Here is a 57,671-nt window from a genome sequence, read left to right as displayed (position 1 = left end):
GACGGAGCACTCAGACGGCCAGCGGGGAGATAGCCCCGCGGATGGTGCAACCTACCTGGGAGAGCTGGTTGCGGAGAGCCGAAGAGGAAAAATGTAGCACAAGGCCTTACGCCGCGACAGTGGCACGAGTCACAGAGGCTTTTTCTCGCCTCATACGTCTATTTATTATTGTTATCGCTACTTAGGTTGGAAAAATGAGAAATCTTCGCCCCTTAATCCTTGCCGTAGTCATCGCCGCGGGCTTCTACTTCTACACCTCCAGATCCGAACAGCCGACGTTCAAGCCCGCCAACACGTGGTTCGGAAACTCAGGCAAGCTGGAACTCACGGAAGCCGCTGGCCCAACGGAGCTCGACCCGGAAGAGCAGGTCAACGTCAACGTTTACAAAAAGGGCATTCCCTCCGTCGTCAACATCAAGTCGAGGGCGGTCAGCTACAACTTCTTCTACGGACTGGTTCCCGAAGAAGGACAAGGTACCGGGTTCATCCTCGACAAAGAAGGTCACATCCTGACCAACTACCACGTCATCGCGAATGCGCAGCAGATCGAGGTAACTCTTTATAACCGTAAGACGGTCAAAGCCGAACTGATCGGCGGCGACCGCCAGCACGACCTCGCTGTCATCAAGATCAATGTTCCCAATCTCGTCCCCGTGACGCTCGGCGACTCGCGCAACATCCAGGTCGGCCAGAAAGTGTTTGCGATCGGCAATCCGTTCGGGCTCAGCGGTACCATGACGCGCGGGATTGTGAGCTCCATCCGCTCAGTTCAGGGTCCATCCGGCGCTTCGATCGACGAAGCCATCCAGACCGATGCCGCCATCAACCCCGGCAATTCAGGTGGACCGCTTCTGAACTCGAAGGCCGAGGTCATCGGCATCAATTCCATGATCTTCACCGGAGGCGCCGAGCAGAGCGCCGGCATCGGATTTGCCATCCCCATCAACACAGCCAAGGCAGTATTGAATGACCTGGTCACCTTTGGCCGCGTTCGTCGCCCGACGCTCGGCATCCGGCCCCTGCCGATCGGCCCCGAACTCGCCGACCAAATGGGGCTGGCACAAGACTACGGAGTCTTGATCATGCAGGTAATCCCCGGTGGTGCTGCGGAACGTGCTGGGCTGAAGGGCGGCACGCAGCGCGCGTTACTCGGAAACACGCCCATCATGATCGGCGGAGACCTGATCGTCGCCATCGAGGGTGAGGACGTCGAAGACATGCAGGACCTGTCGCGCCTCATGAACAAGTACAAAGCCGGAGACACCGTGACGGTCACCATCTACCGCGGCAAACGGAAGATGGACGTAAAGGTCACGCTGGGAGAAGCAAGAGAACAGCGCGCATAGATCCCACGAATCTCGTAGGGCGGGCAAGAAGTATCTTCTTGCTCGCTCTTTCTTTTGCTAAACTCCGACCGGAGTTGCCTCTGTACGCTGTCCGCTAACTAAGCCCCCAGTCTGAATGGCCCGCGATATACGCGATACGTGTGCCCGATTCCCAACAACTCAACGAGCAAGAGACAGAGGAGTTTCCGTGCAATTTCTGAATTGTGAGCTGGTACGGCGATTTGAAGCGGCGGAGGCCATTCCGCAGGTGCATTTTGCGAAGCACCTCGAGCGGGTAAAGCCGGATTTGAAAGTGGCCTATGAAGTAATCGGCGGTGCCCATACGGTGTTCATACATCCCGGGTGCGTCGTCGGACGCTGTGTCGGTCTCGGCCTGAACGGTACTGTTTCGGCCGCCGACCTCGACCGGGTGGAACAGTTCTACATATCTCGCGGCGAGTCTCCGCAGGTCGATGTCGTTCCCGTTGCGGATCAGAGTCTTTTCGAACTGATGAAACAGCGGCCATATCGCTTCGAAGAATTGAATAATGTGCTGGTACGTCCGTTGTCCAAATTGGAGACACTGGCTTCCCGCGATGTGAATGCCGAGATTCGCCGCAGCTCACCTGAAGAATGTGAGGCCCTCTGCGAGGTTGTGGCGCGCGCGTTCCTGGAAGGTAAGGATCCGGACCCGCAGTTCGTAGATGTCTTCCGACCGCTTTATGGCATGGAAGGCGCTTTCTCCTTCGCAGCCTACGTCGACGGCAAGATGGTCGGCGGCGCCAGCGGCATGCTGATTCCCGAAGCCGGCATCGCGGCGTTCTTCGGAAGCAGCACGCTCCCCGAGTATCGGGGTAGCGGTATTCAGGGTGCGTTTCTTCGCGAGCGTTTGAAGCTTGCCGCCGAAGCGGGCTGCGAATACGCGGTCATCGTCACTCGCGGCGGATCTACTTCGCAGCGGAACTGTGAACGCGCCGGCTTCAGGGTGGCCTATAGCAAGCCCGTGATGAAGATGCATTTGAGCGTTTAACAAAATATCGGGTAATCTCTGGGGATTACCCGGGTGTTCTCATGAGCGTTGAAGCGGTTCGCCAGTTCGCTATGTCGTTGCCCCATGCGACAGAACAGATCCAGTGGGTCGATCATCTGCTCTTCAAGGTAGGCGGAAAGATGTTCGCGATCGTAGCGCTCTCGCCTGAGGGCAACCGTATCTCACTCAAGAGCACACCGGAGAAGTTCTACGAACTCACAGAAATTCCCGGCGTTGTGCCCGCGCCGTACATGGCGCGAAACCACTGGATCGCTCTTGAGAGCTGGGACGCGGTTCGTTCCAGCGAACTTCGCGAACTCGTTAAGGAGTCTTACGACCTCGTCTTCGCCAAACTTCCCAAGAAGACGCAAGCTCAACTCGCGTCGAAAAGCGCTTCGCCGAAAGCGAAGCCCGCTCCAAAGAAGAAAACATTGGCAAGGAAGCGTGCTGCACGGTAATTTGACTGACCCTCAATTGGTGGGCTAGCCTCAGATTTCGGGCCTTTGTGCTCCAAGGACCCCGTCTGTCATGCGACAACTCCGTAAAGCGTTGCTAACAATGCTAGTTAGCTGCTGTCTGGCAGCTGCGGGGGCGTCCGCTCAACCCTACCCGCAACAACCTGTACGCGCTCCGAAGGCGATGGTTGTCAGCATCCATCCCCTCGCTTCACAAGTCGGTGTCGACATCATGAAGCAGGGCGGAAACGCCGTTGACGCAGCAGTCGCAGTCGGGTTCGCACTGGCGGTCGTTCATCCCTCTGCCGGAAACATCGGAGGCGGCGGCTTCCTCTTGCTTCGAAAAGCAAATGGAGACGTCCACTTCCTCGATTACCGCGAGAAGGCTCCTGCCGCCGCAACCGAGAAAATGTATCTCGACGCTTCCGGGAAAGTGGTCGATGACCTCAGCCTTGTCGGATACAAAGCGATCGCCGTACCGGGGTCCGTTGCGGGAATGGCCGAAGCCCAGAAGAAATGGGGAAAACTGCCGCTGAAAGCGGTTATGGCGCCGGCGATCCGGTTAGCGCGTAAGGGCTTCGCCATAACGAATGAAGAAGCGGATGATCTTCGAGACGCCAATCTCTCGAAGTTCCCGGAATCCAAGCGCATTTTCCAGCGCAACGGCAACTACTACAAAGCCGGAGAAGTACTCAAGCAGCCTGAGTTGGCGCGCACGCTGGAGCGCATCGCTGCCAACCCTGGCGATTTCTATCGTGGAGCACTGGCCCGTGAGTTCGCCGCCGCCATGAAGAAGGGCGGCGGGCTCATCACGGAAAAAGACCTCGCGCAATATGAGGTGAAGGAACGCGCGGCCATCCACGGCACCTATCGCGGATACGATATCTACTCCGCACCGCCCCCTTCCTCAGGCGGCATCGTCTTGATGGAAACCCTCAACATTCTCGAGGGATTTCCGCTTTCGAAGCTGGGCCGTTCTCCGCCCGCTCTTCACCTCACGATCGAAGCCTTTCGCCGGGCTTTCTTCGACCGCGCGGAATTTCTTGGCGACCCGGACTTCTCGGCTGTTCCAGTTGCCCAGCTAACCGACAAGAAATACGGCATGGCGTGGCGGGAACAGTTGAACCCCGATCATGCCAGTCACAGTGCCGATCTGAAGCGACCGGAAACATTCTCGCAACTGGAGCGCCTGGCCACCCTGCATCCACCGGCGTTCGAGCCGGAAGAGACCACGCACTACTCTGTTGTGGACCCGGACGGGAATGCCGTTGCGGTTACTACAACCCTGAACGGCAGCTATGGTTCTGCGGTGACGGCGGAAGGACTTGGCTTCCTGCTGAACAATGAAATGGACGACTTCGCCTCAGCCCCCGGTGTTCCCAACATGTATGGATTGATCCAGGGACCGGCAAATGCGATTGGTCCGGGAAAACGTCCGTTGTCGGCGATGACGCCGACGATTGTCACTAAAGACGGGAAACTGTTCCTCGTCGCGGGTTCGCCCGGTGGGCCAACGATCATCACCACAGTGGCGAACATTCTGATGGGTGTCATCGACTACGGAATGAACGTTCAGGAAGCCGTCAACGCACCGCGATATCATCATCAGTGGATGCCCGATCAGGTCCGCGTGGAAGATTCCATGCCGGCGGATGATCTTGAGGCATTAGGTAAGATGGGACACAAGTTCGTGCACCGTAAACGGTGGGGGGAAGCAGCCTGCATTGCCATTCATCCGCTGACCGGCGAGCGCTTGGGTGCCAGCGACCCACGAACAAACGGTAAGGCCACAGGGTTCTGAAGGGAAATACAAAGATGCTAAAAGCGTTTTCTACATACGCGTATGTGCGTGAGCGGTTGCATCCCGGATTGCTTGATGGCATCGTGCGCGCCGGAGCAGAAGCGATTGAGATTTTCGCTGCTCGCGGCCACTTCGATTACGCCAACCGGCGACAACATGTGCTCGAAATCGCGAACTGGTTCAAATCCACCGGCATCCCCTTGAACTCCGTGCACGCGCCCATGTTCAGCGATTACGAATGGGGTAAGAACGGCAATCCCCCGCTGAACATCGCCTCCAACGACCGCGCGCAGCGCATTGCCGCCATGGATGAGATTAAGCGTGCCGTGGAGATCGCGGAGCACATTCCATTTCGTTTCCTGATCCAGCATGTGGGTGTCGGGGGCGAAATGTTCGACGACAAAAAGTTCGACGCTGCCATGACCTCCGTCGAGCACCTGAAGGCGTTCGCAAAACCTCTTGGCGTAAAGGTCGTGCTCGAGAATATTCCCAACGAGATGTCCACGCCCGAACGGCTCGTGGAGTTCCTGAACATTACGCATTTCCACGAAGATGTGGGCTTCTGCTTCGATATCGGCCATGCGCACATCATGAGCAGCGTGGAGGAAGCCTTCGCGCTCATGAAACCACACATACGGACGACGCATCTGCATGACAACGGTAAAGATCGCGACGCCCATTTGTGGCCGGGTGAAGGGTCCATCAACTGGAATGAGGCTATGCAGCTTCTCCGAACGGCACCGCACGTCCCCCCGATGTTGCTTGAGATCGACGGCGAATCGAAACCGAACATAACGCAGGGTATTGGCGGTGCATTCAGCAAGCTGGCTGATGCCGGAAAAGCTGCTGTTTAGATTTACTTAAATTCGAATTTATCGAAAGAGATCATGTCCGCAACTCAAAACACGGTTTTTACTGCGCCTGAAGCGCGTATTGCAGAACTTTCGAAACATGAAGGCCAGTCCGTCACCATCAAGGGCTGGCTCTACAATTTGCGCGAGAGCGGGAAGTTGTTGTTCCCCATCTTTCGCGACGGTAGCGGCCTGGTACAGGGAGTGGTTCCGAAGAATGCCGTGGCACCTGAGGTTTTCGACTCCATCAAGGGACTGACTCAGGAATCGAGCGTAATCGTCGAGGGCAAGGTTCGCGCCGACAAGCGCGCAATCGGTGGTTTTGAACTCGATGTCACTAACATCCAAGTCGTCCAGAAGGTTTCGGAGAATGATCCTTACCCGATCACTCCGAAAGAGCACGGTGTTGATTTTCTTATGGAGCACCGGCACCTTTGGCTTCGTTCGCCGCGCCAGTCGGCCATCCTGCGCGTCCGCTCGGAAATCGAGAAGGCGATGCACGACTTCTTCGACGAGCGTGGCTTCATTCGCACCGACCCGCCAATTCTCACGCCGGCTGCCTGTGAAGGCACCACCACGCTGTTTCCGGTGGACTATTTCGAAGAGCAGGCCTTCCTGACGCAGTCGGGCCAGCTCTACGTCGAAGCGACCGCGATGGCACTGGGCAAGGTCTACTCTTTCGGGCCAACATTCCGCGCCGAGAAGTCGAAGACGCGCCGCCACCTGACGGAATTTTGGATGGTTGAGCCCGAAGTCGCCTTCGCGGGGTTGGACGACATCATGAAGCTGGCGGAGGACTTCATCAGCTTCATCGTGCAGCGCGTGCTGGAGCGCCGGCGTCCCGAACTCCAGGTGCTGGAACGTGACATCGCGAAGCTGGAGAACATCAAGGCTCCGTTCCCGCGTATCAGCTACGACGAAGCGGTACAGATGCTCCAGGAAGGCCACGCTAAGGGCGAGATCGAGAACAAATTCGAATGGGGCGGGGACTTTGGGTCACCTGACGAAACCTACATTTCGTCCAAGTTCGATCGACCGGTCATGATTCACCGTTATCCTGCCGTGGTGAAGGCCTTCTACATGGAGCCTGACCCGAATCGTCCGGACGTTGCACTTTGCTGTGATGTGCTTGCGCCCGAAGGCTATGGCGAGATCATTGGCGGCTCGCAACGCATGTCTTCCTACGACCTGCTGATTCAGCGGATTCACGAGCACGGACTTCCCGAAGAAGCATTCAAGTGGTACCTGGATTTGCGGAAGTACGGCAGCGTGCCACATTCGGGATTCGGAATGGGCATTGAACGTGCGGTCTCATGGATATGTGGACTCGAACACGTGCGCGAGACAATTCCATTCGCAAGAATGCTGTACCGCCTCTATCCATAAAAGGAATCAGAAAGATATATGGCAGAGAGTACTCCACCAGCCATTCAACCCCCTTCGACTCCATACGGCATCGTGCCGAAGAAAATCCGCGTCATCGGTGTGCCCCTTGATCTCGGTCAGACGCGCCGCGGCGTTGATATGGGCCCTTCGGCCGTTCGCGTCGCCGGCCTCGAAGCACGCCTGGAAGCGCTCGGCCACAAAGTCGAAGACGCTGGCAATGTTTCAGTCGCCATCGCCGAGCAGAAGAAGGAAGGAAATCCCGCGGCGAAGTATCTCAAGGAAATTACTTCCACCTGTCAGAAGGAAGCCGAACTGGTCATCAAGACACTCGAGGCGGGAGAGGTTCCGATAGTCATCGGCGGTGACCATTCCGTTGCAGCCGGAACCGTGTCGGGCGTCGCTGAGTTTTATCGCCGCCGCAATGAGAAGATCGGTCTCATCTGGATTGATGCTCACAGCGACATCAACACCCCTGATACGTCGCCCAGCGGCAACGTGCACGGCATGCCCCTCGGTGCTCTCATGGGACTCGGTCCTGCCGAACTCGTGAACATGTTCGGCTTCACGCCCAAGGTCGCGCCGGAGAACTGCGTTCTCATCGGCATTCGCGATGTTGATGCCGCCGAGCGCGAAAACATCCGCCGAGCGGGTATCGAGTTCTTTACCATGCGCGACATCGACGAGCGTGGCATGCGCACGGTGATGGAAGAAGCATTGCGCATGGCTGGACGCGGCACTTCCGGCTATCACGTGTCTCTCGACATGGACTGGATTGATCCCGAGGACGCCCCGGGTGTTGGCACGCCCGTCCGCGGCGGAGCTACCTATCGCGAGGCGCACCTTGCCATGGAAATCATTGCCGATCACGCTCGCATGGTGAGCTTCGAGATCGTGGAAGTGAATCCAGTGATCGACGAGCACAACCGCACCGCTGACCTCGCGGTCGAACTCACATTGTCGGCGTTCGGGAAAAAGATCGTTTAAGATACCCGAACCGAGGGCCCTTTGCGCGCTATCGGACAATCTCTGGCGGCAGCGATCCTGGTGATCGCTGCCACAGTTTCCGCCTTCTCCCAACCGGAAAAGCTTACACAAATCCCGCCTCAGTGGTTTGAGGAACCAGAGAAGCACGCGAAAAAGTGGAAGGTGAAGATTGAGCCCATTCTTCTCTTCAACCAGCGTTTTGTAATCAGGTCCGCTGCGAAGTTCCCAGCCAGCGTGAAGGGCGCGCCTCGTCCTGAATATCACATCTTTGTTCGCCTTGCCGACGCCAGCGGCAACTGGTACCCCGGTCACGACTACACTCGCGTCGATCTTGCCAAAGTCCCACCGAAGGCCGAAATGCAATGGACGACCAACATCTTCGTCAAGCCCGGAACCTACCGCGCAGTGGTGTTGGTCTATGAGGAGAAGTCGCGCGAACACTACCTGTGGAGGGAGACAATCCAGATTGAAAAGCCACGCGTCCTGCCGGATCTCGACGAACAATTTCCGCAGGTGGAGTTCTTCGACCCCAAGCGCCGACGTGCCACGGCTGGCGAGTTACTCCCCATCCATACCTCGCGGCCGTTGCGGATCGACCTCGTCTTCAATCTGACCAGCTACCGTCAGTTGGCCAGCCGCTTCGACTTCTTCAACTGGGCCGTGGAGAACCAACTCATCGCGGCCACCCTGGTCATGTCACAGTTGCGCCCTTCGCAAGGCTGCGTTCGTGTGAGCGCCATCGACATCCTTCACCGTGACGTGGTGCGAGACCGTGCCCCGGCGAATACGTCAGCAGACTGGTTTGCCGTGCGGGAGAGCCTACGCAAGAACCGCGACTCCGACACCATTGATGTTCGAACCCTCACCGGGCGCACCCAGGCTCGCAAGTTTTTCACTGATTTTTTGGAGACGGTGATTTCCGATCGTTCCGGTTGCGGTGCGGAACAGCCGGACATGGATCGTGCGATGGTGGTTGTCAGCGATAGCCTGCAGTTCCCGCCAAAGACCGAGCGAGAAAAAATCGACGTTCCCAATGATCAGGGCGTCCGGTTCTTTTACATCCGCTTGAGCGCGCCATTCACGCCGAGTTTCTTCGACCAGGTGGGAGGCATGCTCTCACCACTGCATCCGCGACGATTTGAAGTCCGCGGAGCGAAAGACTTCCGCGAAACCCTCGGCAAACTCATTCTGGACCTGGAGCAGCCCGCCGAGAAGCAGGAATGAAAACTTTACTTCTGCGCAAACTCGCTGTGCCGCCTGCCGTACATCGCATAGATAACTAATCCGATCGCCAGCCATCCGAAGAAGCGGAACCAATTCATGATCGGCAGTCCGGACATCAGTAGCACGCATGTGATGATCGTCATGATCGGCGCAATGGTGCCGCCCGGTGCCCTGAATCCCCTCGGACGATTCGGCTCGCGATATCGCAGGATCAAAACTCCGCCAGCCACGAGCGCAAACGCAAACAGAGTTCCGATATTTGCCAGGTCGGCAAACGTGCCGATATCCAGCAGTCCCGCCGGAATTCCCACGGCAAAACCTGCCACCCACGTCGCCACATCAGGAGTGCGGAATCTAGGATGCACGTGACCGAAGGCACGCGGCAGAAGTCCATCGCGCGACATCGCAAACCACACACGCGCCTGTCCGAGCTGAAACACCAGCAGCGACGAAACCATGCCCATGATCGCGCCGAACAGAACGGCGAAGCGCACCCAGTGCAGGTTGAGCTTTGTCAGCACGTTCACCACTGGAGCCGCGCTTCCCATCAGCGGCGACTTCCAGTTCTCGATCCCAGTCAGCACCACCACCACGGCGATGTACAGGATCGTACAAATTAGCAGCGTCGCAATGATCCCGATCGGCAAATCTCGCTGCGGGTTCTTGGCTTCCTCGGCCGATGTCGAGACCGAATCAAATCCGATAAACGTGAAGAAGATGATCGATCCGCCCGTCAGCACGCCGGCCCACCCGTTTGGCGAAAACGGAGTCCAGTTATTCGGCGCCACGTATGCCGATCCGGCAAACACAAACGTCAGGATGGCGCCGATCTTCAGCAACACCATTACGTTGTTCGTCTCAGCCGATTCCCGGATACCGCGCACCAGAATCACGGTCAGGATCATCACGATCAGGAACGCTGGAAAGTTGAATCCGAAATGCCATCCCGGACCGAAAAATTCGTTGCCGCTTGTCAGGTAAGCCGGATACGACCAGTGCGGGGGCAAGTGAATCCCGAAGAAATTGAACAGGTTCACCAGGTGTTCTGAAAACCCAACTCCCACCGCCATATTGCTGACCGCGTATTCAAGGATGAGATCCCAGCCGATAATCCACGCGATCAACTCACCCATCGTCGCGTACGTGTACGTGTACGCGCTGCCCGCGATCGGGATCATCGACGCTAGTTCCGCATAGCACAGTGCGGTAAACGCGCAGGCAATCGCCACCAGGACGAACGACAACGCAATTGCCGGTCCCGCTCCCGGTCTTCCGAAAGTCGGCGAATGGTGGATCAGGTATTCGAGCAGTGGCGCGTGCAGGATCGACGATGCCTCGAACTTCTGCCCGGCGATCGCCGTTCCGACGACCGTGAAGATGCCGGACCCGATCACCGCGCCGATGCCGAGTGCCGTTAAACTCCACGGTCCAAGGCTCTTCTTCAGCCGGTGTTCAGGCTCCTGCGAGTCGGAAATCAGTTTGTCGATGGACTTGCGGGCAAAAAGTTGGTTGCCCGAGGACTTCTGGTTATCTGCCGTAATCTGTGCCAAAACCCGATCCTGACCTGTGCGATGTGTGCAGGTATTTGTAGCATAATCGCTGCATGCGGGCTATTGGTTGGGGATCAGCGCAGCCTGTAGATGGTCAACTTTGTTCCTGTCTGCAAAGCCATCTGGCTGCCGTCGGGTGAAATGGCCATCGCGAAAAACTCTTCTCCGCCGACCGTCACCTTTAGATTTGCGATCCGTTGCGGAGCGTCGAGCCTGTACACGCGAACATACAAGTCATACGAGGTGGCTTCCACCTTCGTCGATGTGATCAACAACTGACGTTTGCTCGTCACCGCCGCCGCGTGTGTTCCCGCTTGGTTTGTAACGATAGACTCCACGGCGGTACCCCGCTCAAGCATGTCATCCAGTAACAGCTTGCCATCCATGCTCACCAACAGGAGGTGATGCTCCGAGGATCGCATGTTCTCCTGATCAAGCTGCACCACGGCGATCTTGTCTTTCGACACCACCACCGGCGGCGCAAAACAGCAAACCGGATGCTGATACAGCACCTGCCATTTCTGATCTTGACCGAAGATTGCCAGGCTGAGACCGCTGCTCCCGATCAGGACATCATCGGTGCCTGAGAGTACCAGGACATCATCCGGCGGCTGCACTCGTGTGAGCGCTTTGCAAGTCGCTGCGTCCACAGTCGTAACAGCAGAAGTATCGCCGCTCTCGGCGACGAAGACGCGCCCGGTCCCTGGCGATGAGTTGATCCCCACCGTACCCTTTGGTTCCGACGCATTCTGAAGCAGGTAGCTTCCGTTTTGTTGCAGATCGGGTGATAAGCATCGAACCAGCGGACCGGTCAGTACTACAGGCAATCCGTCTTTTTGTACCGCTATGCCGGACGCCTCTCGCCGACTGGGAAATTCAACGGTTCGAAGTACCTTTCCATTTTCGGTCGAGATCACCTGCAGCTGAAGCCACCAGGGATCCGTTGGCTGTACTCTGGCGCGACGGGAAAGTTCGCCGGCCCGCTTCTCCGTGTGCCACAGAGCGAGCACGCCGGGCCGCAAGTACACCAGTCCGTTGCTCGCGCGGCTGTCCGTTGCCCGGTTCTGGGCCGGAACTGCAACTTTGAACGTTGCAATGCGTTGAAGGTCATTGGCTGGGAGTGGCAGGGATATCAGAAGCACTGCCGCAAACAAAACACCCGGCTGCAGAAGCCGGGTGTTTTGAAGCGTGAATCTCACGGTGTTAGCGCTTGCTCTGTCCGCGGCTCAACTTCTTAACCTTCTTCTTCATGGAGCCGCGCGGCGTCGTACGCTTCGCCTTCGGCTTCGCGGCTTCCGCTTTCTTGCGGGCGGTGCGCTTTGCCTTTTTACGTTCAACCTTGTCAGCAATCTTCTTCGTATTCATGAATTCTCCGTTCAGATGTTCTTCTAGAGTAACGGAATCCCTAAGAAACGGGCAACCGAAACGGCTCACAACTTCTCGAAAGGCACGTTCATGATCGGATACTTCGCGAAGTCTTTGTAGTCAAAATGCCACCATTCGAACTTGTACACCGTGAACCCCTCCGCTTCCATGGTCTTCCTCAAGAGGTCGCGCCGTTGCCGTTCTTCCGGTGTGCCGCCGGCATAATTCGGATACGAGCGCTCCGACATCTCGTCATAGCCGCTTGGCATGGCTACTTCTTCGCCGGTCTTCAAGTCGTAGAGGCTCAGATCGACTGCGCATCCCCGATTGTGTCTTGATCCCTGCGCCGGATCGGCTACAAAGTCCCGTTTCTCTGGCGGAGTACCTTCCCAGAACATCTTTGTCACATACCATGGCCGATAGCCATCGTGAATGATCAGCCCGTACCCGAATTTCTTCAGCTTACGGTGAGCGCGTACGAGTGCGTGCGCGGCAGGCTTCTGCAGGAAAGCTCGCGCCTGGCTATAGAACGGCGTGCCCATGAAGTTGTTGTCCGACGCATACCGGATGTCCAGCTTGATCGTCGGATCCAGTTTCACCAATTCCACCAGCTCGGGTTTGCGGAAGTTGCCTTTTTCCGCTGGAGGCTCCGTCGCCATCGCCTCACGGCGAAGTTCTTCCACCGGCCGTAGCGGCTTGATCTTGAAGGTCTGAACAGATGCGGGCGCTTGTCCCCATGCGCTCAGGGCAAGTGCTACGGTTAGAATCAGAAGGGTCAGTCGTCTCATCTGAATAGGCAGTGAGTGTAGCGGATTCTCAATTAAGAATGATTCTCAAATTTTCGATTCTCCTCTTTATTTTCGGGATCTTCACCGTCGCGGCCAAAGCCCAGGATTTTGTCGGTTCCGTGCGAGCTTCGCTCGATCGCGGCGCGCAGGACGAAGCCACCTCTAAGTTGCAGCAATACCTCCAGATTCGCGGCATGACGCCCGAATACCTCGAGGCCTATTCCTGGCTTGGTCGTGCCGCGCTTGCGCGGGCCGATTACACCGGAGCGCTCGCCTACGCCGACCAGACGTATCAACTTTGTCAGCAACAAATTGGCCGTTATCGTCTTACGTCAGAACCCCGCCTCCAGACCGCCTTGGGAGCCGCAATCGAGGTACGCGGTCAAGCTTTGGCGAAGTCCGGCCAGACCGTCCAAGCGCGGCATTACCTTGAAGCAGAACTGGCGAAGTATCGAGGAACCGGCATTTCCGCAAGAATTCAGAAGAACATCAATCTCCTTGGACTCGAAGGCGCTGTCGCTCCGGAACTTAAGCTTGAGCCGCACCTTGGCCCCAAGCCTTCGCCCTTGTCGTCACTGAAAGGGAAGCCGGTGGTCATCTTCATGTGGGCCCATTGGTGTGTGGACTGCAAGGCCCAGGCACCCATCCTTGCGAGACTTAAGAAGGACCTGGATGACCAGTTTGAGGTGGTGGGAGCAACCCGCCTTTACGGCTATGCCGCCGCCGGGACCGAAGCTACTCCACAGCAGGAGATGGAATACATTGAAGCCGTTCGTTCCAAGTACTTCCGAATCCTTAGCGATATGCCTGTGCCAGTGGCGACGGAAAACTTTGAGCGCTACGGCGCCAGTACCACCCCGACTCTGGTGATTATCGGCCCCGATACCAAGGTGGTGCGATACCATCCCGGCAGGATGACGTACGATGAGCTAAAGACACAGCTCGTCCCTCTAATCGATGCGTCGAAGTAACCGTCGTCACTGCCGGCTGTGATTTGTTCTTTCCGCTGGCGAGCGACCTGAAGTACCATACAAATAAGACAATATTCGAGAAGAAGTCTTCTTTAGTGGGCATGAATTCATACCACCAGCAACGGGATGAAATTATCCGCTTCGGCAGGATGCTGTACGAGCGCGGCTTCATTGCCGCCACCGACGGCAATATCTCCATTCGCCTCGACGAGCATCTTCTACTCGTGACCCCGACATGCCTTTGCAAGGGTATGATGACACCGGAAGATTTGGTGGTGGTGGACCTGAACGGCCGCAAACTCGAGGGCATGCGCGATGTCTCGAGCGAACTCGCGATGCACTTGCTTATTTATCGCATGCGTCCCGATGTACATGCCATCGTTCACGCGCATCCGCCAACGGCAACCGGTTTTGCTGCTGCCGGCATTGCGCTTGATACCCCGCTGGTTTCCGAAGTTGTTCTGACCGTGGGCAAGATCCCGCTCGCATCGTATGGGTGCCCCGGAACGCCAGAATTATCCAATTCGCTCCGGCCGCTTATCCCCGATCACAGCGCCATCCTGATGGCTAACCACGGTGTCGTCACGTACGGCGAGGACATCACCCGTGCCTTCATGAACATGGAAACCGTGGAGCATTTCGCGAAGATCACTCTCGTCACACGAACTTTGGGACAGCAGAAGGTGCTCGCTCCCGAAGAAGTGAAGAAACTTGAGGCCATTCGCGAGAAGAGTGAGGCCGCACGGCGTGAGGGGAATTCACAGAGGCCCAAACTCGAAGCGGTCGGGTCCTAGCTGGTAGCAGTTCCGGCCAGCGACTCCTCAAAACGTATTTGCCATTCATTAAACTGCTGTAGCGCCAGTTCGCATTGCTTCTGGTGCCGTAGTTTCTTGTCCCGGATCTTTTCCGGCCACGGTGGCAGCAGATCAAACGTGATGTTGGCCGGCTGGAACGATTTCGACTCCGCGTGTGCAATGTAGTTCACAAGTGATCCGAACGCCGATGCTCGGGGCGGCGCCACGGGCGTCGCTCCTTGCTGTAGTGCGGCTGCATGCATGCCCGCCATAAGACCCGTCGCGATCGACTCGACGTAACCTTCTACGCCGGAAATCTGTCCCGCAAAAAGCACTTTGGGATGCTCGCGCATCTGCAGCGTCTCCATCAGCAAAGCCGGAGAGTTGATATACGTATTGCGGTGAATTTGCCCGTAACGCAGGAATTTCGCATTCTCGAGTCCAGGTATCAGCCGCATCACTTTGGCTTGCTCGCCAAATTTCAAATGATTCTGAAAACCAACAATGTTGTAGGAATCTGCCCGCAGGTTTTCTTGCCGGAGTTGAACCACCGCGTAGGGCGTTTTTCCAGTCTGTGGGTCGCGGAGTCCTACGGGCTTCATCGGGCCAAAGCGCAGGGTGTCGCGTCCGCGCCTTGCGATCTCTTCAATCGGAAGGCAGCCTTCGAAGTAGTTGAGCTTCTCCCATTCCTTGGCTTCGACCGACTGTGCCTCGATTAGCGCGTCGTAGAAGCGGTCGTACTCTTCTTTCGAAAACGGACAATTGATGTAATCGGCTGTTCCTTTGTCGTAGCGTGCGGCCATGTACACGCGCGACATATCAATCGAGTCCGCCTCAACAATCGGCGAAATGGAATCGTAGAAGAAGAGATGGTTGCTCCCCGAGAGCCGGGCGATCTCCTGCGAAAGTGCATCCGACGTAAGCGGCCCGGTGGCAATCACCGTAATGTCATTCGCTTCGTCCACCGTCGTGACTTCCTCACGATGAACATGGATGCGCGGCTCAGCTTCGATGGCGTCCGTCACTTTTTGCGCGAAAACATCGCGATCTACAGCCAGCGCGTGCCCTGCAGGTACCTGTGCCTGTCGGGCGACTTCCATCAGCAGCGACCCGGCGCGCCGCATCTCCTCTTTCAGCAGCCAGGGAGCAGTGTTTTCGCTGTCGGATTTCAATGAATTCGAACAGACCAACTCCGCAAAATTCGAGCTCTCGTGCGCAGGAGTGGTGCGCACTGGCCGCATTTCGTAGAGGTCAACCTCCACGCCACGGCGTGCACATTGCCAGGCAACTTCTGAGCCGGCAAGTCCGGCACCGATGATCTTGATTCGTGCTGTCATGAAGTTGATTCCGCGGACGAGGCGTTGCATCTATTATACGGTTCCGATTTATCCAGAAAGGAACTTGATGGCACGCGTTTCATTGATCGAGCCTGCGTCGGCACGGCCTGAGGTGCAGCAGATCTACGAACATCGACTGCGCGGGAAGCCGGCAGCGATTCACAAGGCCATGGCGCACAATCACCATGCGCTGCTTCCGTTCCTGTCGTTCAATGTCGCAGCAGGCATGAGCCTCGACCGCAGCCTGTGGGAAAAGGTGTATCTCCGAGTTTCATTCCTCAACGGATGTAACTACTGCGCGCAGCACCACATGAAATCGTCAACCACTGTAGGACTTGACGTGGATGGTTGGCGAGCGCTGAAGGCCGGAGATCTCACCAGATTTCCCGAGACCGAACAGGTTGCTTTGCAGTACGCCGAGAAACTGACACGCGATCCAGGTGGCATCGCGGATGACGACGTCGCAAAGCTTAAGGAACATTTCAGCGACCAGCAGATTGTTGATCTGCATCTGCTTTGCGGGCTTGCTAATTTGACCAACCGCTTTACGGGACCGCTCGGGCTTGAACTGGAGTTCGAACCTGTGAGCCTCTGAAGCGCCAACAGGGTACAATTTCACGGCAACATGACGTTTTCAGCCTCAGCCCAGACGAACGACACGCCGGAAGTCCGGGAATACAACCGGATCAAGCGGCGACTCACGATTGCCGACCTGCTCATCAACGTGGTGTTCCTGGTGGTGTTGTTGGCGACCGGATGGAGCGCGACGCTACGCGACTGGGCTTACGGCGCAGCGGGCCAGAGCTACTCGCTCGCGGTGTTCTTCTACGTCGCGATGCTGCTGGTGATCAGCAAAGCCCTGGGATTTGGCCTCGACTACTACTCTTTCCGACTAGAGCACCAGTTCAACCTCTCGAACCAGAAGCTGAAGTCGTGGCTGTGGGACGAAACCAAAGGCTGGCTCGTTGGTCTGGTGATTGCGACGATCCTGGTGGAGATGATCTACAACGTCATTCGCCTCGAGCCAGGCGTTTGGTGGCTGATCGTTTGGGTGGTTTATAACGCGCTGGCGATCTTCTTCGCGCAGATTGCGCCGGTGGTTTTGTTTCCGCTGTTCTACAAGTTCACGCCGCTGGAGAATGATGAGCTCTCAAAGCGGCTGATCAAGCTGAGCGAGAAGGCTGGAACTCGCGTTCGCGGTGTTTACGAATGGAAGCTGTCGGAGAAGAGCAAGAAGGCGAATGCCGCGCTTGCAGGTTTGGGCGCTACGCGCAGGATTATTCTCGCCGATACGCTGATAGAGAATTACACGTCTGACGAGATCGAAGCTGTTTTGGCGCATGAGCTTGGACATCATGTTCACAAGCACATCTTGAAGAGCATCGCGCTACAGATCGGGGTTTCGCTGATTGGATTCTGGGTTGTCGCGCAGGCGCTGAACTTCGCCGTCGAGAAAGAATTTTTTCCGATGCTGCATGATTTTGCCAGCGTGCCCCTGCTGGTGCTGCTGACTACCGTGATGTCATTTCTGCTGATGCCGATTATGAATGCTTACTCGAGGCAGAAGGAGCGGGAGGCGGACCGGTACTCGCTGGAGTCGATTCCGGCGGTGGGTCCGTTCATCTCGTCGATGAATAAGCTGGCGGACCAGAACCTGGCGGAGCGGAATCCGTCGCGGTTCGTGGAGATCTGGTTCCATTCGCATCCGCCGATTGGGAAGCGGATCGCAGCAGCGCAGGATTTTCAATCGTCTGTCGCAAATCCCAACTCCTAAATTTAGTATTCAGCTATGCACATTGTTGCTGTCATTCCTGCGCGTCTTGGCTCCACGCGGCTTCCGCGAAAAATTCTTTTGCCCATTGCCGGGCGTCCGATGCTGGCCTGGGTTTACGAGGCGGCAAGGGCCTCGAAGCTGCTGGACGAAGTGATTGTTGCGACCGACTCCGAGGAGATCGCCGCCGTGTGCCGGGAGAATGGGTGGATGTTCCGGATGACGTCGCCGGAGTGCAAGAGCGGGACCGAGCGCGTTTACGAGGTCTCGCGCACGGTTGCGGCGGATGTTTACGTGAACGTGCAGGGCGACGAACCACTCACGCGGCCTGAGCATCTGGATGCGCTCGTCGGCCTGATGCAGGACCCGGCGGTGCAGGTCGGTACGGTCAAGACCCGCTGCGGCGCCGAGGACGTTGGCAATCCCAATGCCGTGAAGGTCGTTACGGCGCTTGATGGCCGCGCGCTGTATTTTTCGCGGGCGACGATTCCGTTCGATCGCGATCGGGCGGGCACGGTCGAGTACTTCAAGCACCTCGGCTTTTATGCGTACCGTCCGGCGGCGCTGGAAAGCTTCATCCGGTGGCCGGAATCACGGCTCGAACTCAGTGAGCGACTGGAGCAGTTGCGGTTCCTGGATAACGGTGTGCCAATCCATGTGGCGGAGACGGCGTTCGATACCGTCGGCGTGGATACGGAGGACGACCGGTTGAGGGTGGAAAAGATTCTGCTGGCCCGCTAAGTGTGGGGGGGACCCCCTCCCCCCCTGTTTTCGCCTTCAATAAGAAAACAAAGCAGTTACGCGAGCGTGGAATTCTTCGTATATGAAAACAAAGGGCTTGTAAATCCTTTGAAATCAAGACAATACGGCCTGTATATGAAAACAAAGGAGTTAAATAAACAAGTCGTTCGTTGTTAGTCGTTGGTCGTTGGCAAAGCTCTCCTCCTGAAGACTTTGCGTGAATATAGGGATTCTTCCCCTTCCGCTTCACTTCGTTTCAGCGTCAGGGTCAGAATGACAAAAAAACAAGTACACAGGTTCTTCGGCTACGCCTCAGAATGACAAACCCAAAAACAAGGTACAGAGGTTCTTCGGCTTTGCCTCAGAACTCAGAATGACAAAGAACGAAAACCACCTACATTTTCAGGATAGCAATCTGGGTGGGGGCAGTATGCCAACATTCTGGAATTTATATTTGCCGTTAAATCAGCAAGTTACGAATTTTTGAGGGCTTTGACCCCCTTGACAACGGATTTCCCAAAACGGGCCGCGGATGACGCGGCGTGGTGGTTGACGTACGGGGGTAGAATATTGCTGAAGTTAGCCACCGATGCGTGGACATCGGCGGCTGTGCCGCTACTTGTTAAGCAGCAGCACGATGCCCAGTACGCTGACCAGGCCCAACGACACGGCAAGCACGAATCGATGATCGATCGTGATTGCAATGTTTAACCTCATCTGACGCATAGGACACCACCTCCTTTCGGTGGGCGCAATAAAGAACCGCCCCGGTTGCAGCCGGGGCGATCCACTCCTGGTGGATTCCCACCACCAAGGATCTCGTCACCGGTGCCCGCCACAATCCAAAAGAAGGCAGTAGGATTCTAAAGAACTTCCGCGTTAGTCAGATGTGACATGCCGCACGGGATGCGGTGTTTCGACCCAGAGGTCGTGGTGCCGGATGCAGGCGTGGGCGGGTCGCCCACGCGACAGCCGGCGAGACGCCGGTGCTACAAGCAATGGGCAGCCGCCGCGAAATGCATAGGCCCTTCGTCGGGCTGACGCCCTCCTCAGGGTGACAACAACTCCACTCAATCAAAAGAGGGTTGAATGGGGCACCCGCCATCACAGAAATCCTGGCGCACCGGGACGATAATTCGCCGATATGGCGACGAAGGAGCGGGTTCAACTGGGCGCGGTAGAGGAGACGCTGCTGGTTCCGCTCTATGCGAGGGCGCTGGACGCCGGCCGGAGGCCTTCGATCCTGAACGACCCCAAGGCCGTGGAGATGGTGGACGCGATCGAGTGGGACTTCGAGAGGTTCAACCAGCGGCGGCGGATGGCGGGGTGCGTTCTGCGGACGGCCAGCTTCGACGAGATGGTGAAGGAGTTTTTGAGGCGGCATCCGGCGGGCACGGTGGTGGAGATCGGAGCGGGGCTGAACACCAGGTTCGAGCGGCTGGACAACGGCAGGCTGCACTGGTTCGATCTCGATTTGCCGGACACCGCGGCTCTGCGCAGCAGGTTCTTCACGGACAGTGAACGGCGGAAGACGCTGGCGGCATCAGTGGTGGATGCCGGATGGATAGCGCGGGTGAAGGAGAGTCCGGGACCGTATTGCTTTGTGGCGGAGACGGTGTTGGTGTATCTCGGCGAGGAGGCGGTAAAGACGGCGTTAAGGCAGATCGCCGGCAATTTCCCGGGAGCATGGGTGGTGCTGGATACGGCGTCGCAGAGGGCGATGGAGCATGGCAACCGCGACCATGAGCGCCAGAAGCTGCGCGCACGATTCCGGTGGGCGTGCAACGATCCGAAGGAGATGGAAGGGTGGGGGATCGGGTTGCGGCTGGTGGAGTCGCGCACAATGGCGGACATGCACGAGAGCGTGAAGGCGAAGCTGTCGTGGCGAGGACGAATGATTTACCGGGTGGTGACCAGGCTACTTTGGAGGGTGATGGGGTCCTACCGGATCAACGTGTTCGAGGTGGAGGGTGGCTCGGGCTGACGGCCTCGCCGAGCGATGCAGGCGTGGGCGGGTCGCCCACGCGACAGCCGGCGAGTCGCCGGCGCCACAATGGGGCGGTCGCGAAGTGCATAGGCCCTTCGTCGGGCTGACGCCCTCCTCAGGGTGACATGAGCAGCAGGGTGATGTGAGCGTGAGGGTGAATGCGGAAGAGCAAAGTGCGTCCACCGTGTGAAATGCATAGGCCCTTCGTCGGGCTGACGCCCTCCTCAGGGTGACACCAGCAGAAGAGGGTAACGTGAGCAGCAGCATGACATGAGCAGCAGAGGGTGACGTGAGCAGCATGACGTGAAGGAGGCAACGCATCCAACATGGCATGGCAAGGCACACGGTTACGAATGCGGAGATTGCGGAGCTGCTGGCGTTGGAGTCGGAGGGGGCGAAGATGCCGGCGAAGAAGGCGTTACGCGGGGCGTCGCGAAAGGCTTTCATGTGGCCAGAAGAGGTGGCGGACCTGTTGCGGGAGGGCCGGTCGCCGATGGAGCTGGCGGGGGTTGGTCCGTACATCGGGAAGCTGATCGAGCGGTGGGTGGAGAAGCCTCCAGAGGTGCCGGAGGTGCCGGCGATCCGCGCTGGATTTTTGACGGTGCCGCAGGCGCGGCGGGCGCTGGCGAAGCGTCCAGGATGGTTGCGCGGGGTGCGCGGCGACCTGCAGATGCACACGACGTGGAGCGACGGCGAGGCGTCGGTGGAGGAGATGGCCGAGGCGGCGGTGGAGCGCGGTTATGAGTACGTGGCGATCACGGACCACACGAAGGGGCTGAGCATCGCGGGCGGGATCGATGAGCGCCAGTTGGCGAAGGAGGCGAAAGAGATCGCTGCGGTTAACGACCGCGTGCGGGCGCGGGGGCTGACGGTGTTGCAGTCGGCGGAGCTGAACATCAATCCGCGCGGAGAAGGGGACATGGACGCGGCGGCCCTGCGAGGGCTGGACCTGGTGCTGGGGTGTTTTCATTCGTCGCTGCGGACGAAGGAAGACCAGACGTCGCGGTACGTTGCGGCGCTGCGAAACCCGGAGGTACACATCCTGGGGCATCCGCGGGGTCGGGTGTACAACTACCGGCTGGGGCTGACGGCGGACTGGGAGCGGGTGTTCGGGGTGGCGGCGGAGCTGGACAAGGCGGTGGAGATTGACGGTTATCCGGACCGCCAGGACCTGAATGTGGACCTGGTGAAGGTGGCGAAGAAGGCGGGCTGCCGCATCTCGCTGGGCACGGATTCGCATGGGGCGGCACAACTGCGTTTCATGGAGTACTCGGCGGCGTCGGCGCTGATGGCGGGTGTGCCGAAAGAGCGGATCCTGAATTTCATGTCGCGGGATGAACTGCTGGCGTGGGCGTCGGGGGTGAGGGAGAGGGTGAAGAGGGCGGCGTGAGGGGGGCGTGGTGAGAACGCGCACCATGCGTTCCCATCAACTTCAGACGCCAGACTCAATCTTCACAGATGCCCAAATAAAACCTTGGATATCGATGCCCGATTTCGGAACTAATCCCCTTCTGCGTAGCTCCTGCTCTACAGACTTAGCCAATTCCATCAATTTTGAATACGTGAACCAGTTCGGTTCTGTCTTGTAATTCAGTGCAAAGCCCAGGGAATCTGCGATGCACTTTGTCGGAGCAGGTTTGAAGAACATTCGATCGCCTTGGCTTTCCAGGAACGAAAAGTACGTTGCAATTGTCCATTTATAACAATCGCCGAGCTCAGCTAAGAGAGCACACCAAGATTCAAAGCGTAACGAAAACTCGGCAGAACCGTACAAGACGTTGAACAGCTGTTGAGAGAACTTTTCCTGATCTTCAACGGCCTTCAGGCAATCTCTCAGCTTTATTTTCTCTTGCTGGTAGATAAGGTTCGTGAAGTTAACGGCTTTGAATGCGAGTTTGCAAATTCCTTTGTGATCGGAATTCCGAAGTAACTTTCGGAACTTCCGCTCACTGAGTTCGCTCCTGACGAAATTAACAGCCCGAAACTTGTAGTCCCTTTCCAATCTTTGGAACTTCTCACCATCAAACCCGCCAGGGTAATAACCTTTGAAAACATCGACAAGATGGTCAAAGGTGGGGACCGGTTTGCGGCGCGCTTTCTGAACTTTGAAACGCGAGGGCCTTCGGGACGGCGAAGACTTAAATGTGAAATTCGGGGTGGGCGGTGCACCATCCACCACAGCAGTCTTGAGAAGGATCTTATCGCCAAAGGAAACGAAGGAGATCGAGTATTTTTCGTCGTACTCGTCAGTGACCAGTCCGACACCGAATTTTGGATGGTGAACCCACTTCTTAGCCTTCGCAGTCATGGCAGTCTTGTAGTCCACACAATCACACAATGCAAGAAAATCCCGAAGCTCAGCGCTGATGGGGAGCTAAAGTTCGTGGTGCACGTGAACTCGTGACGTGGAATGTCTTAGCGTCGAAGGCGGTCACTGAAATGGTTGAACGCGAGTCCGGTTACCGGGCCTATCATCGGTGGTAAGCCCACCTCAGTGCGCAAAGGGCGCGAACCGGGGCGCTAGGCCGGCATGTACTGCGTCTAACCCCAGCCTTACGCCAAAAGAGGGCTAAAGGCGGGGGCGCCCGGCGTGCAATGCACTTCATGGCTCTAGACTGAGCAATCGCTTGATTTCCGCTTGGAAAGCCGCCGCGCCACCCTGATCGAGAGCTTCCTTCAGGACTGCGTTAGTGTGTCTTTCGGCGATTGAACTCACAGGTTCCTGTAGCGCATTTCTAACCGAATTGATCCCTTTAGAATTGAGGAGATTGCCAACGAAGGTAACTCGTTCCACCATCTTCTGATGATCAGCGGCAAGGAACTTTTTGAATTCCGCTGCATTCTGGCCGATCATGGTTCCGTCGGCGAAGATCGCCGCGCCGAAGGAGATCTTGAGCGTCCGAACTCCGCCACCGCTCGATGCTATCCACAATCCTTGTGGGCCGGGTGCAGAACCCGCAGGGGGGAGTCCGAGTTCCTGCCTGGCCCACCAGTCCATGAACTGTGGAGTCCGATTGACATTTACACCGTCGGAAACTTCCACCCAGAGTTGAATTGCGATGATGCGCTTCTCTGAGTTGTTCTTAATTCGATAGCGAAGGTTCTTAAATCCGCCAGGGATGGGATCGTATTGCAATCCGGTGATTTCAATGCCAAACAGGGGAGCATTCTCGATATCTACATCAATACCCGACGCCGCCGGCCCTTGATTGAAGGCTATATTATCGTCCCAGTAGTTGTCTGTGCAGCCAGAGTTCTCATCAATTCCTGCGGGCACTAGCCGCACCTGAGCAAAACCATAAAATTGAATTGTAACGACAAGGGCGAACAAAACTGCTGATTTACGCATGTGCTTGTTCTCCTACTGTCGTGCACCCACCGTACATAAAATACTTCCTCACTAAACTACGCCGTTAGTCAAAAGTGTTCGGAAACACGCCAAACGTTTCAGAATGGGAACTGGTTCCAAATAGGGAATTCGGTGGTCGAGCGAGCGAGGTTGTACGGGAGCGAAGGCAGATCACGGCGGATACGGCGGTACGCCCGTCGAAGTACTTCGGGATGTATCCCGCCACTTACGTGGCGGTCTATGGGATGTCACGCCCGCGGCGCTCTACGAGTCGGCGGCCAGTTCCAGAGTAGCCCGCAGTGGGGCAGGTTTTCCCCACTGCGGAGTTAAGAGGGTATGGCCTCGAGTTCGCGGATGTAGCCGATGACGGACTCGGACCAGCCATCGATGTGCGTCCACTTGCCGTAGCCGACCCCGTTCTTATAGCTGGCCACGTTGATCATGTACGCCTTACCGCGCGGGTTCGGGATCGCGTCGTGGACCTGCTCGTCGGTGATGACGATGATGCGGTCGTAGGGTTCGCGGATCGACTCGAGCGCGCGGCCCAGGTACGTGGAGCCGTGCGGCAGCGAGCTGTCGAGGGCGTCGCGGAGTGCGAATCCGCGGCGCGCCGGGACACGAACGCAACGGTCGGAGAAGGCGTAAACGCTCAACTCCTCGGCGATCTCGCGCAGGAGGATCGCCAGACCGTAGGCGGCGTCGGTACGCTGCATCTCCGAACGGGCGGAGAGCGGCGCCGTCATGGAGCCGGAGACGTCGACGACAAGAATGGTCTTTCCGGCCAGTTTCTGCGCGGATTCGACCGACTTGAACATCGCATTCTCGAGCTCTGCTTCCCACTGCGGCGCATAACGCGCGGCGGCGATGAAGCGGAACGGCAACACCCGGCTGGTGTTCAGCGACTGCAATGCTGACTTCACCAGCGATTCGTCCACGCCGCTCTCGGCCATGTTGCGAAGGTTGCGCAACAGAGCGAGCGCTCCGAGACGGTTATCGCGGAGCAGGCGCTCGAAGGCTTCGCGCTTGTCGGCGCCACCGGAGAGGGCGACCTCCCAGGTGTCGGGCGAGGCGAGCTGGCCAGCGACGAGCTGCTTCCAGACGGCGGCCTGCGCCTCGTCGCGCGGACGAGCGTGCGAGAGGAAGAGGACGTCGCGCAGCTTGACCGGACCGGCACGATCGTACTTGGCGAGCGCGTAGGCGTCGAACTTGCCGAAGGCCGCAGCCAGTCCCTTCTTCACCTGCGCGGAGAGAGGCTGGCGTCCGTTGGCCCAGTAGAGCGCGACGAACTCGGAGAGCTCGTCGGCACGCTGGATGACGGCTTCGAGCGTTTCGGCAACGAGTGCACGATGCGATGCGTGACGCGCCATCTCGCGTACGAGAAGCAACGGCGCATGACGCAGCTTCATGCTGGAACGCGCCTCGACGGCGAGGTTCGCAACCTTGTCGGCGGCGACACGGGGGACGAGCTCGGCGATGCGTCCGGCGATCTCGATGCCGTCTTCGTAGAACTGACGCTCCCAAAGGAGGCAGGCGAGGACGGAGCGCCGGAGCTGGAGCTCGGCGTTGATCGTGCGCGCCGGTGCGCCTTCGTGAGTGCGCGGTGCGGCGAGATGCGAAAGCTTCATGATGTTGAGTCGGGCCATGATGGTCTCCGTTGGCTATTAGCTCTAGCTGTTAGCTCTTGGTGATGCGATCAGCCGCTCGTCCGTGCTACGAGTGGGCAGAACGACTGATCGCTGGTGTTCGCGAATCCGATAACGCGAACGATCGGCGCGGTCGCGTTACGGTCGCAGAACATGCTGCAATCGGAGACCGCGAAGTTTACTTCACGCGAGACTCCGGCGTAAGTGCAGTAGGTCAGTTCCTGGCCCGCGGCGTATCCGCGAGCGATGTGCGCGTAGGCGCACGAGACGCAAAGCGATTGCGCGACCGGCGTGATCGAGATAGCTTCGGTACGGTCGCGGATCGCCGAGACGATCGCGCGGACGATGAATCCGAAGAGGATGACGAAAATGGTTTCCAATGCGGCCTCCTTTCTATCCGGCCGCGTATGGCGGCGGGATTATTCTTCTTCGTCGCCGGCTGCTGTCGAAATTCCGACGAGGAAGCCGGCGGGCTTGTACGTGGTCGTGCCATCTATGGGCAGCGCCAGTTCTTCCATCTGGTCCCAGGTGGGGTGAGTGCGATTGCGGTAATCGCTGCACTCCCGCACAGGGAAGGGAACCTTGCGCATGCTTGCGTAATTGCAGAAGACGAGTTCTTCGCTCTCACGAAAACCGCGCTGCATGTGTACCCAGTTGCAGGAGTAGCACAGGGGATCCTTGTGGACCGGCGTTCCGTTCTTAATGGTGAAACTCATACAAATTGCTTTCTAACCGGCTGAGCCGGGAATGTTAATGCGTTTGTCGATCGCCGGGGAATAAGCGACCCGGTACGTTTTGGTGCTCTACCGCTGAGCTACGGAGCCAGGCTCCGGCAGGATTCGAACCTGCGTCCTCCCGATTATGAGTCGAAGTAACCGTGGTCTTCGCCACCGGCGAACTGCCCCAAAACGCGCAACAACGCCGCGTTTCGGGGACCCTTGAACAAAATCAGGGGCGATTCTTGGCCAGGGAACAAGCGGACACGGCGTTTGGGGATTTGAACCCCCCGCCTTGCGGCGTTCTACCAGAAGAAGTATCCGTATCCTTCACCACTGGCCGGAAATGGGCTGAGGGAACATGCGACAGCGGCACTTTATTCGTTAAAAGACGAAGGAACCGCGGTCTTCACCACTCAGCGACAGTTATAGCCAAAGTCGGTTGTGAACGATTTGCGTAGGAAACAGCGCCGGTCCGGCTGCGAAGTTAGTGGGAGTATCCAAACAATACCCGTCCGGCATCGCAACCGACTATGGTCGGCAGCCATTGCCTACTCGAATTGAGGATTCGTTTCATGACGGGTCTTTCTCCTACGCGAATTCGAGAGTGCCACGACTTGAGAATTTTCGTCAAGAGGGAGAAATCACATTTGCGTTAGTTGGCAGCGATGTTGACAGCGGAGGAAGACTTGCGTGAGTTGGCCTAAGTTGTTGCAAGGGTTAAGCCTTAGTAGTTACGTGCGAGGTCGGCGAAAGGTGTTTGAAAAGCTGTCAAAAAAATTTCGCCCGGCCATGGATTGACCGGGCGTTTGTTGGTCGGATTGATTACTGGTTGACTGGAATCTTGATGATCTTCTTCTGGATGGCGTAGGTGACCAACTGCGCCTTGTTGTGGATGTCGAGCTTGCGCATGAGGTTGAACTTGTGCGCTTCCACGGTCTTTACGCTGAGGCCGAGCAGAACGGCGATCTCTTTTACGGAATTGCCTTCCGCCAGCAACTTGAGGATTTCGCGCTCGCGAGGAGTGAGAGTGGAAATGCGCGGGCGCATCTTGGTGTCGCGGACGCGGGATCGGAAGTCTTCGACGAGCTTACCGAGTACCTGGGAACTCAGGTACTTGCCTCCCTTGTAGACGTCGCGAACGGCGGTGACTAGTTGCGGGGCCGGGGTGTCTTTGAGGACGTAACCGGAAGCGCCGACTTCGAGGCACTGGACCAGGTAGTCCTCGTCTTCGTACATGGTGAGGAACAAGACTTTTGTTTCAGGGCGGTTTTTCTTGATGTGGCGAGCGGCTTCAAACGAGGAAAGTCCGGGCATGCCGATATCCATGAGCACGATATCAGGGCGCAACTCACGCGCCTTTTCGACGGCATCACCGGCGTCGGCCGCTTCGCCAACCACTTCAAAGTCGGACTCGCTTTCTAGCAGGCGACGTACACCCTGACGGAAAAGCGTGTGGTCATCCACTAAAAGACATCTGATTTTCGGCATACTGTTCTCGCTTCTTGGCCCCTGGCCCTAATCGTTTCCGCTGTAACGGGACGTACTCAGTTCAACTGCTTTCCTGCCGCGGCCGCGCGTCTCACTAAAAAAGGGCGCATGTCTCCGCGGTTGGCTCCGCGCTCCGATTCGGAACGCTGGGTTACGGGCACCTTAACTTCGATGCGAGTTCCCTTGTTTTTGGCTGACGCTACTTTTACGGTTCCACCAAGCATGGTGACGCGCTCCTGCATGCCGGCGAGTCCAAAATTGCGACCGGCGACTGGCGCGTGGGTAATTCCTACCCCGTCGTCCTGAACAACCAGAGAAAGCATTTCACCCTGCCGGGTCAGTTGCAAGCTCACGCTTTTTGCTTGCGCGTGCTTTGCCACATTGTGCAGGGCCTCTTGTATAACCCGGTACACGGCAGTTTCAGTCAGGTTTGAGAGACGCCCGACGGAGTCGGAAACGGCGACGCGGGTGCGAACCCCAGTCCGCTTGGTGAAGTCCTTTGCTTCCTTACGGATAGCCGCGATAAGGCCGAGCTCTTCGAGGACCAGGGGCGAAAGCTTGGCGATGATGCGGCGAATACCTTCGATGGTCTGATCGACGACGGTGACGGTCTCGTGGATCTTCTTGTGGAGCTCGGCGGCATCGGCAGCACCGCCGTCGAGCATGCCCAGATATAGGCGGATGACCATGAGTTGCTGGCCAGTGGCATCGTGCAATTCACGGCTGATGCGCTTGCGTTCGTCTTCCTGAGCCCGGAGCAGGTGAGCGGAAAGTTCCGCGATACGGAGCTCACGTTCGCGAAGGGCGTCGTTGAAGCGCGCTTTCTCGATGGCGAGAGCAGAACGTTCGGCGATGGCCCGCATGAGTTCTTTTTCGCTCGGCAGCCACTCGTAGGGTTTCTGGAAGCCCATCACGAGAACCCCGATCACCTGATCGCTGATGCGGAGCGGCATACCCCAGAGAGCCTTCGACTTCTGGCGGAGCACGGGGTTCAGAAGTCCGTGGGTGTGTTCGAGGTCCGGCAGGATTGCGGGCTCGCCGGTCTGGGCGATCTGCCCGGTGAATCCGGTGCCGAGAGGAACTGCGAGTCCGGGAGCGAGATCGATTCCAACGGCCGCCTTGGGACGGAGAAATTCGTCGTGGTCCTCACGCAGAAGTACCATGCCGAGGTTTGCATGAAAGGCTTCGGTGGTGGTGCGGAGAATTCGATCGAGCAGCGTATTCAGATTGCTGGAAGAGAGTTCGGCGTCGAGAACGGAAAGCAGAGTTGAAGAAGAATTGCCCTGAGCGTCGAAGTAAGCTCCGGCGACAGCGACGAACGTTATGGAGTAGAAGCTTTCCAGGGCAGCGACACCTTCGGCGCGCGCCATAGGAGAAAGCCTGTCGAGATGCTTCTCGCAGAACTGTGAGTAGAGTTCGAGCGATCGAGCGACCGCACGAGTATCAACATTCAGCTTGGCAAGGCGTGTACCGAAGTATGTGAGGTGTTCGAAGAAAGCTCCGAAGTCGCTACGGCAGAAGATGGCGAAACCAGTGCCAATATTGAGCCGCTCGAGTGCGGCCATGACGCGGCCATCGAACTCGAATTCCTCGAACATACGACTGCGCCATGCCGCAGTAATTTCGGGAATGTTCGGCTGAAGGGTGCGCACGACCTCAACAATTCGCGCGCGAGCCGACTCTTTCAGAGGAAGCATGGGTGACAAAAAGGACTCCTTCGAAGGGTGAAAATCAGAGAACGGTGGTCCAGGCTTGGATTACAAGTTAGTTAACTGGCAAACACCTGAACTGTGAAATATTTTAGCAGTATTTCTAAGGGTTCCTAAGGTTCACTTAGGAAAAAATTTACTGCTTAGTAAATATTCCATACTGCGGGTAAATTTGACCCGACTTACTTTTCGATGATCGCAGCGGCGGGTTGGATGTCGTGAACGTCGACCAGATCGGTTGGGTAGCGGCGGGTGAAACACGCGTCGCAATAGGTGACCTGTTCGCCTTCCTCACAAGCCGTTTTCATACCTTCGAGCGAGAGATAGGCGAGGGAATCGGCACCGATGAACTGGCGGATTTCTTCCACCGTCTTGTTGGCAGCGATGAGTTCCTTGCGACGTGGGGTGTCCACTCCGTAGTAGCAGGAAGCTATGGTGGGAGGGCAGGAGATCCGCATGTGGACCTCGGTGGCACCAGCCTGACGGATCATGCGAACGATCTTCTTGCTGGTGGTCCCGCGGACAATGGAGTCGTCGATGAGGACGACACGCTTGCCTTCGAGCAAGCTCTTCACCGGATTGAGCTTGAGCTTAACGCCGAAGTCCCGGACACGCTGTTCGGGCTCAATGAACGTGCGTCCGACATAGTGGCTGCGGATGAGAGCGGGACGGAAGGGGATTCCGCTTTCGGCGGCGTAGCCAATCGCAGCGGGAACACCGGAGTCGGGGACGGCGACGACGAGGTCGGCATCTATGCCTGATTCGCGAGCGAGTTGGCGTCCCATCATTTCGCGGCTCCTAGCGACGGAGCGCCCGAAGACAACACTGTCGGGACGGGAGAAATAGACCTGCTCAAAGATACAGGCCGACATCGGCTGAGCAGGTGAGTAGAAGCGGGAGCGGATACCTTCGGCCCCGACTACGATCAACTCCCCGGGCCTAACGTCGCGCTCGAGTTCAGCGCCGATAAGATCAAACGCGGTACTTTCGGAGGCGAATACGATGGCGTCCTTGCGAAGCGCTTCGCCTGCCTTGATGCGTCCCATGGAAAGCGGACGGAAGCCGCGTGGATCGCGGACGGCAAAGATGCGGTCGCGAGTGGAGATGACGAGCGAAAAGGCGCCTTCAATGCGGCGCAGGGCGTCAGCGATGGCGTCTTCGAGGGTCTTTTCCTTCGAGAGCGCGATGAGGTGGACGATGACCTCGGTGTCGCTGGAGGTCTGGAAGATGGAGCCTTCGGACTCAAGCTTGGAGCGAAGCGCAGCGGCATTGGTCAGGTTGCCGTTATGCGCGAGGGCCATCATGCCCTTGTTGCAATCGACCATGATGGGCTGAGCGTTGAGCAGGGCGGAGTCCCCGGCGGTGGAGTAACGGGTGTGGCCAATGGCCTGGGTGCCCGGAAGCTTCGCAAGAACGTCTTCGGTGAAGATTTCGACGACGAGGCCCATCTGCTTGTGCGTACGAATGAGGGTACCGTCGGACGCAGCGATGCCTGCTGATTCCTGTCCGCGATGCTGGAGAGCGTGAAGTCCGAGGTAAGCCATCTTGGACGCCTCGGGGTGGGCGTAAACCGCAACTACTCCGCACTCTTCATGCAATTTGTCGAAAGGAACAATCATCGTCTGCTCTCAACCCTTTGGTTCTGCCGCAATTAGCTCTTCTGCAAAATGTCAGGAACAAGGTGTTCTTCGGTTTCGACGTGAAGGTCACGTTCGAGAGCCGAATCCCACTCAGCAAAAAGTTCAGCGACGCTCGCCGAAACTGCCGGCTTGCGGTCAATCGAGATTTCAAGCTTTTCAGGAGTCGTCTGCCCGAGGACTGCTGCCCCAACGCCGTAGCGTTCCGCTACCTGTTTGATTCCGGAAACGTGGCCCTGGTCGCAGGAAACCACGATACGGCTGGCATCTTCGCCGAAGAGGACATACTCGGCCGGGAGCCCGTTGGCGGCAAGTTCCACCTTAGCTCCGATGGTGCCCTTAAACCCGGATTCGGCCAGGCACACAGCGATACCGCCTTCGGAGACGTCGTGGGCGGATTCGATGACCCCGGAACGGATCAGCTCGATGATGCACTTCTGCAGGTTGGCTTCGTGCTCGAGTTCAAGCGCGGGCGGGAATCCCCAAAGCTTGCCGATGATTTCCTTCGCGTATTCGGAGGAGCCGAACTCGATGGCCGCGTCGGTTTCATCGCCCGGCTCGGAGCCGGTGAGCAGGATGATGGCACGGCCAGCTTGCTTGAAGTGCGGGGTGGCGTGCTTCGTGGCGTCGTCGAGGATACCGACGATGCCGAGAACCGGAGTGGGGTAAATACCTTCGCCGAGGGTTTCGTTGTAGAAGCTGACGTTGCCGCCGGTGATGGGCGTTTCGAGTTCTTCGCAGGCCTTGGTGACACCATCGATAACCTGTGAGAACTGCCACATGATGTGCGGCTTTTCAGGGTTGCCGAAGTTCAGGCAATTGGTGGCGGCGACAGGAGTTGCGCCGGCGCAGGCGACGTTACGGCAGGCTTCGGCGACGGCGTGCATGGCTCCGAGTTTCGGATCGAGGTAGCACCAGCGCCCGTTGCCGTCGAGGGCCATGGCGAGTCCGCGATCGGTGCCTTTGACGCGGATTACACCGGCGTCTCCGCCGGGACGTTGCACTCCCGTGAGCTGAACGTAGGATTCGTACTGCTCGGTGATCCAGCGCTTGGAGTTGATGTTCTGCGAGGCGAGCAGTTGCTTGAACTCGGCAGTTAGCTCGGACTTTTTGCCGAGTTCGATGCCGTCCGGCATTTCGCGGGGAACTGGAGTTTCCCAGCGGTCGAGTGGACGCTTGTAAATGGGAGCTTCGTCGGTGAGCGCAGTGTTGGGAATCTCGGCGACCACCTTGCCGTGCTGGAGCACGCGCATGGTGTTCTCGGGAATGACGCGGCCGACTTCGGCGGCGTCGAGTCCCCACTTGCGGAACACGGCGAAGACTTCCTCTTCGCGACCCTTTTCCGCGACGAGAAGCATGCGCTCCTGCGATTCGCTGAGCATGATCTCGTACGGGCTCATGCCGGTTTCACGCTGAGGTACGAGGTCGAGTTCAATCTCGACGCCGACTCCGCCACGTCCACCCATCTCGCAGGTGGAGCAGGTGAGTCCGGCGGCACCCATGTCCTGAATGCCGACGACGGCACCGGTCTCCATGGCTTCAAGACAGGCTTCCAGCAGCAGCTTTTCGAGGAAGGGATCGCCGACCTGAACGTTAGGTCGCTTCTGCTCGGAGCCTTCGGTGAATTCCTCGCTGGCCATGGTGGCACCGTGGATGCCATCGCGCCCGGTTTTCGAACCGACGTAGATAACGGGATTTCCAACACCAGCGGCCTTCGCGTAGAAGATCTTCTCGCGCCGCATGAGGCCGAGGGCGAAGGCATTCACGAGCGGGTTCTGCGAATAGCAGTCTTCGAACTTGGTTTCGCCCCCGAGGTTCGGCACGCCGAAGCAGTTTCCGTAATGGGCGATGCCGCTGACCACACCTTCAAGGATCGAATGATTGCGGTGGATCGTCGCCTGATCGGCGCCGTTCGATTTGCGAATCGGACCGAAGCGGAGCGAATCCATAACGGCAACGGGGCGAGCGCCCATGGTGAAAATGTCGCGAAGAATGCCGCCGACGCCGGTTGCTGCGCCCTGGAACGGTTCTATGAAAGAAGGGTGGTTGTGAGACTCGATCTTGAACGCGCAGGCCCAGCCGTCGCCGATATCGATAATACCGGCGTTCTCTCCGGGGCCCTGCACGACGCGCTTGCTTCGCGTGGGAAGCCGCTTCAGGTGCACGCGCGAGGATTTGTACGAGCAGTGCTCGCTCCACATGACGCTGAAGATGCCCAGTTCCGTGAAGGTGGGCTCGCGTCCGAGCAGGTCGAGAATTTTCTGGTATTCCTCCGGCGTGATGCCGTGGTCTTTCAACACTTTGGGGGTGATGGCTGAAGTCGAGGCTGTGTCTGGCATGATGAGGGAACCGGGGTGGGCCGGTAAGCTTTATTTTCTCACGGAAACCGCAGGAGCATGCCTGAAAACGATGGGTGTTGATGGCAAAAAACGGGCTGCTGGTCAGGGTTGCGGTGTTTGCTCCACTCCGAAAACAAAGTTGAGGCTGGTTTCAGTACACTGATGCGGATGAAAGCGATTATCGTCGGCACCGCCGGGCACATTGATCATGGGAAGACGGCACTGGTCCGGGCGCTGACCGGAATTGATGCCGACCGACTACAGGAAGAGAAGCGGCGCGGGATCACGATCGACATCGGCTTCGCACATCTGGAGTTGCCGACCACGAATGGAGACGCGTTGAGGCTCGGGTTCGTCGACGTTCCGGGCCACGAACGGTTTGTGCGCAACATGCTGGCTGGGATCGGCGGCATCGACATGGTGCTGCTGGTGATTGGCGCGGATGAAGGGATCAAGCCACAGACGGTTGAGCATTTCGACATCTGCAGGCTGCTGGCGATTCCGCGAGGCATCACGGTGCTGACGAAAGCGGACCTTGTGGATGAGGAGACACTGAACGTCGTCCGCATGGAGGTGCAGGAGTTCCTGCGCGGGTCGTTTCTGGATGGTGCGCCGATTGTGCCGGTGAGTTCCAAGACTGGCGCGGGTTTGGAAGAGCTGAAGCGGCAAATTGCGTCGGTCGCGGCGGAGGTTCCGACGAAGAGCGCGGAGGCGATCTTCCGGTTGCCGATCGATCGTGTGTTCACGATGAAAGGCTTCGGCACCGTGGTGACCGGGACGCTTATTTCGGGTTTTGTCACCAAAGATGACGAAGTGGAGATTGCGCCGACAGGGAAGCGCGTCCGAGTGCGCGGTGTGCAGGTGCATGGACAGGCGGCGGAGAAAGCGGTTGCCGGTGAACGCACCGCGCTCAACCTGACGGGTGTTTCGACAGAAGATCTTGCGCGCGGGATGATGCTGACGCAACCGGGTTTGTTGCGACCTACGTCGACGGTGGACGTTTCGATTGCGCTGTTGAAAGAGGCAAAGCCGCTGAAGAGTCGGGCGCGGGTACATCTTCATGCATACACGTTCGAGACGGTTGCCGAGGTTGTGCTGTATGAAGGCAAACAGTTGCAGCCGGGAGAGACGGGATTCGCGCAACTGCGCCTAGCTGAGCCGACGCTAATGGTGCCGGGAGACCGCTTCATCCTGCGACAGTTTTCTCCTGTGGTAACGATCGGTGGAGGCGCGGTACTGGATGCGGCGCCGCTCGCTCGGTCGCGTGTGCGGAAAGAACCGGAGGCGGTGATCGAGAGGCTGCGTGCGTTCCAGAAAGGACAGCCTGAAGAAGTTTTGTATGCGCGAATTGCTCGCATGGGCAGCGAGGGGTTGAGTCTGCGCGATGCACTGGCGGAGACGGGGTGGCATCCGTCGGTTGTTGCGGCGACGGCGTCGGCGTTGTTGAAGGCGCCAGCGGAACGAAAGGTGATCCGCGCGGGAGAACTGCTGGTGGCACAGTCGGCTTTTGAGTCCGCCATGCAATCGGTGACAGCGGCGCTGGCGGCGTTTCACGATGCGAATCCGCTGGTCGCGGGAATCAGCAAGAAGGAACTGCAGGAACGGACGGGCCTGGGGGAGGGAGTTTTTGCGGCTGTAGTGAACGAAGTCGTTCGCCAGAAAAAAGTCGAAGTGGCCGGCGAGACGGTGCGGCTTGCCGGTCGCGGCGTGGTGATGAAAGACGAAGAGGCCGAGGCAAAGCAGACGATCGAGTCGGCGTTTGCGAAGGCGGGACTGAAAGTTCCGGCCCTGAAGGAAGTGATTGCCGCGCTGCCGCTGGACAAAGCGCGTGCGCAGAAGATTGTTACGCTGCTGATGCGAGATCGAGTGCTGGTGAAACTGGCGGACGACCTGGTGTTTCATCGTGACGCCTTGGCGGATCTGCGACGCAGGCTTGCCGATTTCAAAACCAAGTCGGCAAAAATCGATGTGACCAAGTTCAAGGACCTGACCGGTGTGTCGCGAAAGTACGCGATCCCGCTGTTGGAGTATCTGGATCGCGAACGGGTGACAAGAAGAGTGGGAGACGAGCGCGTGATTCTGTAGGGGTGAGGCACTACGTCACCACGCGCTCACTGTTTTCGTCGGCTTAGGATCCGCTGGATGACGTTGCTTTCTCGTGAACGAAGGCAACGGAAGAGTCGAGGATCTCTTTCACGAGTTCCGGCGACGATGCTTCGCTGTAAATGCGCATCAGCGGCTCGGTTCCGGAGGCACGCATTAGGACCCAAGCGTCGGCGTCGCGGCCATTGCGGTTCGGTGCATCGAGATAAAACTTCACGCCGTCGAGGTTTTCCTTCCGCAGCACCTTGTACTTGCCGAGCTGGGTGACCTGGCCGGAATCCGCGCGGCGAATGGCGCCGAACTTCACGTCGTCGGGGATGGTGAGATCGCGGCGTCCATAGTGATGCCAGCCGAATTCTTCCTGCAGGCTCTTTACGATTTGTCCGAGCGACTTACCTTCGTCGGCCATGGCGTTCGCGAGCAGCAGGGAGTTCAACATGCCGTCGCGTTCGGGGAGGTAGCGCGGAATGCCGATGCCGCCGGATTCCTCGCCGCCGACCAGGACCTCTTTTCCGGAGAAGACGACGTCGCAGACGTATTTGAAGCCAATGCCGTGCTCGACGAGCTCGCGGTCGTATTTTTTGGCGATGCGGTCGAGCATGCGAGTGGTGTTAAACGCACGCGTTACCGCTCCGGACCATTTCTTGTGCTTGAGTAGCCAGTGGAGGATGACGGCGTAGCACTTGTGGGCGTCGACGAACATGCCGTCTTCGGCGACTGCGCCGATGCGGTCGGCGTCACCGTCGGTGACAAAGCCGGCGTGGCACTTTTCGCGGACGACGGCTTCCTGTGCGGCCTTCACGTGCGGCTCGATCGGTTCCGGATTGATGCCGGGGAACATCGGATTGAGTTCGCCGCGGATCTCGGTAACGTTGCATCCGTGTTCGCGGAGCAATGGGCCGACAACGCCGCGTCCGGCGCCGTACATGTAGTCGATGAGGAACTTGAATCCGATCTTGGAAATTTTGTCGAGGTCGGCGAATTTTTGAATCGCCTCGCGATGCGGGGCTTTCAGGTCACGCTCTTCGATCTTGGCCTTCGGCCCTTTCGGCATGGAACCGGCTGCGATTTCGGCTTCGATCTGCTTGATGACCGCAGGGCGCGCGGAGCCACCGAATTTCTCCTTGAACTTCACGCCGTTCCACATGTACGGGTTGTGGCTGGAGGTGATGGCGACGCCTCCGGCGGTGTCCCAGTGCTTGGCGCAGTAAGAGATGGCGGGCGTGGGGGTGAAGTCGTTGGCCAGGAAAACGGGGATTCCGGCGTCGGTGATGACATCGGCGATGGCTTCGGCGAAGCGACGCGATCCGAAACGCGTGTCGTAGCCGATGACGAGTCCCTTCTTTGCGTCTTCGTTCTTTAAGACATAGGCGGCGATGGCCCCACCGGCGCGACGCACGTTCTCGAAGGTGTAATCGTCGGCGATGATGCCACGCCAACCGTCGGTGCCGAACTTGATGTCCTTGGGCATTAAGACCTCAGTAGTTAGTTATTAGTAATAAGCAATTAATTCTGAGCCAAATTTGTATGAAGCACGTTGGGCTGCTCAGGTTTGCAGCAAAGGGGAGATTGTAAAGGAAACGGTCGTTGGTTGTTAGTCGGTGGCTCGCCTTTGACTTTTCCACTTGGATGATTTCGAGGTAGGCGGCGACGTAGTAGATGACGGAGACGATTCAACATTCGCTTTGTTGCGTTCTGGAGGTAGAACGAATCTGACCACCACTGAATCCTGATACTCGATTCGTTTTTGGTTCAACTGAACAGGTTGAAATCGCCATTGCATGACCGCATCGGCGGCGGCTTTGGTCAACAGAGGGTGCCCACTCAAAATCCTAACTTTCTTCGGTCTTCCGCTTCGGTCAACCGTAACCCGCAGAGCCACGTCACCAGAAACACGGGCATTCAATGCGTCCTGCGGATACTTTGGGTGCACAGTCGTCACGACTCGGGAGCCTGCGATAGGCGGACTTAGCACCGGGGGTTCCTGGGTCAATGCCGGATAAGAGAGGAGGCATGCCAGGACAATGCTGAAGGAGACATTCATCTATCGTCAGAGACACCGGAAGTGCACGAATAGTTCCCGTTACGTCAGCTTCACCAGCTTCTTTTCATCCAGGTACTTCACGATCTTGCCTACATCCTGCGCTTTCTCGCGGGTGGTGATGAGCAGGGCGTCGTCGGTTTCGACGATGACGAGGTTGCTTACACCCACTGTGGCGACGAACTTCTTGGGAGAGTGGACATAGTTGCCCTGCGCGTTCAGGGCGAAGAAGTCCTTGCCGTGGATGACGTTGTCGTCGCCCTTCTGCTTGGCGGAGCGGTGGTCGTAAAGGGCGGCCCAGGAGCCGAGGTCATTCCATCCGAAGTTGCTCGGGATGCAGTAGAGGTTCGACTGCCCTTCACCTTTCGCGGAACGCGGCTCAAGCACGGCGTAGTCGACACTGATGTTCTCGCATTTTGCGTAAAGCTTCTTGAAGACCGATTCGAACTTACGCGTGCCGTAGGCGGCGGCGATCTCTTCGAGGATCGGCGCGGTGTTCGGCAGATGTTCGCGCAGGGCGTTGGCCAGCGTGCGTGCGCCCCAAACAAACATGCCGCTGTTCCAGTAGTAGTTCCCGGCGGCGAGGAACCGTTCGGCGGTGGGCTCGTCCGGCTTTTCGGTGAAACGGCGGACGTGGAGTTGTTCTTTCTGGAACTCGCCACCGGCTTCGATATATCCGTAGCCAGTCTCGGCGCGGTAGGGCTGGATACCCATGACGACCATGTTCTCGCCCGACCCGGCGATGTCGGCGGCCTTCTTGATGACGCGGCGGAACTCTTTCTCGTCGGCAATGACGTGGTCGGAGGGGAACATGCCGATGACCCCGTCGGGATCGTCGCGCTCGAGGATGAAGGCGGCGAGTCCGATGGCAGGTGCGGTGTTGCGTCCCATGGGCTCGGCGATGATCTGCTTCTTCGGCAACTTCGGAAGTTGACGGGCAATGCCGTCGCGGAGGTCACCATTGGTGATCACCCAAAAACGCTTGGCGTCGGCGAGCGGCAACAGGCGGTCTACCGTCTGCTGGATCATGGTGCGATCGCCGTCGAGGGCGAGCATCTGCTTGGCGCGTTTGCGGCGGCTGAGCGGCCAAAAGCGAGTGCCACGGCCTCCAGCGAGAATGACGGGGTAGAAGTTTATTTTTTTGCCCATGTAGCTCTAGCTGTTAGACGATCGTAGATTCGGACACCAACTGCGTTTTTGAAAGCTTCACCTGGCCCGCCGGTACCATCGCCCGGATGAATTCCACTTCCCACTGTGGGCGCACCGTTGCTTTCACGCCAGCGGGGACGACGACCGATTCGCCGCAGGCAAAGGTGACTGGATCCTTCCCGGGGCATTCGATGATGCCGCATCCGGCGATTGCAACCAGGCATTGTGCCGCAGGCTGCGTACCAAGTTCAAACACTTGTGATCCCTTGGCCGCGTGCTTCTCCACGACGAAGCACGAAGATGACACCAGCACGGGAGATTTCGCGTCGAGCACTTTGCCGGCGTGAGTCTGTTCGCGCATGGCGGCGAGGCCCTGCTGGACGTGGATTTCGCGCGGACGGCCGTAATCATAAAGGCGGAACGTGGTGTCGGAGTTCTGCTGCGTTTCGACCAGGATCACGCCGGGCCCAATGGCGTGAACCGTGCCGGCGTCCACGTAATACATTTCGCCGGGCTTAACGGGGATCCAGTTCAACAGGTGTTCTGCGCGAACTTCCTTGATGGCGCGCTCGAATTCCGCGTGGGTGGTGCCGGGCTTGAGGCCGAGTCCGATGGTGGCGCCGGGTTCGGATGCGAGAACGTACCAGCATTCGGTTTTGCCGCAGGGCTGGCCGAGTTTCTTCGCGCCCTCGTCATCCGGATGCACCTGGACGGAAAGCTTTTCCTTCGGGAAGAGAAACTTCATCAGCAGCGGGAAGTGATCAGGCTGCGGTGCGGTCTCGCCGATGAGTGCGCGTCCGTATTCGTGCACCAGTTCGCCCAGTTTCTTTCCGGCGAGCGGTCCGTTCGCGACGGTACAGTCGTCACCGGAGAGCCAGGCTTCACCGATGAGTTCGCCGGGAGCTCCCGGAAACTGCGGGTAGATGGGCGAGAGATTCTTCGCGCCCCACGGACGCGTGGCGAAGGTTGGCTTCAGGAGCAGCGGGTAAAGATCAGGCATTCGGAATCAATGGTATCGCACCGAGATTAGCCGAGCAGCAGTTCGGGAAGGTTAGACGCACCGAGGTAACGGAGGGATGGACGAGCAGCTTCTTGCGAATGTCATCCATAGGGGGACTCGCCGGTGTTATGCAATAGCAAACCCGCCACTTACGTGGCGGGCTTATGGAAGCACGTCGCTGACGGGACCGCCGGAGCAGGCGCAACAAAGGCTATAGCGCCTCGAAGAACTTCTTCATCCTCTCGAGGCCGCGCTCGATTTCTTTCAACGACGTCGCGTACGACAGGCGAATGTGCTCGGTGGTGCCGAAGGCCTCGCCGGGAACGACGACCACGTGAGCTTCGTGCAGCAGTTTCTTCGCGGCATCCGACGCGGAGTTGATGCCGCCTTTACCGAAGAAGGCGGAGATGTTCGGATACGCGTAGAACGCACCAGTTGGCTTCACGCACTTCACACCCGGAATGTCATTCAATCCCTCAACGATGCGGTCACGCAGTTTCACGTAATCGGCCTTCATGTCCCCGATGCACTGCTGCGAACTGGTGAGCGCCGCGACGGCAGCTTTCTGCACGATGGAGGTCGGGTTCGACGTGCTCTGGCTTTGCAGCTTCTGCATGGCCGAGGTAATCGGCGCCGGCGAGAGTGCGTAACCCATGCGCCATCCCGTCATGGCATAGGTCTTCGACAGGGACCCAATCACCACCAGGTGATCTTTCACTCCGCTTATCGAAGCTGCTGAGAAGCGGTTGCCCGTGTAGTCGAGGTAGACGTAGCACTCGTCGGCGATGACGTAGATGCCGCGGCTATGAGCCAGACGGATGATGGCTTCGACGTCCTTGGGGTCGATGACAGCGCCGCTGGGATTGCTGGGCGTGTTCAGGATGATCGCCTTGGTGCGCGACGTGATCTTGCGCTCCACCATGTCGGCGGTAAGGGCGAATCCGCGGCTCTCGTCGGTCTGGACGAAGACCGGCACGCCGCCACCGTACTGGATGATGTCCTTGAAGGAGACCCAGTAGGGAACCGGGACGATGACTTCGTCGCCGTGATCGACCAGCACCTGGATGGCGTTGAAGAGGGCGTGCTTGCCGCCAGTGGAGGCGATGACTTCCTCGCGCTTGTAGTCGGAGCCGAAGTCGGCCGCGTGACGGTTCCGGATGGCATCCTTCAGTTCGATGGTGCCGCCCACGGCGGTGTACTTGCTGAAATTGTTCTGAATGGCCGCGATGGCCGCGTCCTTGATGTGCTGCGGCGTAGCGAAGTGAGGCTCACCGGCGCCGAAATCAACCAGGTCAGCGCCCGCGGAACGAAGCTTTTCCGCTTCGGCCACCACCGCCATAGTGGCGGAAACTTCAATGCGGTTGATCCGCTGGGTAAGGGTGGTCGGAGAAATGGTGCTCGTGGCCATGAAGGTACGTCCTCTCTACTGATTATTTACCGTTTACCTTGCTCAGCAGCCGTTCTTCGACGGCTTTCGGGACGAGACCTGTTACGGCGCCGCCCAGTCGCGCAATCTCCTTCACAAGCCGGGAACTAACGTAGGAATAACTCACCGCAGGCATCATGAATACCGTTTCCAGTTCCGGATTCAACTTCCGGTTCATGAGTGCCATCTGCAACTCGTATTCATAGTCGCTGATCGCGCGGATGCCACGCAGAATCGCCTTTGCCTTTACCTGCCGGGCGTAATCGACCAGCAGTCCATTGAACGTATCGATACGAACATTGCCATACTGCGCCGTGAACTCACGCAGCATTTCGAGTCTTTCGTCGAGAGTAAACAACGGATCTTTTTCAGGATTGTGCAGGATGGCCACAATCAACTGATCGAAAATCTGGCTCCCGCGCTGGATCAGGTCGAGATGCCCGTTGGTTACTGGGTCGAATGAACCCGGATAAATGGCGATGACGTCTTTCAAGTGGCTCCGCGTCAACGATCTTTTCAGTGATTTTATTAGGGCTTACACGGTGACGGCAATCTCAAGTATCCGATTTTAGCTATTCGTATTCCAGTTCGGAGGCGATCAGGAACTGCGCCAGGTCGGGATCCCACCAGATCTTCAGCACGTTGGGGCGGCAACAGACCTGGCAATCTTCAACGTAAGACTGCTTGCTGCCGGCGGATTCGTCCACGGAGGTCTCGTTCCATTCGCCGCATGAGGCGCACTGGAAGCCGGAGGTCATGAGGTGAGGGGATTGATGAACTTCAAGCCGGGAAAGCGAGCGAAACCCCGATCACAGGTGCACAAGGTCGCTCCATACTCGATGGCATAGGCGGCAATCTCTGCGTCCATCGTAGAGCGTCCGCTAACCTGCCCTTCGGTTAAGACTCGACTGAGAATGAGCCAATGGCGATCGGTCGCGACGGCAGCCATAACCTTAGGCTGCTCAAGCCACTCGCCAACTGTTTCAGTCGCTTCCGCCATGCTAAGTGGTTGATTGAAAGCTTGCGAGCTTGTGCTGATCCGCAAGAAGGCAGTAATGACGGGCCAAGGAAGCAAAACGGACTCTTCGCCTGAAAAAGTGGCTTCTACCCAGTTTCGTGCAGCGGTGTGTTGCGGCGAAACCAGATTGTAAGCGTACAGGAGGATGTTGGCGTCGCAGACGATCAACGGTGCCAGGGTCCTTCTAACTGTTCGAGAAGTTCACTCGTAGAGTCGTAATTCAGTCCGGGTCTTAACCCAAGCGGACGAGCGTTTACTTTGAAGGTCTTTTGCTTGGCTCCCTTGGACTGCAGAAGAAGCCCTACTCGGATAGCTTCGTTCACTGCTTCTTTGAACGAGATGCCCTTCTTCTGCATCTCCGCCTTGATGCTGGCGGCAACATCGTCATCCAAAGTGATGGTGGTTCGCATAGCATCATGATGCTATCAACGAAGCATCATGATGTCAAATTAATCGAAAAGCCGCTTTCATCGAGCTTTTTGTCAGGTTTTTGAGGGCTTCTGTTGACAGCCCGAACATCTCGGCGGCTAGTTCGTATTCCCGGTTCAGGGTGGTTTCGAACATCTCGGGGTCGTCGGTGTTGAGCGTCACCAGCATTCCGCGGTCGATGTAGGTGGGCAGCGGGTGCTCTTGCAGTGATGCGCAGCATCCGGTGCGCACGTTGGAGGAGAGACAGATCTCGACCGGAATTTGGTGTTCGGCGAGGTAGTCCATGAGCTTGGGATCCTGAATTGCCGTCAGACCGTGGCCGATCCGCTCGGCTTTCAGGTCGCGCAGGGCGCTCCAGATCGACTCGGGTCCGGCGCTTTCCCCGGCATGGCAGGTCAAACGCAGGCCGTGATCGGCGGCTTTGGCATAGAGGTCGCGGAACCACACGGCTGGACCGCGATTCTCGTCTCCACCGATGCCGATCCCGATGACGTGCCGGTCGCGCAACCGGGCAGCTTGGTCGAAGACTTTTGCCGCTGCCTCAGCGCCGAAGTGCCGGACGGCGTCGAAGATCCAGTAGAGCTTGACGCCGAAGTCGCGTTCGCCACGCTCGCGTCCGCGATCGAGTCCTTCAAAAATGTGCTCGAATGACTGACCGCGCCAGTGGATCACGCCGACGGAGACGTACACCTCGGCATGTACGACGTTCTGGGACTTGAGCTTCTGCATGAGCCGATACGTGATCAGCTCGTAATCTTCGGGCGTGCGGAGCCGCTCGGTTACGGCCTTGAACGCCATGAGAAAGCCGTTGAAGTCTTGGTAGCGATAGAGCTGCCGGACGTCGTCTTCGCTGAGCTCTTTGCCGCTATCGGGATTGTGGCCATAGTTGTTTTCCGTCGCGGGCAGGGGCGTGTTGTGGCGGCGGCTAAGCTCGGAGAGGGTTGCTGGATCGACGGAGCCTTCCAGGTGCAGGTGCAGCTCCGCTTTCGGAAGGGCTGCTATGAATTCCGAGATGCTTTGTTCCTTCACTGGGACGAGCTTACCAAATGCTGATGCGTGCAGGTCGACACCCATCCATCCACTCTGGTACAACTTCCGAAACTCGTGGGAGTGAATTGAATGCGTAAGCTACTTTTGCCGTTGGCTTTCATGGCGTCACTGAGCGTGGCAATGGCTCAGGACGATTTTTCCAAGGTGGAGATCAAAGTCCATCCGGTTGCCGGATCGATATACATGCTCGAAGGCGAAGGGGGCAACATTGGCGTCTCTGTCGGTGACGACGGCATTGTGATCGTGGACGATCAATTTGCGCCGCTGGCACCGAAAATCAAGGCGGCACTGAAAGGGATCAGCGACAAGCCGGTACGGTTCGTGTTGAACACGCATTGGCACGGAGACCACGTGGGCGGCAATGCGGAGTTTGGCAGCGCTGGTTCCACGATCATCGCGCATGAGAACGTGCGGGAGCGAATGGCGGCGGGCTACAAGACGCCGGAGCGAGAAAAGAAGCCAGCGCCCAAGGAAGCGCTTCCGATCATCACCTTTAACGATCGGGCCACCGTGCACTTGAATGGCGAAGACATCAAGGCGATCCATTTCGCGCAGGGACACACGGACGGGGATGCGATCATCTACTTCACTAAATCGAATGTCATCCACATGGGAGACGATTTCGTGACGTATGGGTTTCCGTTCGTCGATATGCAGAGTGGCGGCACCGTGACTGGACTGCTGGACGCAGTCGAAAAGGTGATGAAGACAGCGCCTGCGGGAGCGAAGATCATCCCGGGTCACGGACCGATTTCGACAGTCGCCGACATGAAGCCGTTCGTCGATATGATCCGCGAAACCCGGGCCAAGGTGGAAGCTGGAGTGAAGGCGGGAAAATCGCTCGAACAGCTCCAAAAGGACAAGGTGCTGGCCGGTTATGAAAAGTGGAGCGGGGATTTCATCAACAGCGACAAGTGGATTGAAACCCTGTATCACGACCTGACCGACAAGAAGGGCGAGTACGTTAAACACAATTAAAGACCGGGGGCGATGGTCATTCGGACTGCCGCCCCCTCTACTTCAACCTGCCGACGATCTCGCTGATTTTTCTTTCCTGAAACATTCGAATGGCTGCTACTCCTGCGGCGCCTACTCGGGCACAATCGGCGGCACTTGCAAGCGTTACGCCTCCCAGCGCGATGACCGGCATGCGGAGAGACTGTCCGGCCTCAACTTTCGGATCGGGCGGGTTGCCGCGGTTCACGACCTGCGTAAGGGCTGCCAAACCAAGCGGAGGCTCGGTGCTACCTAATTTCCCGAACACCGGTCCGAAGACGACGAAATCGGCTCCGTGGCCTTCGGCGCTGAGCACGTCATGGAGTGAGTGGCAGGAGACGCCGATTACGCAATCGGTTCGGCCAGAGGACTCTGCCCAGATCGCGCGAGCTTCGCTGGCGGCCATGTCGTTGGATCGCAGGTGGACACCGTCTGCTCCGACGGCGAGCGCGACATCGACGCGTGAGTTGATCAGCAGCTTCGTTTGCGAACCACTGCGGCGAACGGCGGCGACGGCTTCGGCGGAGAGCATTTCGAGCTGACGGGTTGGGAGATCCCGCTCGCGCAGTTGGATGTAGTCGACGCCGGCGGCGGCAGCTTCCGCAATCTTTTCCAGCAGTAGCTCATGCGAGCCGAGCTGTCTGGAATCGGTGATGTAATACAGGATCAACGAAATCAGTGTAGCGCGTGGGCGCGTAGATACGCATCGAATGGAGGGTGCCGACTCTAGCGGACCAGATCATCGCGCTTTTTGTCATCGCGATCCCTATCGCGTGCGTTGCCTGGACTGTGACGCACGAGGAGGTTTTCCGCGAGCCTCGGGAGTACTGCCAGCGAAGAAGCCACGACTGCCCGCGATTGATCCAGCGGAAGTTCTTCTATCTGTTCACGTGTGAGTATTGCTTCAGTCACTACGTGACGGCGCTGTTCCTCTTCATTACCCGCTACAAGCTTCTCTATGACGATTGGCGGGGCTACCTGATGGCCCTGTTCGCGCTGGTGTGGGTGGCGAACATTTACATGACCGTCTACGCACATTTCAAAGTGGAAGTGAAGGTGGACCGGTTCGAGGCGAAGAAGATCGAGCACGAAGTGAAGAAGCAGGAAGGGAAGCTGAAGCCGGCTGACGAGGCACCCCGGATCGAGCGCCCCGCCGCCTGAATTTGCAGCTTACTTGCGGGGGCCGCTTCGCTTATACGGGTCATAGGTGACGGTGGCCTGGAACAGCGAATCCGAAAGTCCGGTGTTGTACTGGACGTTGGTGATGAATCGCTGGTTCACAATCTCGCCGTTCTTTGTGCGAAGCAACGTATGCGGTGTGAGGACGCCCTGGACATCGCGATAGTTGTCGTAGACTTCGCCTTCTTCGTTCTTTAGACGGTCCGACGGGTCGCGCCACTGAAATGTCTTCTTCACCGGAAGATGAGTCGTGGAATCCACAAATATGGTGACGGAGTCGTTATTGGCACTGAGCAGGGTGATGGAATCGCAGGGCTTCTGTTCGGCAACGGCGGGACCATCCCAGAACAGGGCAGTCTTCGGATCCGGCAGCCAGACTCTTAATACGTTCTCAAGCGAATGATTGCGGCGGCGCAGAAAATCACGCAGCGCTTGAGGCTCTTCGGCCGCGGTGCCCTTGTAGGTGACTTCGTATCCCTTGTCGCCGACGTGGATGAAAGCAACGTCGCGCTTCTTGGTAAACTCCACGCGCTCTTTGTCGGGAAACATCCAAAACCGCCAGAACGGGGCGCCGACGCTGTTGGGCCGGCCCTGATAGTAGGCGTAGGTGCGGCCTTCCTGGGTCATGTCGCGAATGCCAAGATACGCCTTGCCCCCGAGTTTCTCGATCATCTGCTGAAGGAGGGTGCGGGCCTTCCTGGCGTTGTCGCTTTCGTTGACGAGCGTCGCCGTTGGAGTGCTATTCGTGGAAGGGGTTGCCGTCTGCGCTGAGGCAACGGCGGTACCAAGCAAAAAGAGAGCAATCAGTTTCCGCATGCGTGTCTTCTGATTAGACGCAGCAACGTTCCGGGTCGCTGCTTTTAACCCACTAGTACGGCCCCGCCATTCACGTTGAAGATCTCGCCGGTAATGAATCCCGCGTGCTCGGTGCATAGAAACAGGACGGGCGCGGCGATCTCTTCAGGTTTCCCGATACGGCCAACCGGTATCAGTCGCAGCGACTTCTCGAACTTTTCTTTCTGCGCCACAGCGGGAGCTGCCATCTCGGTATTCACCCATCCAGGGGCCACACAGTTCACGTAGATACCGTCTTTTGCCAACTCAGTCGAAAGCCCCTTCACCATGCTGATGACGGCGCCTTTGGTGGCGGCATAGTCCACGTGAAAGGCTTCGCCACGTTGCCCTGCGGTAGAGCTGATAATGACCAAGTGCCCGCCGGATTTCTGCTTCTTCATCTGCGCAACGACGCTCTTCACCAGTCCGAACGTGCTGTCGAGATTGATGCTGATCGTACGATGCCAGTGCTCGTACGACATTTCATCAACCGGAATGTCATCGGCCGGCCAGATGCCGTGATTCAGCACCGCTGCATCCAGACGCCCGAAGCGTTCCACGACCGCCGTCACCATCTTCTCGGCGGACTCGGCTGAGCTCAAGTCCATCTGCACCGCGTGGCAGCGGTCGCTCCCTAGTTCAAACACGAGTTTTTCGGCGCGGTCGCGCGCCTTCTGATAATTGAAGACGACTTTCGCGCCGGCCTTTACGAACATACGCACGGTGGCGGCGCCAATGCCGCGCGATCCACCGGTGACCAGCGCCACACGGCCGTCGAGTGAAAGCTTCACGCCATCAGACATGGATCAAGCGTACCTTATCCACTTCACAATTTCAGGCAAGGTTGGGCGCTTTCCGTACATCAGGATCCCGACCCGGTAGATGCGCGACGACAGCGCCAGGATGAGGTACATCGTCACGAAGAGTATCCCGATCGAGAGCGCAATCTGCCAGGCGGGCGGCGTGTGCATAGCGATACGGATCGTCATCAGGATGGGCGAGAAGAATGGCACCATCGACAGCCAAACCGAAGTCGGCGCATCGGGCTGCCGGATGATCATCGTCATGAGGATGACGGGGATGATCAGTGGCATGGTTACGAAGAACTGCCACTGTTGCGCTTCCTGGTCTGAGTTCACCGCGGCGCCGAGGGCTGCGTACAAGCCGCTGTACAGCAGGAAGCCCAGCACAAAGTAGACCGGCAGCCAAATGAGCATGCTCGAAGAAGAGGTGACCATTTCGCGCAACTCTTGCGACGCCGCCATTGCCGGCGTATTCAGGCCGAGTGCGAGGACGACCCAGATCGCAAGCTGGCTCAATCCGACTGCGCCGACGCCCAGAATCTTACCGGCCATCAATTCCTTCGCATTGACGGACGCCAGCATCACTTCCATCACACGTGAGGTCTTTTCTTCCAGTACAGAACGCATCACCGCCATCCCGTGAAAGATGAGCATGAAGTAAAGCATCATGGCGATGGCGAAGCCCGCGAAGAACTTGGTGTCGCCCGGGCCACGACTTTCCTTGCCGCCCTTCAGTTCCACGGTCTCCATCTGCACCGGCTTCATCATCCGTTCGATCTCGTCAGCGGACACGCCGCGTTGCATGAGCCTTGCCCGTGTGACGCCGGCGTTGACGGCAGACCGCAGTTCATTCACCGCAACGAAGTCGCTGGTCGAACTTGCCACGTACTCGACTTTGCCGGCGTTGATCGCCTCGTCCGTCAGCCAAAGATAACCGTCGAGCGTGCCCGCGGTGATCTGTTGCTTCAAGGTGTCACGTTCGGATGGATTCTCCGTAACCTTGGTCTCGATGACGTACCTGGTTTCCGACTTTGGCTCCTGCAACCGACTGGCAATCATCTGCGCCACCGTGGCATTCGAGGTGACGATCGCGATGTGCTTAGTCCCGCCGCTTTTTCGCATGGCGAGTTGCGAGGGCAACACGGTGACGCCGTAAATGAATGCCGGGATTAACACCGTGCTGATGATGAATGCGCGCGTCCGCACCCGCTCCAGGTACTCGCGACGAATCACAAGCCAGACGTTACGCATTCTGTCTTCCCACGGTGTCGATGAAGATTTCTTCCAGCGAGGGTTCCATCAACTCAAACTTGTTCAGACGCGACCGCGAAGCCGCTATCTTCAGCAGCTCCTGCGCGTCGGCCCCGGGCGCCAGACGTATCTCCACGTACTTGCCGTAATTGTTGTATGACTGGACGAGCGTGGAATGCTGCAAGAAGTCGCCATCGCCTTCGTATTCCATCTGGACATGATTGCGTCCAAAGCGCGCCTTCACCTCGCGCAATTGACCTTCCAGCACGGCCTTGCCTTGGTTCACCAGGCAGATGGCGTCGCAGAGGCGCTCGACGGTATCCATGCGGTGCGTCGAGAACAGGATGGTCTTGCCAGCCTTCTTCTGTTCAAGTAGCACGTCCTTCAACACGACGGTATTGGCGGGATCGAGTCCTGAGAAGGGCTCATCGAGGATCAGGAACTCCGGATCGTGCAGGATCGAGGCGATGAACTGGACCTTCTGTTGCATGCCCTTGGACAGTTCCTCGATCTTCTTCTCCATCCAGTCGCCCAGTTCAAGGCGATCGCACCACTGCTTTGTGCGCCGGTTTGCCTCCGCCGCGGAAACACCTTTCAACTCGGCGAGGAACACCAACTGCTCGCGCAACTTCATCTTCTTGTAGAGGCCGCGTTCTTCCGGCAGATAGCCGATGCGGTTGAGGTGTGCGCGCCGGAAGCGTTCTCCGAATACCAGCACTTCGCCGGAGTCGGGCATGGTGATGCCGATCATCATGCGGATCGTGCTTGTCTTGCCGGCACCATTAGGCCCGAGCAGGCCGAAGACGCTGCCTTGCTCAATGGCCAGCGACAAGTCGTCGACAGCGACGAACTTGTCATAGCGCTTGGTGACGTTTCTAAGTTCCAGTGTGTTGGCCATGGAATCGCCAAATGAACGTAGCAAAGAAGAGAGTTATTTGTAAGTGAAGAAGCAGGGTAACTGTGAATATAACCCGTCAGCGATATCGCGCGTTGCTACTTCTTGTCGGTGCTGGAGGACGACTCCGAGCTTTTCGATTCCGACTTCGACTCGGACTTGCTCTCCGACGCCGACACGTCACTTCCGCTCTTGCCGCCGCCGGACTTCTTTGCGTAGTCGGTCACATACCAGCCCGCTCCCTTGAACTGAACGGCGGGGGCAGAAATTACCTGCTCGACTTCCGCACCGCACTTCGGGCATTCCGAGACGTGCGGATCGGAAAACTTCTGGATCTTCTCAAAAACGTGGTTGCACTTCACGCAACGGTATTCGTATAGAGGCACTTTGGTGGAACTCCGGTGAAAGAAAGCTGCTTTTGATTCTAGGGTGCAGGGCGGAGAGCGTCAATTTTGGTGCAAATTGATATCATTCCGGCCATGTCCCTTGCATGGCTGGTCGAATGCAAAACCTGTCTTCAGCGCTTCGCCGTAAAAAAGCGCGAACTTGTTGCCGGCAAAGCCACCGACACGATTGAGCCCAACCTCCCCGTCGGCGAGTTCGAGTGTCCACACTGCCACGAAGTGCATCGATATACAACGAGCGACTACATCCCGGGGGAAGGTCGCATCCATTCCCATTGAGGTGTTGCGATGAAAGTATTGGCCAACCTGCTGCTCGTATTGGTTTGTGTTTCAGCAGTCGCGCAGGAGGGCGGCAAGATCTTCGTCGTCCGCCATGCCGAAAAGCAGTCTGAAGCAGCCGACAGCCTGCTCAGCGACAAGGGTCGCGCTCGTGCGCAGTGTCTTGCTCAAACGCTTGCAGACGCTCATATTAAAACGGCCATCGTGACGCAATACGTCCGGACGAAAGAGACGGCAGCACCGCTGGTCAGTGTGGGCAATGCCAAAGATGTAGTCGTTCAGGCGAAGGCCACGGATGAAGTTGCAGCGAAGGCGAAGGACGCGGCCCAGATCGGGAACGTCCTCATCGTGGGACACAGCAACACGCTGCCCCAGATACTCGCGTCATTGGGCGTTCCGGGCATCAAGATTCCTGACACCGCTTATGACCAGTTGTTCGTCGTGCCGGTAAAGGACCCGAAGAATTTCATCATCATTCACTATTGCCCGAGCCTTCCGTCAGACGCGACACCGCACTCGCCCAACTCCATGGCGAAATAGACCCCAAAAAGCGAACACCCCACCTGTAGGGGCGGGGTATGTTTAACTTTCGAGAAATCTCGCTTTACGCTTCGGCGGCCGATACTTCAGGGAACCGCAGCTTCGATTTCGCCAGGGTTCTCGTCAGCAACATTTCGATCTGGCCTTCATCGCAGTTCTTCGACATCGCCAGTTCGCTGACCAGAAGGTAACGTGCGCGTTCGAGCATCTTCTTTTCGCGGAACGAGAGCGGCTTCGATTGCGCCAAGAGCAACAGGCCCTTGAGCACAACCGCCACTTCCATCAGCGATCCCGTGCGCATCTTGTCGGAATTCTCTTTGAAGCGATATTTCCAGTCGGTGTTGTTGCAGCATTCGCCATCGGTCAGGAAGTCGAGGATCTTCTGCACTTCGCCGTTCTTCACCACGCGGCGCAAGCCGACGCTTCCGATGCTGTTGAACGGAACCATTACCTTGAGACTGCTGGCCTTGATCTTCAAAAGGTAGTAGCGCTCGACGGTGGCGCCTAAGGTCCGGCTGCTGATTTGTTCGATTACGCCGACGCCATGATTGGGATAAACAACTTTGTCGCCTACTTGCAGATTCGAAAGGTTCGAATTCATCATGAAGGGCACCCGCTGTTGCAGGCTCTGTACTGGGGGAGCACAAAGTAATGCTACTAGCATGTAACTCTTATGTCAATGATGTGAATCACATCGATAGCGCGAAAAGCCGCCAAAATTGCGCTTTTTCAGCAATCTTGTGCACGTCAGGCAACGGCCCGGCAACTCTGTACATCGTGCAGTGAGATGTAACCAGTTGTAAAACCAAGCTTTATCGGCACCATGGGGGACAGATGGGGCTTGGGCAGTGCTGGGGGTTTATAATGCTCCCCGGTAGTGGATACCTGCTGATTGCGGTCCCCCAGCTCACTGCTTCCGTCCTATAACGGCAGTGGGTTTTGTTTTTGAGAGTTTCGAATCAATGCCAGAGCATATTAAGAGAAAACTGGAAGAAGAAATCCGCACGCTCGAACACGAGCTGAACCATGAATTGCCGAAGGAATTGAAGAAGGCAGTCGCCATGGGCGACCTGAGCGAAAACGCCGAATACCATATGGCCAAACAGCGCCAGGAGTTCGTGCGTGCCCGCCTGGGCCAACTGAAGAAACGCATGGCCGAACTCTCGCTCGTGAACATGAGCAACATTCCTCGCGACAAGGCCGCGCTCGGTTCTACTATTCTGGTGTACGACTCGACGAAGGACGACGAGATCGAGTACAAGCTTGTTACCAGTGAGGAATCCGACGTCAGCAAGGGCCTGATTTCCACTACTTCGCCGATCGGCAAAGCGCTGATGGGCAAGAAGGTTGGCGACACCACGACGGTTGTGACCCCGAACGGGAACCGCGAACTCGAGATCCTGAAACTCACCACTATTCACGACGAAGCCGAAGCGGAGGCGGGAGCGGAAGCCTGATGACCTGGACAAGCGCATTTGGTCGGGCGTGCAAGGTCCTGTTACACGCCATTGTGCACGGACTTGCTCTTACCAAAATTTCACCGAATGTGCTTACGTTCATCGGCCTGATTATCAACATCGGCGCCGCAGTGCTGTTCGGATACGGCACTGCGGAGAACCAGGAACGCATGTTCCTGTACGCCGGCTTAGTCATCATTGGTGCCGGAATTTTTGACATGGTCGATGGGCGCGTCGCTCGAGCCACGGGACAGGTGACGCAGTTCGGCGGCTTCTTCGATTCGGTGATCGACCGCTACAGCGACGTCGCGTTGTACTTCGGCCTACTCGTCTATTACGCCCGCGCAAACCGGTTCTTCTACGTGGTACTGACCGCTCTGGTGATGGTGACCTCGCTGATGGTCAGCTACACACGCGCGCGGTCGGAGAACATGATCAAGCAGTGCAAGGTCGGCTTCATGGAGCGGCCGGAGCGCATTGTGCTGGTGATTATTGGCGCGCTGTTCAACCGCATGGCAGCCATTCTGTGGGTGATCGCCATCATCGGAAACATCACCGTCATACACCGCATTTACTACACCTACCTCGAGACCAAAGAACGCGATCTGGAAGCCCAGCGCACGCAGGCACCGCAGCCAATCGAACTGGCAAGACCCTAAATCGGGGACGGGTGATCTGTAATCAGGCGATCAAACCCTGAGTGAGTCCGAAGCCGTCGTGGTTTCATCCAACCCAGTAGCTTTGGTTTTTTTATTTGCCCGTTTACCATTTACCCGTTGCTGATCTCCGTCGTCCAACTCGGCAAAGTTTCGTATGCGACTGGCCTGAAGATTCAGGCTGAGCTGATCGCAGCACGGAAAGAGAATCGCATTCCTGACGCGCTTCTCCTGCTCGAGCACACGCCGGTCATTACGCTGGGTCGCAACGCGAAGAAGGAGAACATCCTGCTCTCGCGGGAATTGCTCGACGCGAAGGGTGTGGATCTGTTCGAAACCGACCGTGGCGGTGATGTGACGTTCCATGGTCCCGGCCAGTTGGTGGGTTATCCGATCTTCGACTTGCACGGATTTCCAAACACAGGGACGTCATCGCTCAAGTACTTGGGGGCCGTCGACTACGTCCGCAAGATAGAGGAAGTGCTGATTCGGACGTGCCTGGAATACGGTATTCCTACAAAGCGAGTAAAGGGACTAACCGGCGTCTGGACCGACTGGAACCACACGGGAGATATGCAATCGCCCGATAAACCGATGGCTCAATCGCCCGATTCCAAGATCGCGGCCATCGGAGTCCACATCTCACGTTCGGTCACGTCGCACGGTTTCGCGCTGAACGTGAACACCGACCTCGATTACTTCAAGCTGATCGTGCCGTGCGGGATCTCTGACAAGCCAGTGACATCGCTACAGCGGGAACTCGACCGGGTGCTCGACCTGGACGAGGTTGCCCAGCGGGTCTCGAGAAATTTCGGCCGGGTGTTCGACCGTCAGATGCTGCCGGTCAACACTGTTGACGAGCTTCTCGGACGTGCCCTGGATACGCCCGCGAACGCCCCGGCTGAGTTGCGCGCCATCCACGGAGACGAGAGCACCTTCGCCTGATTTTCAAACCCCTCGTGACGCGTGGGGGTCTAACCCTTCAGTGGATACCGTTGAAACTCTGCTTCGCAGCTACGGGCTGCTCGGGCTGTTCTTTGCCTGCGCCGTCGAGGGAGACGTTAGTCTGCTGGTGGCAGGGCTGCTCGTGCATCTGGGCCTGTTCGGTGGAGCAGAAACATTTCTGATCGCCGTTGCCGGCCTGATCACGCCGGACCTTCTCATGTACTGGCTCGGACGGCGCACCTCGCGCAATAACTGGGCGAGCCAGAAGGCACCGAACGTTCTTAACCGTGCTGGACGAATGCTCGACCGCTTTGGCGCGCTCTCCTTGCCCGTAGTGCGGTTGTTCTATGGAATCCGAAACGCGACTTGTTTCCTCTGTGGACATCGCAAGTGGCGCTTCCTGCGTTTCCTTGCCGGGGACCTGCTGAGCGCTGGCATCTGGGCGGCGCTGCTCATTGGTGTCGGATTCCTGTTCGCCAGCTCGATCGATTCGGCGTTTGGTCACGTGCGGCGGGTGGAGCAGTGGCTCTTTGTCGGAGCAATCACGGCTCTGATTGTGTACTTCACCTGGCGAGACGTGCGTCGCGCGCTGTTGAACCGAAGGGCGTTGTGGTACATGTAGGCGACAGTTGTTCTAGAATCATCCAGCCCATGCCGCCGAAGAAGACGACGCAAGTTCCCAAGCCATCGAGAAAGCCGAAAAGCGAACGTAGCTACAAGATCGAAGATCGCCGTCTCGAGTGCTTCGACTGCACCATCGAGCAGGTGCACGAAGGCGACCAGGTGCGATATGTCGTGCACGGCGACCTCTCCGCGTCCGCGCCGCCGATCTGCGATTCGAAATACCTGAAGAAAGAGCAGTGCATCGAGATCTATCGCTGGATGCTGCTCAACCGTCGCATGGAAGCCGCGCTCGAGAACCTCTACAAGCAGGGCAAGGTCGTCGGTGGCGTGTACTTCGGACTTGGCCAGGAAGCCTGCTCGTGCGCGTCGGCGTATGCGCTGAAGAAGGACGAGTGGCTGGGCCCTATGATCCGCAACCAGGGCGCGCTGCTCGTGAAAGGCTTCTCGCCGGCGGACATCATGATGCAGTACATGGCGAAGGCCGGATCGCCCACCAAAGGCCGCGACGCCAGCTCTCACTTCGGCGACATCAAAGAACGCAATGTCGTCGCGCCAATATCCACGCTGGGCGATCTCATTCCGGTGCTCAGCGGTGTTGCGCTTGGCGCGCGCATGCAGGGCCGCGAACTGGCGGTACTAACCTATATCGGCGACGGAGGCCAATCGACCGGCGTGACATACGAGGGTCTGAACTTTGCCGCCGTGCAGAAGCTCGGGCTGGTGCTGATCGTCGAGAACAACATCTGGGCGTATTCCACTCCGGCTGACCAGCAGTTCCTGGTCAAAGACCTTGCCGAGCGGGCGATTGCGTACGGTATTCCGGGCATCATTGTTGATGGCACCGATGCCTGCCAGGTGTACGACGCCACCCACGAAGCCTGCGAGCGTGCCCGTAGCGGCGAAGGTCCAACGCTGATCGAAGCCAAGATGATGCGCATGAAAGGCCACGCCATTCACGACGCGGCGCAGTACGTCCCACGCGAACTGTTCGAATACTGGCAGCGTCGCGACCCGATCGCGCGCTTCGAGAATTACCTCGTAAATGAGAAGAAGTGGCTGACGAAGAAAGACAACGAAAAGCTCATCGCCGACGTGGAAGCGCAACTCGAACGAGACCGCGACAATGCCGTGAATTCCCCAATGCCGACTCCGGAGTCAGCAGCAGGCGGCGTGTACTGCGATGCGTCGTGTCACGACATCAAGCCAAAGTACGCGATTCCGAAGTTCGAGAAGAAGAAGTCAGCAGGAAGGCCGAAGACCTCGGAAGCGGCGGTGCATCTGAAGTAGGGCGAGAGTTGCCCTTTTTGGCGTTTGGAGCCTAAAATACCTCCGCCTGCATCCAATCAGGCGTACAGGCGGTATCCGCTTGCGGAACTGCACTGGAGGCAACAGTGAGCATTACCTCAATTGGCGACCGTCAAAAGGTCACCATCGCAACACTCTCCGAGAAGAAATCCAAGCATCAGCCGATTACCTGCCTGACTGCCTACGACTACGCCACTGCGCGGCTGGTGGACGAAGCCGGAATTGACATGATCCTCGTCGGCGACTCGCTGGCGCAGGTGGTGCTCGGCTACGACAACACGCTGCCCGTGACCATGGAAGAGATGCTGCATCACACGCGTGCGGTGCGTCGGGCGGTGAAGCGGGCCTTCCTGATCGCCGACATGCCTTATGCGTCGTACCACGTGACCGCGGAAGAAGCGGTGCGGAATGCGACGCAGTTCGTGAAGTATGGCGGCGCGGAAGCGGTGAAGCTCGAAGGCGGCGAGAAGCGCATCGAGATCGTGAGTCGCCTGGTTGATGCCGAGATTCCCGTGATGGGTCACATCGGACTTACGCCGCAATCGGTGAACGCGATGGGCGGATACAAAGTCCAGGGCAAGACGCTGAAGGCGATCGAGCAACTGATGCGCGATGCCGTGGCGCTCGACAACGCCGGTGTCTGCTCGATGGTGCTGGAAGGCATTCCGCGCGAGGTTGCGGCAATGATTACCGCGGAAGTGAGTGTGCCGACGATCGGGATTGGCGCTGGTCCGGAATGCGACGGACAGGTGCTGGTGATCCACGACATGCTCGGGCTGACGTTCCAGCAACCGGCGAAGTTCGTCCGCCGTTATGCAGATGCGGCTGCGGTGATTAACGAAGCCATCGAGGGCTTCAAGCGCGACGTGACGGAAGGCAACTATCCTTCGGACGCTGAGTCTTACCATCTGCCGAAAGAGACGATGGCAGCGCTGGAAGATGTGATGGCGCGCAAAAGAGCAATCAGGTGATGCAGTTCTTGGTAATTAGTTATTAGTATTTGGTCGTGGAGTGTGCAGGCTTATCATCTTCACGACCAAATACCAACTACTAACAACTAATTACTAACGACTTCTTTATGCAAATCATTTCCGATCCAATCCAGATGCAGCGTGTTTCCCGCGAATTGCGGAGGAGCAAGCGCATTGGATTTGTGCCGACGATGGGCGCGCTTCATGCGGGGCATCTGTCACTGATGAAGATGGCCCGCTCGCAATCGGATGCGGTTGTCGCCTCGATTTTTGTAAACCCGCTCCAGTTCGGACCCACTGAAGATTTTTCAAAGTATCCGCGGACGTTTGAGCGCGACTGCCAGTTGCTGGAGGCGGAGCGGGTGGATTTTGTTTTTGCGCCGTCGAAGGAAGCGATGTACCCGGCCGGGGCTGTGACTGCCGTTGAAGTGGCGGGGCTGAGCGAGCGACTGGATGGGCGTTCGCGGCCGGGGCACTTTAAGGGCGTTACGACGGTGGTAGCGAAGCTGTTCGGGATCGTGCAGCCGGACCGGGCATTCTTCGGTCAGAAGGATGCCGCGCAGGTGGCGATCATCCGGCGGATGGTGAGGGACCTGAACTTCGATGTGGAGATCGTTGTTTGCCCAATCGTCCGGGAGTCGGATGGGTTGGCGATGAGTTCGCGGAACGTATATCTCGATCCGCAGCAGCGTCGCGAGGCGCTGGTGCTTTCGCGGGCGCTGAATCGCATCCAGTTCCTCTGCGACAAGGGCGAGAAGAATGCGGCGTCGTTGATCACGGCCGGCAAAGAAGTTGTGGCCGAAGAACCTGGGGCAAAGCTCGATTACCTGGAGATCGTGAATCCGGATTCGCTGGAGCCGGTGGCCGACGTCAGCAAGGGCGCGCTGGTTGCGATTGCCGCGTGGGTCGGGTCGACGCGGCTGATCGATAACGTGGTGCTGTGACGTTTTTCGTGCCTATCGGGTACGTTATAAATACAAGATGTTGTACTTGCAGGAACTTCTTCCGGAGTACCCCTCCCCCACCCCCCCCACCTAAGAAAACAAAGCACTTGCACGACGGACTATGAAAA

The 57,671-nt window shown here is 57.8% G+C and carries 57 protein-coding genes; 27 read left to right on the top strand and 30 right to left on the bottom strand.

The features are described from left to right. Positions 1-194: 194 nt before the first annotated feature. The 8 genes from VN577_19735 (at position 195) to VN577_19700 (ending at position 9,056) form a co-directional block, all read left to right on the top strand. Entirely contained in the window at positions 195-1,346 is a 1,152-nt protein-coding gene (locus VN577_19735) for a trypsin-like peptidase domain-containing protein (protein HWR17070.1), read from the top strand. Between the two features lie 187 nt (positions 1,347-1,533). After that, positions 1,534-2,355: a GNAT family N-acetyltransferase gene (locus VN577_19730; protein HWR17069.1), complete on the top strand. Its 822-nt coding sequence runs from the start codon at positions 1,534-1,536 to the stop codon at positions 2,353-2,355. Between the two features lie 41 nt (positions 2,356-2,396). Beyond that, positions 2,397-2,813, top strand: a complete 417-nt coding sequence (locus VN577_19725) for an MmcQ/YjbR family DNA-binding protein (GenBank protein ID HWR17068.1) — start codon at positions 2,397-2,399, stop codon at positions 2,811-2,813. Positions 2,814-2,994: 181 nt separating this feature from the next. Then, positions 2,995-4,611 carry a gamma-glutamyltransferase gene (gene ggt / locus VN577_19720; GenBank protein HWR17067.1) on the top strand — a complete coding sequence of 539 codons (1,617 nt, stop codon included), beginning with the start codon at positions 2,995-2,997 and terminating at the stop codon, positions 4,609-4,611. 14 nt (positions 4,612-4,625) lie between these two features. Next, positions 4,626-5,465 carry a sugar phosphate isomerase/epimerase family protein gene (locus tag VN577_19715; GenBank protein ID HWR17066.1) on the top strand — a complete coding sequence of 280 codons (840 nt, stop codon included), beginning with the start codon at positions 4,626-4,628 and terminating at the stop codon, positions 5,463-5,465. A 33-nt stretch (positions 5,466-5,498) separates the two neighbouring features. Further along, on the top strand, positions 5,499-6,848 hold the full coding sequence (asnS, locus tag VN577_19710) for an asparagine--tRNA ligase (GenBank protein HWR17065.1): 1,350 nt from the start codon (positions 5,499-5,501) through the stop codon (positions 6,846-6,848). 18 nt (positions 6,849-6,866) lie between these two features. Beyond that, a complete protein-coding gene (gene rocF / locus VN577_19705) occupies positions 6,867-7,832 on the top strand; it encodes an arginase (protein ID HWR17064.1) in 966 nt (321 codons plus the stop codon). A gap of 21 nt (positions 7,833-7,853) precedes the next feature. After that, positions 7,854-9,056 (top strand): hypothetical protein, encoded by a 1,203-nt coding sequence (locus VN577_19700; protein ID HWR17063.1) that lies wholly within the window; start codon positions 7,854-7,856, stop codon positions 9,054-9,056. 5 nt (positions 9,057-9,061) lie between these two features. On the opposite strand, the gene VN577_19695 is transcribed toward VN577_19700, so the two are convergent. The 4 genes from VN577_19695 to VN577_19680 form a co-directional block, all read right to left on the bottom strand. Continuing rightward, positions 9,062-10,606 carry an amino acid permease gene (locus VN577_19695; GenBank protein ID HWR17062.1) on the bottom strand — a complete coding sequence of 515 codons (1,545 nt, stop codon included), beginning with the start codon at positions 10,604-10,606 and terminating at the stop codon, positions 9,062-9,064. 74 nt (positions 10,607-10,680) lie between these two features. Further along, positions 10,681-11,805, bottom strand: a complete 1,125-nt coding sequence (locus VN577_19690; GenBank protein ID HWR17061.1) for a hypothetical protein — start codon at positions 11,803-11,805, stop codon at positions 10,681-10,683. Positions 11,806-11,809: 4 nt separating this feature from the next. Next, entirely contained in the window at positions 11,810-11,971 is a 162-nt protein-coding gene (locus VN577_19685; protein HWR17060.1) for a hypothetical protein, read from the bottom strand. 65 nt (positions 11,972-12,036) lie between these two features. Further along, a complete protein-coding gene (locus VN577_19680; protein HWR17059.1) occupies positions 12,037-12,759 on the bottom strand; it encodes a M15 family metallopeptidase in 723 nt (240 codons plus the stop codon). 38 nt (positions 12,760-12,797) lie between these two features. Between VN577_19680 and VN577_19675 the strand changes: the two genes are divergently transcribed. Beyond that, positions 12,798-13,730, top strand: coding sequence for a TlpA disulfide reductase family protein (locus tag VN577_19675; GenBank protein ID HWR17058.1), 933 nt, complete (start codon positions 12,798-12,800; stop codon positions 13,728-13,730). Between the two features lie 101 nt (positions 13,731-13,831). Next, positions 13,832-14,524 carry a class II aldolase/adducin family protein gene (locus VN577_19670; GenBank protein HWR17057.1) on the top strand — a complete coding sequence of 231 codons (693 nt, stop codon included), beginning with the start codon at positions 13,832-13,834 and terminating at the stop codon, positions 14,522-14,524. Here the strand turns inward: VN577_19670 and trmFO are convergent. Beyond that, on the bottom strand, positions 14,521-15,891 hold the full coding sequence (gene trmFO, locus VN577_19665; protein HWR17056.1) for a methylenetetrahydrofolate--tRNA-(uracil(54)-C(5))-methyltransferase (FADH(2)-oxidizing) TrmFO: 1,371 nt from the start codon (positions 15,889-15,891) through the stop codon (positions 14,521-14,523). The genes VN577_19670 and trmFO overlap by 4 nt on opposite strands. Positions 15,892-15,928: 37 nt before the next feature. On the opposite strand from trmFO, the gene VN577_19660 reads away from it, so the two are divergent. The 5 genes from VN577_19660 (at position 15,929) to VN577_19640 (ending at position 21,750) form a co-directional block, all read left to right on the top strand. Further along, positions 15,929-16,456, top strand: a complete 528-nt coding sequence (locus tag VN577_19660) for a carboxymuconolactone decarboxylase family protein (protein HWR17055.1) — start codon at positions 15,929-15,931, stop codon at positions 16,454-16,456. A gap of 30 nt (positions 16,457-16,486) precedes the next feature. Continuing rightward, positions 16,487-17,635 carry a M48 family metallopeptidase gene (locus VN577_19655; protein ID HWR17054.1) on the top strand — a complete coding sequence of 383 codons (1,149 nt, stop codon included), beginning with the start codon at positions 16,487-16,489 and terminating at the stop codon, positions 17,633-17,635. A 15-nt stretch (positions 17,636-17,650) separates the two neighbouring features. After that, complete coding sequence (gene kdsB, locus VN577_19650; GenBank protein ID HWR17053.1) at positions 17,651-18,373, top strand: 3-deoxy-manno-octulosonate cytidylyltransferase; 723 nt, start codon at positions 17,651-17,653, stop codon at positions 18,371-18,373. Positions 18,374-19,517: 1,144 nt separating this feature from the next. Beyond that, on the top strand, positions 19,518-20,357 hold the full coding sequence (locus tag VN577_19645) for a class I SAM-dependent methyltransferase (GenBank protein HWR17052.1): 840 nt from the start codon (positions 19,518-19,520) through the stop codon (positions 20,355-20,357). Between the two features lie 403 nt (positions 20,358-20,760). After that, positions 20,761-21,750: a PHP domain-containing protein gene (locus VN577_19640; protein HWR17051.1), complete on the top strand. Its 990-nt coding sequence runs from the start codon at positions 20,761-20,763 to the stop codon at positions 21,748-21,750. A gap of 42 nt (positions 21,751-21,792) precedes the next feature. Here VN577_19640 and VN577_19635 read toward each other — a convergent pair whose 3' ends face one another. The 9 genes from VN577_19635 to purL form a co-directional block, all read right to left on the bottom strand. Then, entirely contained in the window at positions 21,793-22,668 is an 876-nt protein-coding gene (locus tag VN577_19635; protein HWR17050.1) for a hypothetical protein, read from the bottom strand. A gap of 294 nt (positions 22,669-22,962) precedes the next feature. Further along, the gene (locus VN577_19630; protein ID HWR17049.1) at positions 22,963-23,709 is read right to left on the bottom strand and encodes a hypothetical protein; all 747 of its coding nucleotides are present in this window, start codon (positions 23,707-23,709) and stop codon (positions 22,963-22,965) included. Between the two features lie 326 nt (positions 23,710-24,035). Further along, complete coding sequence (locus tag VN577_19625; protein HWR17048.1) at positions 24,036-25,352, bottom strand: TROVE domain-containing protein; 1,317 nt, start codon at positions 25,350-25,352, stop codon at positions 24,036-24,038. A gap of 50 nt (positions 25,353-25,402) precedes the next feature. Further along, positions 25,403-25,732 carry a hypothetical protein gene (locus tag VN577_19620; GenBank protein ID HWR17047.1) on the bottom strand — a complete coding sequence of 110 codons (330 nt, stop codon included), beginning with the start codon at positions 25,730-25,732 and terminating at the stop codon, positions 25,403-25,405. Positions 25,733-25,771: 39 nt separating this feature from the next. Then, entirely contained in the window at positions 25,772-26,068 is a 297-nt protein-coding gene (locus tag VN577_19615) for a hypothetical protein (protein ID HWR17046.1), read from the bottom strand. An 825-nt stretch (positions 26,069-26,893) separates the two neighbouring features. Continuing rightward, positions 26,894-27,559: a response regulator transcription factor gene (locus VN577_19610; GenBank protein ID HWR17045.1), complete on the bottom strand. Its 666-nt coding sequence runs from the start codon at positions 27,557-27,559 to the stop codon at positions 26,894-26,896. A 56-nt stretch (positions 27,560-27,615) separates the two neighbouring features. After that, positions 27,616-29,256, bottom strand: a complete 1,641-nt coding sequence (locus tag VN577_19605; protein ID HWR17044.1) for a GAF domain-containing sensor histidine kinase — start codon at positions 29,254-29,256, stop codon at positions 27,616-27,618. Between the two features lie 194 nt (positions 29,257-29,450). Beyond that, complete coding sequence (gene purF / locus VN577_19600) at positions 29,451-30,887, bottom strand: amidophosphoribosyltransferase (protein HWR17043.1); 1,437 nt, start codon at positions 30,885-30,887, stop codon at positions 29,451-29,453. Positions 30,888-30,919: 32 nt separating this feature from the next. After that, positions 30,920-33,244 (bottom strand): phosphoribosylformylglycinamidine synthase subunit PurL, encoded by a 2,325-nt coding sequence (gene purL, locus VN577_19595; GenBank protein ID HWR17042.1) that lies wholly within the window; start codon positions 33,242-33,244, stop codon positions 30,920-30,922. Positions 33,245-33,412: 168 nt separating this feature from the next. Here purL and selB point away from each other — a divergent pair, with 168 nt between their 5' ends. Beyond that, positions 33,413-35,329 (top strand): selenocysteine-specific translation elongation factor, encoded by a 1,917-nt coding sequence (gene selB, locus VN577_19590; GenBank protein ID HWR17041.1) that lies wholly within the window; start codon positions 33,413-33,415, stop codon positions 35,327-35,329. Positions 35,330-35,372: 43 nt separating this feature from the next. On the opposite strand, the gene VN577_19585 is transcribed toward selB, so the two are convergent. From VN577_19585 to add, 9 genes are all read right to left on the bottom strand, one after another. Beyond that, positions 35,373-36,818 carry a phosphoglucomutase/phosphomannomutase family protein gene (locus tag VN577_19585; protein ID HWR17040.1) on the bottom strand — a complete coding sequence of 482 codons (1,446 nt, stop codon included), beginning with the start codon at positions 36,816-36,818 and terminating at the stop codon, positions 35,373-35,375. A 612-nt stretch (positions 36,819-37,430) separates the two neighbouring features. Beyond that, complete coding sequence (locus VN577_19580) at positions 37,431-38,537, bottom strand: mannose-1-phosphate guanylyltransferase (protein ID HWR17039.1); 1,107 nt, start codon at positions 38,535-38,537, stop codon at positions 37,431-37,433. A 13-nt stretch (positions 38,538-38,550) separates the two neighbouring features. Beyond that, entirely contained in the window at positions 38,551-39,537 is a 987-nt protein-coding gene (locus VN577_19575) for a type I phosphomannose isomerase catalytic subunit (protein HWR17038.1), read from the bottom strand. A gap of 211 nt (positions 39,538-39,748) precedes the next feature. After that, on the bottom strand, positions 39,749-40,945 hold the full coding sequence (locus VN577_19570; protein ID HWR17037.1) for a pyridoxal phosphate-dependent aminotransferase: 1,197 nt from the start codon (positions 40,943-40,945) through the stop codon (positions 39,749-39,751). Between the two features lie 22 nt (positions 40,946-40,967). Next, positions 40,968-41,456 carry a pantetheine-phosphate adenylyltransferase gene (coaD, locus tag VN577_19565; protein HWR17036.1) on the bottom strand — a complete coding sequence of 163 codons (489 nt, stop codon included), beginning with the start codon at positions 41,454-41,456 and terminating at the stop codon, positions 40,968-40,970. Positions 41,457-41,535: 79 nt separating this feature from the next. Continuing rightward, entirely contained in the window at positions 41,536-41,721 is a 186-nt protein-coding gene (locus VN577_19560; protein HWR17035.1) for a CPXCG motif-containing cysteine-rich protein, read from the bottom strand. Beyond that, positions 41,718-42,149, bottom strand: a complete 432-nt coding sequence (locus tag VN577_19555) for a TA system VapC family ribonuclease toxin (protein HWR17034.1) — start codon at positions 42,147-42,149, stop codon at positions 41,718-41,720. The genes VN577_19560 and VN577_19555 overlap by 4 nt, the downstream gene beginning before the upstream one ends. Next, a complete protein-coding gene (locus tag VN577_19550) occupies positions 42,146-42,391 on the bottom strand; it encodes a hypothetical protein (protein ID HWR17033.1) in 246 nt (81 codons plus the stop codon). Before VN577_19550 ends, VN577_19555 begins: the two co-directional genes overlap by 4 nt. A 34-nt stretch (positions 42,392-42,425) precedes the next feature. After that, positions 42,426-43,484: an adenosine deaminase gene (add, locus tag VN577_19545; GenBank protein HWR17032.1), complete on the bottom strand. Its 1,059-nt coding sequence runs from the start codon at positions 43,482-43,484 to the stop codon at positions 42,426-42,428. Between the two features lie 45 nt (positions 43,485-43,529). On the opposite strand from add, the gene VN577_19540 reads away from it, so the two are divergent. Further along, a complete protein-coding gene (locus VN577_19540) occupies positions 43,530-44,438 on the top strand; it encodes an MBL fold metallo-hydrolase (GenBank protein ID HWR17031.1) in 909 nt (302 codons plus the stop codon). A gap of 37 nt (positions 44,439-44,475) precedes the next feature. Here VN577_19540 and VN577_19535 read toward each other — a convergent pair whose 3' ends face one another. Next, positions 44,476-45,126 (bottom strand): thiamine phosphate synthase, encoded by a 651-nt coding sequence (locus tag VN577_19535; protein ID HWR17030.1) that lies wholly within the window; start codon positions 45,124-45,126, stop codon positions 44,476-44,478. Between the two features lie 47 nt (positions 45,127-45,173). Here VN577_19535 and VN577_19530 point away from each other — a divergent pair, with 47 nt between their 5' ends. Continuing rightward, positions 45,174-45,617 carry a hypothetical protein gene (locus tag VN577_19530; GenBank protein ID HWR17029.1) on the top strand — a complete coding sequence of 148 codons (444 nt, stop codon included), beginning with the start codon at positions 45,174-45,176 and terminating at the stop codon, positions 45,615-45,617. A gap of 9 nt (positions 45,618-45,626) precedes the next feature. Here VN577_19530 and VN577_19525 read toward each other — a convergent pair whose 3' ends face one another. The 5 genes from VN577_19525 to VN577_19505 all read right to left on the bottom strand — a co-directional run bounded on the left by VN577_19525 (position 45,627) and on the right by VN577_19505 (position 49,804). Next, positions 45,627-46,451 (bottom strand): hypothetical protein, encoded by an 825-nt coding sequence (locus VN577_19525; protein ID HWR17028.1) that lies wholly within the window; start codon positions 46,449-46,451, stop codon positions 45,627-45,629. A 44-nt stretch (positions 46,452-46,495) separates the two neighbouring features. After that, positions 46,496-47,272: a glucose 1-dehydrogenase gene (locus VN577_19520; GenBank protein ID HWR17027.1), complete on the bottom strand. Its 777-nt coding sequence runs from the start codon at positions 47,270-47,272 to the stop codon at positions 46,496-46,498. Positions 47,273-47,275: 3 nt separating this feature from the next. Next, positions 47,276-48,523: an ABC transporter permease gene (locus VN577_19515; GenBank protein HWR17026.1), complete on the bottom strand. Its 1,248-nt coding sequence runs from the start codon at positions 48,521-48,523 to the stop codon at positions 47,276-47,278. Continuing rightward, entirely contained in the window at positions 48,516-49,421 is a 906-nt protein-coding gene (locus VN577_19510; GenBank protein HWR17025.1) for an ATP-binding cassette domain-containing protein, read from the bottom strand. Before VN577_19510 ends, VN577_19515 begins: the two co-directional genes overlap by 8 nt. Before the next feature lie 95 nt (positions 49,422-49,516). Continuing rightward, positions 49,517-49,804: an FmdB family zinc ribbon protein gene (locus VN577_19505; GenBank protein HWR17024.1), complete on the bottom strand. Its 288-nt coding sequence runs from the start codon at positions 49,802-49,804 to the stop codon at positions 49,517-49,519. Positions 49,805-49,873: 69 nt separating this feature from the next. Here VN577_19505 and VN577_19500 point away from each other — a divergent pair, with 69 nt between their 5' ends. Continuing rightward, positions 49,874-50,101 carry a hypothetical protein gene (locus tag VN577_19500; GenBank protein HWR17023.1) on the top strand — a complete coding sequence of 76 codons (228 nt, stop codon included), beginning with the start codon at positions 49,874-49,876 and terminating at the stop codon, positions 50,099-50,101. Between the two features lie 9 nt (positions 50,102-50,110). Next, positions 50,111-50,641 (top strand): phosphoglycerate mutase family protein, encoded by a 531-nt coding sequence (locus tag VN577_19495; GenBank protein HWR17022.1) that lies wholly within the window; start codon positions 50,111-50,113, stop codon positions 50,639-50,641. A gap of 64 nt (positions 50,642-50,705) precedes the next feature. On the opposite strand, the gene VN577_19490 is transcribed toward VN577_19495, so the two are convergent. After that, positions 50,706-51,245 (bottom strand): CarD family transcriptional regulator, encoded by a 540-nt coding sequence (locus VN577_19490; protein ID HWR17021.1) that lies wholly within the window; start codon positions 51,243-51,245, stop codon positions 50,706-50,708. A 358-nt stretch (positions 51,246-51,603) separates the two neighbouring features. Between VN577_19490 and greA the strand changes: the two genes are divergently transcribed. From greA to panC, 7 genes are all read left to right on the top strand, one after another. Then, positions 51,604-52,098 carry a transcription elongation factor GreA gene (gene greA / locus VN577_19485; GenBank protein ID HWR17020.1) on the top strand — a complete coding sequence of 165 codons (495 nt, stop codon included), beginning with the start codon at positions 51,604-51,606 and terminating at the stop codon, positions 52,096-52,098. After that, positions 52,098-52,757, top strand: coding sequence for a CDP-alcohol phosphatidyltransferase family protein (locus VN577_19480; protein ID HWR17019.1), 660 nt, complete (start codon positions 52,098-52,100; stop codon positions 52,755-52,757). Before greA ends, VN577_19480 begins: the two co-directional genes overlap by 1 nt. A gap of 117 nt (positions 52,758-52,874) precedes the next feature. Next, a complete protein-coding gene (lipB, locus tag VN577_19475) occupies positions 52,875-53,699 on the top strand; it encodes a lipoyl(octanoyl) transferase LipB (GenBank protein HWR17018.1) in 825 nt (274 codons plus the stop codon). A gap of 40 nt (positions 53,700-53,739) precedes the next feature. Further along, positions 53,740-54,321 (top strand): DedA family protein, encoded by a 582-nt coding sequence (locus VN577_19470; protein ID HWR17017.1) that lies wholly within the window; start codon positions 53,740-53,742, stop codon positions 54,319-54,321. A gap of 29 nt (positions 54,322-54,350) precedes the next feature. After that, on the top strand, positions 54,351-55,610 hold the full coding sequence (locus tag VN577_19465; protein HWR17016.1) for a thiamine pyrophosphate-dependent dehydrogenase E1 component subunit alpha: 1,260 nt from the start codon (positions 54,351-54,353) through the stop codon (positions 55,608-55,610). A 104-nt stretch (positions 55,611-55,714) separates the two neighbouring features. After that, positions 55,715-56,599: a 3-methyl-2-oxobutanoate hydroxymethyltransferase gene (panB, locus tag VN577_19460; protein ID HWR17015.1), complete on the top strand. Its 885-nt coding sequence runs from the start codon at positions 55,715-55,717 to the stop codon at positions 56,597-56,599. A gap of 107 nt (positions 56,600-56,706) precedes the next feature. After that, positions 56,707-57,543: a pantoate--beta-alanine ligase gene (gene panC / locus VN577_19455; GenBank protein HWR17014.1), complete on the top strand. Its 837-nt coding sequence runs from the start codon at positions 56,707-56,709 to the stop codon at positions 57,541-57,543. Positions 57,544-57,671 lie beyond the last annotated feature (128 nt).

The sequence above is a fragment of the Terriglobales bacterium genome, from assembly GCA_035561515.1.
In the GTDB taxonomy this organism is placed as follows: domain Bacteria; phylum Acidobacteriota; class Terriglobia; order Terriglobales; family Acidobacteriaceae; genus DATMXP01.
This window is presented reverse-complemented; position numbering and strand designations above follow the sequence as displayed.

Excerpts from the sequence above, each read along its gene's own strand:
- VN577_19465 (HWR17016.1), top strand. The coding sequence starts at position 54,351 with ATGCCGCCGAAGAAGACGACGCAAGTTCCCAAGCCATCGAGAAAGCCG.
- VN577_19605 (HWR17044.1), bottom strand. The coding sequence starts at position 29,256 with ATGCTTCCTCTGAAAGAGTCGGCTCGCGCGCGAATTGTTGAGGTCGTG.
- VN577_19490 (HWR17021.1), bottom strand. The coding sequence starts at position 51,245 with ATGATGAATTCGAACCTTTCGAATCTGCAAGTAGGCGACAAAGTTGTT.
- VN577_19610 (HWR17045.1), bottom strand. The coding sequence starts at position 27,559 with ATGCCGAAAATCAGATGTCTTTTAGTGGATGACCACACGCTTTTCCGT.
- VN577_19495 (HWR17022.1), top strand. The coding sequence starts at position 50,111 with ATGAAAGTATTGGCCAACCTGCTGCTCGTATTGGTTTGTGTTTCAGCA.
- kdsB (HWR17053.1), top strand. The coding sequence starts at position 17,651 with ATGCACATTGTTGCTGTCATTCCTGCGCGTCTTGGCTCCACGCGGCTT.
- VN577_19580 (HWR17039.1), bottom strand. The coding sequence starts at position 38,537 with ATGGGCAAAAAAATAAACTTCTACCCCGTCATTCTCGCTGGAGGCCGT.
- VN577_19675 (HWR17058.1), top strand. The coding sequence starts at position 12,798 with ATGATTCTCAAATTTTCGATTCTCCTCTTTATTTTCGGGATCTTCACC.
- VN577_19735 (HWR17070.1), top strand. The coding sequence starts at position 195 with ATGAGAAATCTTCGCCCCTTAATCCTTGCCGTAGTCATCGCCGCGGGC.
- VN577_19645 (HWR17052.1), top strand. The coding sequence starts at position 19,518 with ATGGCGACGAAGGAGCGGGTTCAACTGGGCGCGGTAGAGGAGACGCTG.
- VN577_19685 (HWR17060.1), bottom strand. The coding sequence starts at position 11,971 with ATGAATACGAAGAAGATTGCTGACAAGGTTGAACGTAAAAAGGCAAAG.
- VN577_19585 (HWR17040.1), bottom strand. The coding sequence starts at position 36,818 with ATGCCCAAGGACATCAAGTTCGGCACCGACGGTTGGCGTGGCATCATC.
- add (HWR17032.1), bottom strand. The coding sequence starts at position 43,484 with ATGGGTGTCGACCTGCACGCATCAGCATTTGGTAAGCTCGTCCCAGTG.
- VN577_19715 (HWR17066.1), top strand. The coding sequence starts at position 4,626 with ATGCTAAAAGCGTTTTCTACATACGCGTATGTGCGTGAGCGGTTGCAT.
- panC (HWR17014.1), top strand. The coding sequence starts at position 56,707 with ATGCAAATCATTTCCGATCCAATCCAGATGCAGCGTGTTTCCCGCGAA.
- purF (HWR17043.1), bottom strand. The coding sequence starts at position 30,887 with ATGATTGTTCCTTTCGACAAATTGCATGAAGAGTGCGGAGTAGTTGCG.
- VN577_19625 (HWR17048.1), bottom strand. The coding sequence starts at position 25,352 with ATGGCCCGACTCAACATCATGAAGCTTTCGCATCTCGCCGCACCGCGC.
- VN577_19630 (HWR17049.1), bottom strand. The coding sequence starts at position 23,709 with ATGCGTAAATCAGCAGTTTTGTTCGCCCTTGTCGTTACAATTCAATTT.
- VN577_19655 (HWR17054.1), top strand. The coding sequence starts at position 16,487 with ATGACGTTTTCAGCCTCAGCCCAGACGAACGACACGCCGGAAGTCCGG.
- rocF (HWR17064.1), top strand. The coding sequence starts at position 6,867 with ATGGCAGAGAGTACTCCACCAGCCATTCAACCCCCTTCGACTCCATAC.
- VN577_19660 (HWR17055.1), top strand. The coding sequence starts at position 15,929 with ATGGCACGCGTTTCATTGATCGAGCCTGCGTCGGCACGGCCTGAGGTG.
- greA (HWR17020.1), top strand. The coding sequence starts at position 51,604 with ATGCCAGAGCATATTAAGAGAAAACTGGAAGAAGAAATCCGCACGCTC.
- VN577_19560 (HWR17035.1), bottom strand. The coding sequence starts at position 41,721 with ATGACCTCCGGCTTCCAGTGCGCCTCATGCGGCGAATGGAACGAGACC.
- asnS (HWR17065.1), top strand. The coding sequence starts at position 5,499 with ATGTCCGCAACTCAAAACACGGTTTTTACTGCGCCTGAAGCGCGTATT.
- VN577_19550 (HWR17033.1), bottom strand. The coding sequence starts at position 42,391 with ATGCGAACCACCATCACTTTGGATGACGATGTTGCCGCCAGCATCAAG.
- VN577_19510 (HWR17025.1), bottom strand. The coding sequence starts at position 49,421 with ATGGCCAACACACTGGAACTTAGAAACGTCACCAAGCGCTATGACAAG.
- VN577_19570 (HWR17037.1), bottom strand. The coding sequence starts at position 40,945 with ATGGCCACGAGCACCATTTCTCCGACCACCCTTACCCAGCGGATCAAC.
- VN577_19480 (HWR17019.1), top strand. The coding sequence starts at position 52,098 with ATGACCTGGACAAGCGCATTTGGTCGGGCGTGCAAGGTCCTGTTACAC.
- VN577_19670 (HWR17057.1), top strand. The coding sequence starts at position 13,832 with ATGAATTCATACCACCAGCAACGGGATGAAATTATCCGCTTCGGCAGG.
- VN577_19635 (HWR17050.1), bottom strand. The coding sequence starts at position 22,668 with ATGACTGCGAAGGCTAAGAAGTGGGTTCACCATCCAAAATTCGGTGTC.
- VN577_19725 (HWR17068.1), top strand. The coding sequence starts at position 2,397 with ATGAGCGTTGAAGCGGTTCGCCAGTTCGCTATGTCGTTGCCCCATGCG.
- VN577_19575 (HWR17038.1), bottom strand. The coding sequence starts at position 39,537 with ATGCCTGATCTTTACCCGCTGCTCCTGAAGCCAACCTTCGCCACGCGT.
- trmFO (HWR17056.1), bottom strand. The coding sequence starts at position 15,891 with ATGCAACGCCTCGTCCGCGGAATCAACTTCATGACAGCACGAATCAAG.
- VN577_19640 (HWR17051.1), top strand. The coding sequence starts at position 20,761 with ATGCCGGCGAAGAAGGCGTTACGCGGGGCGTCGCGAAAGGCTTTCATG.
- selB (HWR17041.1), top strand. The coding sequence starts at position 33,413 with ATGAAAGCGATTATCGTCGGCACCGCCGGGCACATTGATCATGGGAAG.
- ggt (HWR17067.1), top strand. The coding sequence starts at position 2,995 with ATGGTTGTCAGCATCCATCCCCTCGCTTCACAAGTCGGTGTCGACATC.
- VN577_19615 (HWR17046.1), bottom strand. The coding sequence starts at position 26,068 with ATGAGTTTCACCATTAAGAACGGAACGCCGGTCCACAAGGATCCCCTG.
- VN577_19520 (HWR17027.1), bottom strand. The coding sequence starts at position 47,272 with ATGTCTGATGGCGTGAAGCTTTCACTCGACGGCCGTGTGGCGCTGGTC.
- VN577_19515 (HWR17026.1), bottom strand. The coding sequence starts at position 48,523 with ATGCGTAACGTCTGGCTTGTGATTCGTCGCGAGTACCTGGAGCGGGTG.
- VN577_19540 (HWR17031.1), top strand. The coding sequence starts at position 43,530 with ATGCGTAAGCTACTTTTGCCGTTGGCTTTCATGGCGTCACTGAGCGTG.
- purL (HWR17042.1), bottom strand. The coding sequence starts at position 33,244 with ATGCCAGACACAGCCTCGACTTCAGCCATCACCCCCAAAGTGTTGAAA.
- VN577_19525 (HWR17028.1), bottom strand. The coding sequence starts at position 46,451 with ATGCGGAAACTGATTGCTCTCTTTTTGCTTGGTACCGCCGTTGCCTCA.
- VN577_19680 (HWR17059.1), bottom strand. The coding sequence starts at position 12,759 with ATGAGACGACTGACCCTTCTGATTCTAACCGTAGCACTTGCCCTGAGC.